At 70.4% G+C, this 57,671-nt stretch carries 46 protein-coding genes (2 of these 46 only partly in view); 26 read left to right on the top strand and 20 right to left on the bottom strand.

Annotation, left to right across the window (positions count from 1 at the left end; genetic code table 11):
• The 3 genes from T336_RS0105755 to T336_RS0105765 all read left to right on the top strand — a co-directional run.
• Positions 1–655 carry the 3' portion of a GntP family permease gene (locus T336_RS0105755; protein WP_026431806.1) on the top strand. It extends 746 nt beyond the left edge of the window, so only the last 655 of its 1,401 coding nucleotides appear in the window; its start codon lies off the left edge, out of view; it ends in the stop codon at positions 653–655.
• A gap of 151 nt (positions 656–806) precedes the next feature.
• Positions 807–1,439 (top strand): superoxide dismutase, encoded by a 633-nt coding sequence (locus tag T336_RS0105760; RefSeq protein WP_026431807.1) that lies wholly within the window; start codon positions 807–809, stop codon positions 1,437–1,439.
• Positions 1,440–1,475: 36 nt separating this feature from the next.
• Positions 1,476–2,378 carry a ZIP family metal transporter gene (locus tag T336_RS0105765; RefSeq protein WP_026431808.1) on the top strand — a complete coding sequence of 301 codons (903 nt, stop codon included), beginning with the start codon at positions 1,476–1,478 and terminating at the stop codon, positions 2,376–2,378.
• A 4-nt stretch (positions 2,379–2,382) separates the two neighbouring features.
• Here T336_RS0105765 and T336_RS0105770 read toward each other — a convergent pair whose 3' ends face one another.
• Positions 2,383–3,816 (bottom strand): aldehyde dehydrogenase family protein, encoded by a 1,434-nt coding sequence (locus tag T336_RS0105770; protein WP_026431809.1) that lies wholly within the window; start codon positions 3,814–3,816, stop codon positions 2,383–2,385.
• 34 nt (positions 3,817–3,850) lie between these two features.
• Entirely contained in the window at positions 3,851–4,570 is a 720-nt protein-coding gene (locus T336_RS0105775) for a Crp/Fnr family transcriptional regulator (protein WP_019701491.1), read from the bottom strand.
• A 130-nt stretch (positions 4,571–4,700) separates the two neighbouring features.
• Here T336_RS0105775 and T336_RS0105780 point away from each other — a divergent pair, with 130 nt between their 5' ends.
• The gene (locus tag T336_RS0105780) at positions 4,701–5,237 is read left to right on the top strand and encodes an Mpo1 family 2-hydroxy fatty acid dioxygenase (RefSeq protein WP_026431810.1); all 537 of its coding nucleotides are present in this window, start codon (positions 4,701–4,703) and stop codon (positions 5,235–5,237) included.
• A 15-nt stretch (positions 5,238–5,252) separates the two neighbouring features.
• Here the strand turns inward: T336_RS0105780 and T336_RS0105785 are convergent, their stop codons facing one another.
• Both T336_RS0105785 and T336_RS0105790 read right to left on the bottom strand, forming a co-directional pair.
• Complete coding sequence (locus T336_RS0105785; protein WP_026431811.1) at positions 5,253–6,638, bottom strand: M20/M25/M40 family metallo-hydrolase; 1,386 nt, start codon at positions 6,636–6,638, stop codon at positions 5,253–5,255.
• Between the two features lie 115 nt (positions 6,639–6,753).
• Positions 6,754–8,841 carry a sodium-translocating pyrophosphatase gene (locus T336_RS0105790; RefSeq protein ID WP_026431812.1) on the bottom strand — a complete coding sequence of 696 codons (2,088 nt, stop codon included), beginning with the start codon at positions 8,839–8,841 and terminating at the stop codon, positions 6,754–6,756.
• A gap of 275 nt (positions 8,842–9,116) precedes the next feature.
• On the opposite strand from T336_RS0105790, the gene T336_RS0105795 reads away from it, so the two are divergent.
• Genes T336_RS0105795 through T336_RS0105815 form a run of 5 tightly spaced genes read left to right on the top strand, consistent with a single transcriptional unit; the run spans position 9,117 to position 15,441 of the window.
• Positions 9,117–10,016, top strand: a complete 900-nt coding sequence (locus tag T336_RS0105795) for a GHMP family kinase ATP-binding protein (RefSeq protein WP_026431813.1) — start codon at positions 9,117–9,119, stop codon at positions 10,014–10,016.
• Positions 10,017–10,023: 7 nt separating this feature from the next.
• Positions 10,024–11,028, top strand: coding sequence for a pyridoxal-phosphate dependent enzyme (locus T336_RS0105800; RefSeq protein WP_026431814.1), 1,005 nt, complete (start codon positions 10,024–10,026; stop codon positions 11,026–11,028).
• A 3-nt stretch (positions 11,029–11,031) separates the two neighbouring features.
• On the top strand, positions 11,032–13,602 hold the full coding sequence (locus T336_RS0105805; protein ID WP_026431815.1) for a lyase family protein: 2,571 nt from the start codon (positions 11,032–11,034) through the stop codon (positions 13,600–13,602).
• Entirely contained in the window at positions 13,602–14,417 is an 816-nt protein-coding gene (locus T336_RS0105810; RefSeq protein WP_051647066.1) for a formyl transferase, read from the top strand. Before T336_RS0105805 ends, T336_RS0105810 begins: the two co-directional genes overlap by 1 nt.
• A 58-nt stretch (positions 14,418–14,475) precedes the next feature.
• Positions 14,476–15,441, top strand: coding sequence for a D-aminoacyl-tRNA deacylase (locus T336_RS0105815; RefSeq protein WP_026431817.1), 966 nt, complete (start codon positions 14,476–14,478; stop codon positions 15,439–15,441).
• Positions 15,442–15,460: 19 nt separating this feature from the next.
• Here the strand turns inward: T336_RS0105815 and T336_RS0105820 are convergent, their stop codons facing one another.
• On the bottom strand, positions 15,461–16,351 hold the full coding sequence (locus T336_RS0105820) for a helix-turn-helix domain-containing protein (RefSeq protein WP_026431818.1): 891 nt from the start codon (positions 16,349–16,351) through the stop codon (positions 15,461–15,463).
• Between the two features lie 285 nt (positions 16,352–16,636).
• Here T336_RS0105820 and ppa point away from each other — a divergent pair, with 285 nt between their 5' ends.
• The 5 genes from ppa (at position 16,637) to T336_RS0105845 (ending at position 24,317) form a co-directional block, all read left to right on the top strand.
• On the top strand, positions 16,637–17,173 hold the full coding sequence (gene ppa, locus T336_RS0105825) for an inorganic diphosphatase (RefSeq protein ID WP_019700714.1): 537 nt from the start codon (positions 16,637–16,639) through the stop codon (positions 17,171–17,173).
• A gap of 183 nt (positions 17,174–17,356) precedes the next feature.
• A complete protein-coding gene (locus T336_RS0105830) occupies positions 17,357–18,730 on the top strand; it encodes an HD-GYP domain-containing protein (protein ID WP_026431819.1) in 1,374 nt (457 codons plus the stop codon).
• A gap of 115 nt (positions 18,731–18,845) precedes the next feature.
• Positions 18,846–19,706: a translesion DNA synthesis-associated protein ImuA gene (imuA, locus tag T336_RS0105835; protein ID WP_026431820.1), complete on the top strand. Its 861-nt coding sequence runs from the start codon at positions 18,846–18,848 to the stop codon at positions 19,704–19,706.
• Positions 19,672–21,090, top strand: coding sequence for a DNA polymerase Y subunit UmuC family protein (locus tag T336_RS0105840; RefSeq protein ID WP_026431821.1), 1,419 nt, complete (start codon positions 19,672–19,674; stop codon positions 21,088–21,090). Before imuA ends, T336_RS0105840 begins: the two co-directional genes overlap by 35 nt.
• Positions 21,063–24,317 carry an error-prone DNA polymerase gene (locus tag T336_RS0105845; RefSeq protein WP_404821578.1) on the top strand — a complete coding sequence of 1,085 codons (3,255 nt, stop codon included), beginning with the start codon at positions 21,063–21,065 and terminating at the stop codon, positions 24,315–24,317. The genes T336_RS0105840 and T336_RS0105845 overlap by 28 nt, the downstream gene beginning before the upstream one ends.
• A gap of 18 nt (positions 24,318–24,335) precedes the next feature.
• On the opposite strand, the gene T336_RS0105850 is transcribed toward T336_RS0105845, so the two are convergent.
• Entirely contained in the window at positions 24,336–26,597 is a 2,262-nt protein-coding gene (locus T336_RS0105850) for an AsmA family protein (RefSeq protein ID WP_026431823.1), read from the bottom strand.
• Between the two features lie 155 nt (positions 26,598–26,752).
• Here T336_RS0105850 and T336_RS0105855 point away from each other — a divergent pair, with 155 nt between their 5' ends.
• On the top strand, positions 26,753–27,673 hold the full coding sequence (locus T336_RS0105855; RefSeq protein WP_026431824.1) for a pseudouridine synthase: 921 nt from the start codon (positions 26,753–26,755) through the stop codon (positions 27,671–27,673).
• Positions 27,674–27,694: 21 nt separating this feature from the next.
• On the opposite strand, the gene T336_RS0105860 is transcribed toward T336_RS0105855, so the two are convergent.
• Both T336_RS0105860 and T336_RS0105865 read right to left on the bottom strand, forming a co-directional pair.
• The gene (locus tag T336_RS0105860) at positions 27,695–28,756 is read right to left on the bottom strand and encodes a DMT family transporter (RefSeq protein WP_019701229.1); all 1,062 of its coding nucleotides are present in this window, start codon (positions 28,754–28,756) and stop codon (positions 27,695–27,697) included.
• Between the two features lie 25 nt (positions 28,757–28,781).
• Positions 28,782–29,525, bottom strand: a complete 744-nt coding sequence (locus T336_RS0105865; RefSeq protein WP_404821579.1) for an aldolase — start codon at positions 29,523–29,525, stop codon at positions 28,782–28,784.
• Positions 29,526–29,847: 322 nt separating this feature from the next.
• On the opposite strand from T336_RS0105865, the gene wecB reads away from it, so the two are divergent.
• Genes wecB through T336_RS0105905 form a run of 8 tightly spaced genes read left to right on the top strand, consistent with a single transcriptional unit; the run spans position 29,848 to position 42,580 of the window.
• Positions 29,848–30,981 (top strand): non-hydrolyzing UDP-N-acetylglucosamine 2-epimerase, encoded by a 1,134-nt coding sequence (gene wecB / locus T336_RS0105870; protein WP_026431826.1) that lies wholly within the window; start codon positions 29,848–29,850, stop codon positions 30,979–30,981.
• A 56-nt stretch (positions 30,982–31,037) separates the two neighbouring features.
• Positions 31,038–33,245: a hypothetical protein gene (locus T336_RS0105875; RefSeq protein ID WP_026431827.1), complete on the top strand. Its 2,208-nt coding sequence runs from the start codon at positions 31,038–31,040 to the stop codon at positions 33,243–33,245.
• A gap of 28 nt (positions 33,246–33,273) precedes the next feature.
• Entirely contained in the window at positions 33,274–34,971 is a 1,698-nt protein-coding gene (locus T336_RS0105880) for a glycosyl transferase family protein (protein ID WP_026431828.1), read from the top strand.
• Positions 34,968–38,153, top strand: coding sequence for an NfrA family protein (locus T336_RS0105885; RefSeq protein WP_026431829.1), 3,186 nt, complete (start codon positions 34,968–34,970; stop codon positions 38,151–38,153). Before T336_RS0105880 ends, T336_RS0105885 begins: the two co-directional genes overlap by 4 nt.
• Positions 38,154–38,163: 10 nt before the next feature.
• The gene (locus T336_RS0105890; protein ID WP_026431830.1) at positions 38,164–39,174 is read left to right on the top strand and encodes an alginate O-acetyltransferase AlgX-related protein; all 1,011 of its coding nucleotides are present in this window, start codon (positions 38,164–38,166) and stop codon (positions 39,172–39,174) included.
• Positions 39,175–39,177: 3 nt separating this feature from the next.
• Positions 39,178–40,287: an alginate O-acetyltransferase AlgX-related protein gene (locus T336_RS0105895; RefSeq protein WP_026431831.1), complete on the top strand. Its 1,110-nt coding sequence runs from the start codon at positions 39,178–39,180 to the stop codon at positions 40,285–40,287.
• Between the two features lie 10 nt (positions 40,288–40,297).
• Positions 40,298–41,875 (top strand): MBOAT family O-acyltransferase, encoded by a 1,578-nt coding sequence (locus T336_RS0105900; protein WP_026431832.1) that lies wholly within the window; start codon positions 40,298–40,300, stop codon positions 41,873–41,875.
• Positions 41,876–41,932: 57 nt separating this feature from the next.
• Positions 41,933–42,580 (top strand): alginate O-acetyltransferase AlgF, encoded by a 648-nt coding sequence (locus tag T336_RS0105905; protein ID WP_317135406.1) that lies wholly within the window; start codon positions 41,933–41,935, stop codon positions 42,578–42,580.
• Here the strand turns inward: T336_RS0105905 and T336_RS0105910 are convergent.
• From T336_RS0105910 to T336_RS0105950, 9 genes are all read right to left on the bottom strand, one after another.
• Entirely contained in the window at positions 42,570–44,009 is a 1,440-nt protein-coding gene (locus T336_RS0105910) for an AMP-binding protein (protein WP_026431834.1), read from the bottom strand. The genes T336_RS0105905 and T336_RS0105910 overlap by 11 nt on opposite strands.
• Positions 44,010–44,027: 18 nt before the next feature.
• Entirely contained in the window at positions 44,028–44,261 is a 234-nt protein-coding gene (locus T336_RS0105915; protein ID WP_019701218.1) for an acyl carrier protein, read from the bottom strand.
• 56 nt (positions 44,262–44,317) lie between these two features.
• Positions 44,318–45,490, bottom strand: a complete 1,173-nt coding sequence (locus T336_RS0105920) for an acyl-CoA dehydrogenase family protein (RefSeq protein WP_026431835.1) — start codon at positions 45,488–45,490, stop codon at positions 44,318–44,320.
• A 93-nt stretch (positions 45,491–45,583) separates the two neighbouring features.
• On the bottom strand, positions 45,584–46,558 hold the full coding sequence (locus tag T336_RS0105925; protein WP_026431836.1) for a DUF4434 domain-containing protein: 975 nt from the start codon (positions 46,556–46,558) through the stop codon (positions 45,584–45,586).
• A gap of 78 nt (positions 46,559–46,636) precedes the next feature.
• Positions 46,637–47,596 (bottom strand): tripartite tricarboxylate transporter substrate binding protein, encoded by a 960-nt coding sequence (locus T336_RS0105930; RefSeq protein WP_156957794.1) that lies wholly within the window; start codon positions 47,594–47,596, stop codon positions 46,637–46,639.
• Positions 47,597–47,635: 39 nt separating this feature from the next.
• Positions 47,636–48,499: an amidohydrolase family protein gene (locus T336_RS0105935; protein ID WP_209435943.1), complete on the bottom strand. Its 864-nt coding sequence runs from the start codon at positions 48,497–48,499 to the stop codon at positions 47,636–47,638.
• Positions 48,496–49,665: a CoA transferase gene (locus T336_RS0105940; protein ID WP_026431839.1), complete on the bottom strand. Its 1,170-nt coding sequence runs from the start codon at positions 49,663–49,665 to the stop codon at positions 48,496–48,498. Before T336_RS0105940 ends, T336_RS0105935 begins: the two co-directional genes overlap by 4 nt.
• Before the next feature lie 26 nt (positions 49,666–49,691).
• Entirely contained in the window at positions 49,692–50,690 is a 999-nt protein-coding gene (locus tag T336_RS0105945; protein ID WP_035225351.1) for a tripartite tricarboxylate transporter substrate binding protein, read from the bottom strand.
• 45 nt (positions 50,691–50,735) lie between these two features.
• A complete protein-coding gene (locus T336_RS0105950) occupies positions 50,736–51,599 on the bottom strand; it encodes an HpcH/HpaI aldolase/citrate lyase family protein (protein ID WP_026431841.1) in 864 nt (287 codons plus the stop codon).
• Between the two features lie 75 nt (positions 51,600–51,674).
• On the opposite strand from T336_RS0105950, the gene T336_RS0105955 reads away from it, so the two are divergent.
• Positions 51,675–52,613 (top strand): LysR family transcriptional regulator, encoded by a 939-nt coding sequence (locus T336_RS0105955; RefSeq protein ID WP_026431842.1) that lies wholly within the window; start codon positions 51,675–51,677, stop codon positions 52,611–52,613.
• 10 nt (positions 52,614–52,623) lie between these two features.
• On the opposite strand, the gene T336_RS0105960 is transcribed toward T336_RS0105955, so the two are convergent.
• Both T336_RS0105960 and T336_RS0105965 read right to left on the bottom strand, forming a co-directional pair.
• A complete protein-coding gene (locus tag T336_RS0105960) occupies positions 52,624–54,255 on the bottom strand; it encodes a hypothetical protein (RefSeq protein ID WP_026431843.1) in 1,632 nt (543 codons plus the stop codon).
• Positions 54,256–54,405: 150 nt separating this feature from the next.
• Complete coding sequence (locus tag T336_RS0105965; protein WP_237711384.1) at positions 54,406–55,188, bottom strand: LuxR family transcriptional regulator; 783 nt, start codon at positions 55,186–55,188, stop codon at positions 54,406–54,408.
• A gap of 256 nt (positions 55,189–55,444) precedes the next feature.
• Here T336_RS0105965 and T336_RS0105970 point away from each other — a divergent pair, with 256 nt between their 5' ends.
• Both T336_RS0105970 and T336_RS0105975 read left to right on the top strand, forming a co-directional pair.
• Positions 55,445–56,167: an HpcH/HpaI aldolase family protein gene (locus T336_RS0105970; RefSeq protein ID WP_244883873.1), complete on the top strand. Its 723-nt coding sequence runs from the start codon at positions 55,445–55,447 to the stop codon at positions 56,165–56,167.
• Complete coding sequence (locus T336_RS0105975) at positions 56,164–56,862, top strand: RraA family protein (protein WP_026431845.1); 699 nt, start codon at positions 56,164–56,166, stop codon at positions 56,860–56,862. The genes T336_RS0105970 and T336_RS0105975 overlap by 4 nt, the downstream gene beginning before the upstream one ends.
• An 18-nt stretch (positions 56,863–56,880) precedes the next feature.
• Here the strand turns inward: T336_RS0105975 and T336_RS0105980 are convergent, their stop codons facing one another.
• Positions 56,881–57,671, bottom strand: the end of a protein-coding gene (locus T336_RS0105980; RefSeq protein WP_051647061.1) for a dipeptide ABC transporter ATP-binding protein. Its footprint extends 832 nt past the window's final position; the window shows 791 of its 1,623 coding nt (coding positions 833–1,623); its start codon lies off the right edge, out of view; the stop codon is at positions 56,881–56,883.

Consider the following 57,671-nt stretch of genomic DNA (forward strand, 5'->3'; position numbering starts at 1 on the left):
CGGCCTGGGCGTTCTGGCCGCCCTGGCGCCCGCCCTGCTGATGCTGCTGCACGCGCTGGGCGAGGTGCTGCTGCCCAAGGGCTCCGCCCTGCTGCACTTCGCTGCCTTCGTGGGCCACCCGATCGTCGCCATGCTGCTGGGTGTTCTCTTCGCCGTGCTGGTGCTGCGGCCCGGCCGGCCGGAGGCCGTGCGCAAGGCCCTGGGCGACAGCATCAAGCCGATCGCCAACGTGCTGCTCATCATCGCGGGCGGGGGCGCCTTCCAGCAGGTGCTGACCGACGCGCACGTGGGCGACGCGATCGTCCACCTGAGCCACCAGTGGCCCGTGTCCCCGCTGCTGCTGGGCTGGCTCATTTCCATGCTGCTGTCGGTCTCCACCGGCTCGGCGACCGTGGGCATCGTGGGCGCGGCAGGCCTGCTGGCGCCCCTGGCCGCCTCCGGCACGGCGGTGAACCAGCCGCTGCTGGCGCTGGCCATCGGCTGCGGATCGCTGTTCTTCAACTATGCCAACCATGCCGGCTTCTGGCTGGTGAAGGAATCGTTCGGCATGGACATGGGCGAGGCCACCAAGACGATTTCGGTGGTGCAGTCCATCGTGGCCCTGGTGGGACTGGCCATGGTGATGCTGATGAACCTGCTGCCGCCACTGGCCTGACGCAGCGGGCAGGGGGCAGGAGGGCTGTTGCCGGCCTGCGGTGCAGGCGGCAGGGCAATGTCCTACTTGACACCGGTGAGAATGGTAATAATTATCATTCAATTGCGATTACCCCTTCTTCTTCCATTCGTCCTGCCTGAAAGTGAGCCACATGCCGCACACGCTGCCCGCCTTGCCCTATGCCTACGACGCCCTGGAGCCGCACATCGATGCGCGCACCATGGAGATCCACCACACCAGGCACCACCAGACCTACATCAACAACCTGAATGCGGCGCTGGAAGGCACGCCGCATGCCGACACCCCGGTGGACGCGCTCGTGGCTGCCCTGCAGTCGCTGCCGCAATCGCTGCAGACGGCGGTGCGCAACAACGGCGGGGGCCATGCCAACCACAGCCTGTTCTGGACCGTGATGGCGCCCGAAGGGCAGGGCGGGGGCGGGCTGCCGGGCGGCGTGCTCGGCGAGGCGATCGACCGGGACCTCGGCGGGTTCGATGCGTTCAAGAAGGCTTTCACCCAGGCGGCGCTGGCCCGCTTCGGCAGCGGCTGGGCTTGGCTCGTGGTCGATGGCGCAGGCCGGCTCGCGGTGGAGAGCAGCGGCAACCAGGACAGCCCGCTCATGGCCGGGCTGCTGTCCGGCCACACGCCGATCCTCGGACTCGATGTGTGGGAGCACGCCTACTACCTGCAGTACCAGAACCGGCGCCCCGAATACATCGCCGCCTTCTATCGTGTGATCCGGTGGGACGAGGTCGCGCGCCGGTATGCGCAGGCGCGCGGCTGATCTTCCGTCGTGAAAACCCAGCCGGAGCCTCCGCCCATGCCCGCCCAGAACACGCTTTCCCTGCGCCGCCCCGCCTGGAGCCTCCGCCGCTGGCTGGGCCTGGCCATCGCCGTGGGGGGCGCCGTAGTCCTGGCACTGCAGTTCACGCAGTTCCTCCAGGCGGATCCACGCGTGGCCCAGGCCTGGCAGGGCGGCCTCGTCGCGGCGCTGGCGACGGCGCTGGGCACGCTGCCGGTGGTGTTCTCGCAGCGCCTGTCGGAGCGCGTGCAGGACACGCTCTTCGGCTTCGGGGCCGGCGTGATGCTGGCGGCCAGTTCCTTCTCGCTCATCATCCCGGGACTGGAGGCCGCGAAAGCCAACGGAGCAGGGGGCTGGGCGGCGGGCGGCATCATCGGCACGTCCATCCTGCTGGGCGGCCTGGCGCTGCTTGCCATGGAGCGCGTGCTGCCGCACGAGCATTTCATCAAGGGGGTGGAGGGCGGCCCTTCGCCGCGCACGCTGCGGCGCACCTGGCTGTTCGTCTTCGCGATCGCGCTGCACAACCTGCCCGAGGGGCTGGCCATCGGCGTGGCCTACGGCGGCACCAGCCCGCTGCAGGCCGGCACGCTCACGGCCGGCATCGCCATCCAGGACGTGCCCGAGGGACTGGTGGTGGCGGTGGCGCTGCTCGCGGCGGGCTACCGGCGCTGGCTGGCCGTGCTGCTGGGCATGGCCTCGGGCCTGGTGGAGCCGCTGGGCGCGGTGCTCGGCGCCTCGGTCATCGGCCTGTCGGCCGGGCTGCTGCCCTGGGGCCTGGGCTTCGCCGCCGGGGCGATGCTGTTCGTCATCAGCCACGAGATCATTCCCGAGTCGCACCGCAAGGGGCACGAGGCCTGGGCCACCGGCGGGCTCATGATCGGCTTCGTGCTGATGATGCTGCTCGACACCGCGCTGGGCTGACCCTTCACCCGTGCCGGATGGCCACGGTCTTGAGCGTGGTGAAGCCGTGCAGCGCCTCCAGGCCCTTCTCGCGGCCATGGCCGCTGGATTTCACCCCGCCGAAAGGCAGTTCCACGCCGCCGGCGGCGCCGTAGTTGTTGATGAACACCTGGCCGCTGGCAATGCGCCGGGCCATGCGGAACTGGCGACCGCCGTCGCGCGTCCACACGCCGGCCACGAGGCCGAAGCGCGTGGCGTTGGCGAGTTGCGCGGCATGGTCCTCGTCCTCGAAGGACATGGCCGAGAGCACGGGGCCGAAGATTTCCTCCTGCGCGAGGCGATGGTCCGGCGGCACGTCGCGCAGCAGCGTGGGCGCCTGGTAGAACCCCGTCTGTGGCGCGCCGTCCACCACGGTGCCCTGGGCCATGACCGGGATGCCCGCCACCTGCGCATCGGAGAGGAAATCCCACACGCGCTGCTGCTGGCTCTGGCGGATCAGCGGCCCCAGGTCGAGGTCCATGGCGGCGGGCCCGACGCGCAGCGCCTCGAACATTTTCGCCAGCCTGTCCAGAACGCTTTCATAGATGAGCGCGTCGATGAGCACGCGCGAGCCTGCCGAGCAGGTCTGGCCCGCGTTCTGCACGATGGCATTGACGACCGCTGGCAGGGCGGCGTCCAGGTCGGCATCCGCGAACAGGATCTGCGGGCTCTTGCCGCCCAACTCCAGCGTGACCGGGCAGTGCCGCTCGGCCGCCGCCTGCTGGATCAGCGTGCCGATGCGCGGGCTGCCGGTGAAGCTGATGTGGTCGATGCCGGGGTGGCGTGCCAGCGCCTCGCCCACCTCATGCCCGTAGCCCGTCACGATGTTGATCGCGCCCGGCGGGAACCCCGCCCCGGTGGCCAGCTGCGCGACCCGCAGCAGCGAGAGGCAGGCGTCCTCCGAGGGCTTGACCACGCAGACGTTGCCGGCGGCCAGCGCGCCGCCCACGCAGCGTCCGAAGATCTGCATGGGATAGTTCCAGGGCACGATGTGCCCCGTCACGCCGTGCGGCTCGCGCCAGGTGAGCACGCTGTAGCCGTCCGTGTAGGGAATGGTGTCGCCGTGGAGCTTGTCGCAGGCGCCAGCATAGAACTCGAAGTAGCGCGCCAGCGCGATGGCATCGGCGCGCGCCTGCCGGGTGGGCTTGCCGCAGTCGCGCCGCTCGATGTCCGCCAGCTCCTCCGCATGGGCGGCGACGGCCTGCGACAGGCGCATCAGCAGTCGCCCCCGCTCGGCCGGCGCGAGCGCGCGCCACGCAGTGTCGTGGCAGTGCCGCGCCGCGCGCACGGCCGCGTCGATGTCCTCGGCCGTTCCGCGCTGGATCTCGTCGTAGGGCAGGCCATCGGAGGGATCGATCACCGGCAGGGTGCGGCCGCCGGCGGAGGGCACGGCGGCGTTGGCAATGTGGTGGTATTGCATGCGGGCCATTGTGCGGCACGCACGCCCCCGGCAGTCAGCCGCAGGCCGCGCGCAGGGCGGCCAGGTCCAGGATCTCGATGCCGCCGCGGTGCATGCGCAGCAGGCCGCGGGCCTGCAGGTCGCGCAGGATCTGGTTGGTGGTCTGGCGGGAGAGCGCCAGCATCAGCGCCAGCTGCTCCTGCGACAGCGAGAGCAGGCGGCGCGAGCGCCCTTCGCCGGCCCACTGCCCGTAGCCTTCGGCCATGAGCACCAGCCGCCGGGCAAGGCGCTGGGGCGCGGGCAGCAACGCGAGCTCTTCCAGCGCGACGAAGGCGGTGCGCAGCTTGTCGGCCAGCAGCATGCCCAGGTCGTGCCAATGGACCGGATGCTGCGCCAGCCAGGCCAGCAGGGGCGCCTGCGGCACGTGCAGCAGCAGCGTTCCGGGCTCGGCCGCATGCGCGTCGTGCGTGCGCGCGGCCCGGTCGAAGACCGCTATTTCCCCGAACCAGGCGGGTGGCTCCAGCCGCGTGAGCAGGGCGGCGCGCGGTTGCGGATCGGGGCCGCCCACGCCGGAGATGTCGATGGCGCCGCGCACGACGGCATACAGCCCGCACGGCGGATCGCCCCGCAGGAAGAGTGCCTGCCCGGGCTGCAGTGCGCGCATGTGCGCCATGCCGGCGAGCGCGCCGGCCAGTTCGGGAGGCAGGGCGGCGAACCACCGGCCCGAAGCGAGCGTGGCGATGTGGTCCGCGGCGGAGGTCGGAGTGTCGGGCATGCGAGTGGGACAGGGAGGCGGCCGGCACCTGCCTGGTTGTGTCGGCTGGCCGACAGACGGCGCGGCGGCCACTGCGGATTATTCGCTCCAGGCACCCCGACCGAGAGGGCTGCCACGCAGGAGACGCTCCATGAAAACCCTGATCGACCACCTGTCGCAGTACGCGGACTACCACCGTGATCCGCGCAATATCCAGACCCATTTCGTCGGCGTGCCGATGATCATGCTGGCCGTCACGGTGCTGCTGTCGCGTCCGGCGTGGCTGGCCGGCGGCCTGCTGCCGGTATCTCCGGCCCTGGCCGCGGCGCTGGCCGCCAGCCTGTTCTATTTTCGGCTGGATGCGCGCTACGGGCTCGCGATGGCCTCGGTGCTGGCCGCCATGCTGGCCGTGGGCCAGTGGCTCGCGGCGCAGGGCACTGCGCTGTGGCTGGGCGCGGGCCTGGGCCTGTTCGTGGTCGGCTGGGTGATCCAGTTCGTGGGCCACTACTACGAGGGCCGCAAGCCCGCCTTCGTGGACGACCTCGTGGGCCTGATCGTGGGGCCGCTGTTCGTGGCGGCCGAGATCGGCTTCGCGCTCGGGCTGCGTCGCGAGGTGCAGGCGGCGGTCGAGGCGCGCTCGGGCCCGGTGCGCCAGAACGAGCGACCGGGCCGCCCGGCGCGGGCCTGACCCGGGGCCTCCCCCTCAGCGGCGCGGGCGTCTGGCCAGCACCGGTTCGCTCACGCCCTGCACGCCCACCAGGGTGAGCACCGTTGCGAGCCCGGTCTGCGCGCCCTTCCAGGCGTCGGCGGGCTCGAACCACTCGCCCAGCGCGTGGAAGCCGCCGGTCTTGCCGCCGCTGCCCAGGATGATGGCGGGGATGCCCAGCCCCATGGGCACGTTGGCGTCGGTGCTGGCCGCGCGCAGCGTGGGCTTGCCGCCCGAGGCGATGACCGAGGCCACGGCCGCCTGCACGATGGGCTCGCCGGCGGCGGTGGCGCCGGCCGGGCGGTCGCCGATCATCTTCGGCTCGGCCGTGATCTTCGCGGCGGTGTTCCAGCGGCGGTTCTCTTCCTGAACGCCGCGCTGGATGGCAGCCATGATGTCCTTTTCCGCCTGCAGCAGCGCGGGCAGGGCGTTCGAACGGATGTCCACGGCCATCGTGGCGTCGCCCGCGATGGTGTTCACGGAGGTGCCGCCGCCCACCTTGCCCACGGTGAAGGTGGTCTTGGGATCGGCCGGCACCTGCACGTCACCGATGTGAGCGATCGCGCGGCCCATCGCGTGGATGGCGCTGGGCACCTGCCCGAAGGCCGCGAAGCTGTGCCCGCCCGGCCCCTTGAAGGCCACTTCGTAGCGGTGGCTGCCCGTGCCCTGGTTGAGGATGCCGTCGCCATCTCCCGGCTCCAGGCCGACCATGCCGTCGATGTCCGCATGCTCGCGGAACAGCGCCTTCATGCCGCGCAGGTTGCCCAGTTCCTCCTCGCCCACGTTCGCCACGAAGACGATGTCGCCCACCGTCTGCAATTGGCGTTCATTGAGCGCCTTGAGCCAGGAGAGCAGCACCGTGACGCCGCGCGTGTCATCCGATATGCCGGGGGCGTACAGCCGGCCGCCTTCCTCGCGCACGGTGAGGTCGGTGCCTTCGGGGAACACGGTGTCGAGGTGCGCCGACACCACCAGGCGGGGGCCGTTGCCCGTACCCTTGCGGACGCCCACGGCATTGCCTTCCCGGTCGATGGCGGCGTCCGCCAGGCCCAGTTCCTGAAAGCGCTTCACCACGTATTCGGCGCGGCGCTGCTCCTTGAAGGGCGGCGCCGGGATCTGCACCAGATGGCGCAACTCGTCGATGGCGCGGGCATGGTCGGTGCGCAGGTCGTCCAGTACCTGGCGCACCGCCGGGGCCGAGCGCACGGCCTGCAGCGTGCCCTGCACGGCCGGGCTGGCGCCGGGCTGCGGTGCGGCGGCCTGGGCTGAGGCCGGACCGGCGGCGAGTGCGCAGAGCGCCAGCACGGCCGCCAGGACGGGTTTCCAGCCGGGGGGCGACTGGCGGAAAGCGGGGAGGGGTCGCGCGGATGCATGCAGCGGCATCGGACAGCCTTTCTGGGGTAGAACAGGGGAACGGGCCACCTTACCCCAGGCCAGGCCGCTCGCTTGTCGCCTGCGGGCGGCCCATCCCCATGGGCTCCGGGCGTCCACGGCCGGCTCAGCCTCCGCCGTGCAGCCGTGCCACCAGGGGCACGATGAGCAGCGCCACGATGTTGATGATCTTGATGAGCGGGTTCACCGCCGGCCCCGCCGTGTCCTTGTAGGGGTCTCCCACCGTGTCGCCGGTGACGGCGGCCTTGTGCGCCTCGCTGCCCTTGCCGCCGTGGTGGCCGTCCTCGATGTATTTCTTGGCGTTGTCCCAGGCGCCGCCGCCGGTGCACATGCTGATGGCCACGAACAGGCCGGTGACGATGGTGCCCATGAGCAGGCCGCCCAGCGCGCGCGGCCCGAGCAGCAGGCCCACCGCGATGGGCACGGCCACCGGCAGCAGGCTGGGCACCACCATTTCGCGGATCGCGGCGGCCGTGAGCATGTCCACCGCGCGGCCGTATTCGGGCTGGGCACGGCCTTCCATGATGCCGGCGATAGTGGCGAACTGCCGCCGCACTTCCACCACCACGGCACCCGCCGCGCGGCCCACGGCCTCCATGGCCATGGCGCCGAACAGGTAGGGCACCATGCCGCCGATGAACAGGCCCACGATCACCAGCGGATCCGACAGGTCGAAGCGCAGCGCCTGCCCCTGCACGCCGAGCTGGTGGGTGTAGTCGGCGAACAGCACCAGCGCGGCCAGGCCGGCCGAGCCGATGGCGTAGCCCTTGGTCACGGCCTTGGTGGTGTTGCCCACGGCGTCGAGCGGATCGGTCACGGCGCGCACGCTGGCCGGCAGCTCGGCCATTTCGGCGATGCCGCCGGCGTTGTCGGTGATGGGGCCGTAGGCGTCCAGCGCCACCACGATGCCGGCCATGCTGAGCATCGACGTGGCGGCCACCGCCACGCCGTAGATGCCTGCGAGGGCATAGGAGACCAGGATCGCCACGCACACGAACACCACCGGCCAGGCGGTGGAGCGCATCGACACGCCCAGCCCCGCGATGATGTTCGTGCCGTGCCCCGTGGTGGAAGCCTGCGCGATGTGGCGCACGGGCGCGTACTGCGTGCCCGTGTAGTACTCGGTGATCCAGACCAGCGCGGCGGTGAGTGCCAGGCCCGTGGCGCAGGCGCCGAAGAGCCGCCCGGCGGTGGCCTGCGGAAAGGGCGCGGCATCGGGGAACAGCCAGAACGTGACCAGCGCGAAGGCCGCCAGCGACAACCCGCCGGCCACGGCCAGGCCGCGGTAGAGCGCGGGCATCACGTTGGTCATGCCAGGCGACGCCTTGACGAAGGCGCAGCCCGCCACCGAAGCCAGGATCGACACGCCGCCGAGCGCCAGCGGGTAGGACACGGCCAGCGCGGGCGGGATGCCCAGCAGCGTGCCCAGCACCATGGCGGCGATCAGGGTCACCGCGTAGGTCTCGAACAGGTCGGCCGCCATGCCGGCGCAATCGCCGACATTGTCGCCCACGTTGTCCGCGATCACGGCCGGGTTGCGCGGATCGTCCTCGGGAATGCCGGCTTCCACCTTGCCCACGAGGTCCGCGCCCACGTCCGCGCCCTTGGTGAAGATGCCGCCGCCCAGCCGCGCGAAGATGGAAATCAGCGATGCGCCGAAGGCGAAGCCGATGAGCGGATGCAGCTGCGCCGCCATGCCCGCGCCGGACGCCGGCGCCGCCGGTCCCGCATGGAGCAGGAAGGCGCCGAAGCCGGCCACGCCCAGCAGCCCGAGGCCCACCACCAGCATGCCCGTGATCGCCCCGCCGCGGAACGCCACCTGCAGCGCCGGGCCGATGCCCCGAGCCGCCGCCTGCGCGGTGCGCACGTTGGCACGCACCGAGATGTTCATGCCGATGAAGCCGCAGGCGCCCGAGAGCGCCGCACCCAGCACGAAGCCGGCGGCCGTGCGCAGGTCCAGGAAGAAGCCGATGAGCACGGCCAGCACGGCGCCCGCCACGGCGATGGTGCGGTACTGCCGTGCGAGGTAGGCGGCCGCGCCGGCCTGGATCGCGGCGGCGATGGCCTGCATGCGCTCGCTGCCGGCGTCCTGGGCAAGGATCCAGCGGCGTGCCCACAGCCCGTAGGCCACGGCGGCCGCGCCGCAGAGGAATGCCAGCCAGAGGGCGGGGGGGAAGAGGGGGGATGCAGCCATGCTCGTCGTCTCCTGTCCAAGGGGGCACAAAAAGGAAACACGCAACGCATCACGGTGTTTCCGCTGCGTTGCTTCCTCGTGCCCATCGGCCCGCGAAGGCGGGTGGAGACGATTGGCCAACGGCCCCAATGTACGCCGGCCGGAAGCCGGCCGCAAGAGCGCCGCCGCACAGCAATTTCTCGACAGGACTGAGCAATCTTTGGAAAAAAACGCCTTCGCCCGGCGTTTAGCCTTGCTGGACAAAGGGACAGGGAGCCCGCACAACAAGGAGAAACATGGTTCCGGAAGTACGAGGAGAAGCGCTTCAGTCCACCGCATGGCCGCCGTTGCGGGCCACCGGCCAGTGCCGGGGCACGTTCGGCGAGCTCATGCAGGGGGTGCTGCCGGGGGGCCGGCACTTCCTGGTGACGCTGCCGGTCAATCTCATGTCCATCGTCGAATTCCAGGTGACGGACGGGCCTGCGGTGGTCTGCAACATCGCCTGCCGCACCAAGGCCTGCCGCGCCGCACAGGACTACCTGCGCCTGCACGGCCTGCCGCCGGGCGGGCGGCTGCACTTCCAGTCGGTCTTCCCGGCGGGCAAGGGGCTCGCCAGCTCCTCCGCCGACATGGTGGCCGTCATCCGCGCGACGGCCCGCGCGCACGGGCGGGAAGCAGGGGCCGGGACCATCGAGTCCATCCTCCGCGGCATCGAGCCCACCGACGGGGTCATGTACGACGGCATCGTGTCCTTCTACCACCGGGAAGTGAAGCTCGACGAGCAACTGGGTGAGACGCCTGAACTCATGATCGTCGGGACCGACCGCGGCGGCGAATGCGACACGATCGAATTCAACCGGACGCGGTGCGCGGTCTCCAGCGCCCTGTGCTCCGAGTACCACGCGCTGCTCGACGACATGAAATCCGCCGCCCGCGCCGCGGACCTGCGCAGGATCGGCGAGGTCGCGACGCGCAGCTGCGAGATCTCGCAGGCCTTCAACCCCCATCCGCACATCGGCCACCTCCGCGCCCTGAAGGAAGAAACCGGCGCCCTGGGCATGGTGGCCGCGCATTCGGGCACCTACATCGGGCTGCTCTACGGTGCCCGCGATCCCGAGTGCGCCGCCAAGGCCTTCCATGCCCAGAAGCGGCTGCAGGCCCTCGATATCTCCACCCACCTCTACACCACCGCCTAGATCGCAGATGCTCCGTTACGAATCCCCCCTCGATGCCATGCGCGACGCCGTCGTCTTTCCCCTGGACGAGGGAATGCACATGCTGGCGTTCAAGGCGATGAAGATCGTGCCCGCGCACTTCATCATCCACAAGGCGATCGCCCGCGGCGACCTGAAGCCCGGCGGCAGCGTCATCGAGACCTCCAGCGGAAATTTCGCATTCGGCATGGCGATGGTCTGCAACCGCATGAACTCGCGCTTCATCGCGATCAGCGACCCGGCGATCGACGACAGCTACCGGCGCCAGCTCGAGATGCTGGGCGGGCGCGTGGAGATCGTCACCGACAAGAAGGGCTGCCAGGGCTACCAGAAGGCCCGGCTGGACAGGCTCCACGAGATCTTGGCGTCCGAGCCCGGGTCCTTCTGGTGCCGGCAGTACGACAACGAAGACAACTCGCTGGCCTACGAGGGCATCGGGCGCCAGTTGCGCGACCTGGTCGGCGACTCGGTCGTCCTCGTGGCGCCCGTGGGCTCCGGCGGTTCGAGCTGCGGTCTCGCCGGGGCCCTGCGCGCGGCAGGCGCCGACTGCACGCTGGTCGGCGTGGACACGTTCAACAGCATCCTGTTCGGCCAGCCCGACGGCCCGCGCCCACTGCGGGGACTGGGCAACACCGTGATGCCGGGCAACCTGAAGCACGCGATGTTCGACCACGTCCACTGGATCAGCGCCCCCCTGGCCGACCACTACACCCGCCACCTCTACAAGACCACGGGCCATTTCCGGGGGCCCACCACGGGGGCGGCCTACGCCGTGGCGGGAAGCCTGCAGGCGCAGTACCCGTCCACGCCCATCGTCTTCGTGAGCCCGGACGACGGGTCGCGCTACGTGGACACCACCTATGCCAGCGACCCTCCGTGCGCAGACCACCTCGGGGTCCGGCCGGTCCAGGTCCGGCATCCGCGGTCGGAGAGGGCGGGCAGCGACTGGGCCTGCATGGCCTGGAACCGCTCCGAGATCCACGCGTTCGGCTGAGCCATGGCGATCGTCTACATCGAGTCCAACACCACCGGCTTCGGCCACCGGCTGCTGGAGACCTCGTGCCGGTACGACACGGTCTACTGGCTTGTCCGGGACCCGGCCCGCTATGGGTTCGCCGGCCGGCTGCCCGCGGGGCTGTCCACCATCGCCTGCGATACGCGGTCGCTCGATGCGCTGGTGCAGGCCGTGTCCGGCATCGGCTCCATCCGGTACGTCGCCTCCACGAGCGACGGCTTCATCGAGATGGCCGCGCGCCTGTCGGAGCGGCTGGGACTGCCCTGCAATCCCTCTGCCGCGATCGCTCTGTGCCGCGACAAGCTGCGGCTGGGGGAGGTGCTGCAGTCCCGTGGCGTGCCTTACCCGGCGACGCGGGAGGTCCGCTCTGCCGCGGACATGGACAACATCGGGTTCCCCGCGATCGTCAAGCCGCGGCAAGGCACCGGGAGCATCGGCGTGCGGCTCGTCACCGGGGCCCGCGGCATGCCCGATGTGCAGGAGGGGCCCTGGATCGCGCAGCGCTTCGTGGAAGGCACCGAGTTCTCGGTGGAAACCTTCAGCGACGGCGCCGGGCACCACGTGCTGGCGGTCACGCGCAAGTACCTCACGCGGCCCCCGCACTTCCTCGAACTCGCGCACGTGCTTCCCGCGGACATCGGTCCGGACGCGGCCCGCAGGATCGTGGAGACCGTCACCCGGGCGCTCGACGCGGTCGGCTATGCCTTCGGGCCCGCGCACACCGAGGTCAAGCTCCAGGGCGATGCCGCCACGGTGATCGAGATCAATGCCCGGCTCGCGGGCGGCATGATCCCGCGGCTGCTGGAGCAGGCCTTCGGCTGGTCCGTCGCCGACCTGTACGTGCGCAGCCACCTGGCCGGGCGCAGCCAGTTCGCCGTGCCGGAGCCTGCCCTGCATGCCGCCGTCACCTTCATCGTCCCCGAGGTCGGGCGCCGCTACCTGGGCATCGATTTCCCGGAGGGGGCCACGGATGCCGGTGCATTCCGTGAGGGCGGCACCAACCAGGGCCGCTTCGACTTCTCCGACCGCGCCGGCTACGTGATCGCCGGCGGCCGCACGGCGTCGTCGGCGTTGCGCGCGGCGCTGTCGCTGCGCAACCGTTCGCAGGTGCTCTACGCGCCACCGGAGGTACCCCCGCCGGACGCGGCCACGATCCGCCGCATCGCGCTGGGCGAGCGCAGAGCATTCCGGCCGGGCAGCCTGGCAGGCAGCCTGTTCACGATCGAGAAGGCCCACCTGCTGATGCTGCGCAGCCAGGGCATCCTGTCCGCCGGGCAGTTCGGCCCGCTCCGGGAGGCGGTGCTGGCGGCGGAGGCGGAGCCGGAACTGCTGCGTTCCCATGCCTCCGGCCGCGGCGATTATTTCGACTACGAGCACTATGTCATCGACCGGTGCGGGGAGGGCACGGGCGGCATGGTCCAGGCCGCGCGTTCGCGCAACGACATCAATGCGACGCACCTGCTGCTGACGCTCCGGCAGGCCATCGCGGGCACCATGGACCGCGCCCTGCAGCTCGGCGAGGCACTGCTGCAGCGGGCCGAAGCCACGGTGGACACGATATTGCCCATCCACAGCCAGTACCAGGTGGCGATGCCCGGCACGGCGGGCCACTACCTGGCGGCCCAGGCCACGGTCCTGCTCGGCACGATGGAGGCGCTGGCGTCGCTGCAGGGCGGCCTGGACACCTCGCCGCTCGGCGCATGTGCGGGCGCCGGCACCACCTTCCGCACGGCCACCCACGAAACGGCCCGCCTGCTGGGTTGCGTGCGCGGGCCCTCCAATTCCCTGGCCGCGATCAGCGACAAGACGCCGGCATTGCGCTGCGCCTACCTGTTCATCGAACTGAGCGGCCACCTGAACCGGCTCGCCACCGACCTGCAGCTCTGGACGATGCGGGAAACCGGCTTCGTCCAGCTGCCGGAAGCCATGTACGGCGGTTCGTCGAACATGCCGCAGAAGCGCAACCCCTACCTCCTGGAATGGCTGCGGCTGCACCATGACCGCCATGCCGGGCAGTTCGCGGGCCTGCTGTCCTCGCTGTCGCACCTGCCCACCGGCAATTCCTACCAGGCCAGCCGCTGTGCCGTGGAGTCCATTGCGGACCTCGCGGGAAGCCTGGGCGAGATGTGCACCGTGGCCACGTATGCCATTGCCGGCATGCGGTTCGACGAGGCCGCCATCCGCCGCGCGCTCGGCGCCGGGGACGCCCATGCCACGCTCGCCGCCGAGGTCCTGGTCCAGGAGGGGCAGTCGTCCTTCCGGGAGGCCCACGCCACGGTGGGCCGCCTTCTCGCGCAGGCTCCTGCCGAGGATTCCGGCCCATTGGCGGCACGGGCCTCCGGGCTGCTCGCGCAACTGCGGACCGAACTGGAACACGGGCAGCCATTCGACTGCCTGCGCTCCGGCGGCGGTCCCGCGGCCTCGTCCACGCGCGAGGCCATCGCCGAACTGCACGGCCGGCTGCGCCGGTGCAGGCTTCGCCAACTCGCCACGGCAGCGCGCTTCGCAGCGTCCCGCCGCGAACTCGACACCCGTTTCAGGAGGATCCGATGATGCCCCGCGTCACATTGCTCTGTTCCGATGGTCCGCACCACCTCTACCTGGCCGCCGAGCTGCTGAAGGTGTTCGGCAGCCTGAGGGTCATCGTGGAATCCGGACACGACCAGGCCGCCTCGCTGCGCCGCAACGGCCACTACCGCTCCTATCTCTGGACGCTCTACCACGGCCTGCGCCGCAAGCTGTTCGGCTACGAGGCCTACCGGAAGCGGTATTTCGCCCGCACGGAGGGTCCGCGCACCTGGACCGCGCTGAGCCAGGAGCCGGACGTGGAGTTCCACGACACCCCGTCGATCAACGATCCCCTCGTGGGGCAGATCCTGCGCGGCGGCGTGTCGGACGCCTATATCGTCATGGGCACCAAGAAGATCGGGAATGCCGTGCTCTCCACCATTCCCGCAGGACGCATCCTCAACATCCACGGCGGCTACCTGCCGGACTACAAGGGCAACCACTGCTTCTTCTTCGCGCTCCACGAAGGGCGCCATGACCGGCTCGGCACCACCATCCACCGGGTGTCCGCCGGACTCGATGCCGGCGATATCGTCAGCCGGCACTGCGTCCAGCCCGCCGAAGGCGACAACTCCGAGACGCTGTACTCGCGGGCGGAGAAGGCAGCCATCGACCATCTCGTCGCCCGCCTGCGCCGCATGCCCGATGTGTCCACCTGGGACAGCGCTCCGCAGGAGGCCAGGGGCCGGCTCTACCGCATGCGGGACCGCGGACCGCTCGTCGAACTGGCCCACCACCTGGGCCGCGGGTGGCGCCGCCGGCCGGTGGCGCGCGGCGCCGGCAAGGAGCCCGCCCGATGAGGAAAGGCTTCCGGATCCCTTCCGTGCCATGGGCCGCGGCCACACGGGAGGCGAACGCATGAGACACCTCGTACTGGCCTTCTGTACCGATCCCCTCAAGGATCCGGTCGCGTCGCATGTCCTCGACCGCCTGCTGTCGTCCGGCATTCCCTGGCAGGACGCCGGGGGAGGGCACGTCGATGGGCATCCCGTGCTGTCAGCGATCATCGGCGAGACGCGGTGCCACCTGCTGCAGCTCGAAGACGTGCTGGGCCACGACTACCTGCGGTACGCGCCCCTCGTCAATGAACGGTTCGGCGACGCGGACGCGGTGGTCGTCGTCAACTGGCACGAGGGGCGGAACGCGCCCGACCGCATCTTCACCGTGCAGACGACCGGGGACATGGACAGCGGGTGCTTCAGCCCCGTCGATCCCGCCCTCACGCGGGCCCTGTTCCTGTGCGTGGAGGCGGAACGGCAGCGTGCCGGGCTGGACGCGTATGCCACCTGGATGGAGGCCACGCACTGGTCCGGGCCGCTCTACCGGGGCCAGCCGGGCAGGCTGCTTTCGGAACTGAGGCCCTCGGTCATCGACCTGGAGATCGGCAGCACCCCCGAGGCATGGTCCGATCCTGCAGCGGCCGATGTGCTCGCGCGCGCCCTGGTGGCGCTCTGCGCATCCGGGTGGGGGGAGGCCGCTGTGTCGCTGCTGTGCGTCGGGGGCGTGCATTTCGAGCCGGGATTCACCCAGCCGCTGCGTGAACTCGGCGCTACCGAAGGCCTGGCGCTGTCCCACGTGCTGCCCAACCACTGGCTGGTGGCGCATGGCTACGACACGGACGGCCGCCTGCCGGACATGCTGGCCTGCGCCCGCTCGATCGCCGGAGGGGTCGATGCGGTGGTCTTCCACGACAACCTCAAGGCCGGCTTCAAGGCACAGGTGCGCGCACTCGCCACCGAACTCGGCGTGCCGGCCCTGTCGCACCGCAAGCTCAGGGCCCCGGGCGTCGCCGAGGCGATCCGGGCCGCGCGGACGGCGGCCTAGGGCCAGCAGGCCCTGATCGTCAACGCCGCCGGACCGCGCTGGGTGGGTAGCCGTAGCAGCGCCGGAAGGCGGAGGTGAAATGGCTTTGCTGGCTGTAGCCGCACTCGAAGGCCACTGCCGCGATCTTCTGCGTGGTGTGTTGCAGCATGTCGTGGGCGCGCGCCATGCGCAGCTCGGTGAGGAAGGCGTGCGGCGATTGCCCGAAGGTGCTCTTGAACTTGCGCAGGAAGTGGTAGCGGCTCAGGTTGACCAGCCCGGCCAGGTCGTCGAGCTGCACCGATGCGCCGAGGTGGGCGTCCAGGTAGTCCCGCAGCAGGCGGGCATGGCGCGCCGAGAACCTGCCGCGGGTCTCCGTCTTCTCCAGGCCGGGCACGGCATAGTCGCGGATGGCGTGGAGGATGATCCAGCTCGTGAGCCCCTCGATGCCCGTGGCCAGCCCGGTGTCGTTCCAGTCGGTGAGCGCGATGCTGCGCGCCGCCGAGCCGATCACGGGCGAGGCCTCCTGGAAGACCTCGCGGAACTGGCAGGCCTCGGGCGGTTGCCGCAGCGACTGCTGCATCGCGGGGCCGAACTTTTCCGGATCGAAATAGATATGCAGGAAATTGAGCCGCCCCGTGATCCGCCACCGCGATTCACCGCCGCCTTTGGGGAAAAGGCAGGTGGCATTTTCGAAACCGCTGCGCACGATCTGCTGCTGGCGCATCTGGCTGCAGTTTTCCCCGCCGGAGAGGTAAATGCTGAGGACGTTCTCGGACGCGCTCTTGTAGTCGGTCAGGGTGTTGTGGCAACTCCATTCGGACAGCACGATGCCCGAGGGAAGGGCGACGGAACGGATGATTTCGGCACCCGCCGATTTCAGCGCGCCGGGGACGTCCTCCGGATCCGCGAGTTTCAAGGTCGAATCAAACATGAAAATAATCTTCTGACGCAGAAATAATTTTTTATACAGCGCCTCCCGGGCCGAAGCTCCATGGCCATGGGGATTATCTCGGAGGCCGCGCCAGCATAAGCGGGTTTTTCCGGGGCATTGAAACCGCCCGTTTCACGCATCCCGTCGCGGGGCCGTCGCGCGCGGTCCGCGGCCGGCCGCCGGGGGAGCCCTGGGCGACTCGCCCTAGAATGCGCCACCTGCGGCCGCCCTGCGCGGCCGGCAAGTCGGCAGCGCATCCATCGCATTCCCACCACCATCCCAACCATGTCCCTCAACAACGTCACCCCTGGCAAGAAGCTTCCCGAAACCTTCAACGTGGTCATCGAGATTCCCGCGGAATCCGACCCGATCAAGTACGAAGTGGACAAGGAATCCGGCGCGGTCTTCGTGGACCGCTTCCTGACCACGGCCATGTACTACCCCTGCAACTACGGCTACGTGCCCCAGACGCTGTCCGGTGACGGCGATCCGGTGGACGTGCTGGTGATCACCCCGTACCCGCTGCACCCCGGCGTGGTCGTGCCCTGCCGCGCGCTCGGCATCCTGAAGATGGAAGACGAAGCCGGCGTGGACGGCAAGGTGCTGGCCGTGCCCACCACCAAGATCCTCAAGATGTACGAAGGCTGGAAGACGGTGGACGACGTGAACCCCGTGCGCCTGAAGGCCATCAGCCACTTCTTCGAGCACTACAAGGACCTGGAAGAGGGCAAGTGGGTGAAGGTGCTGGGCTGGGAAGGCGTCGAAGCCGCCCACAAGGAAATCACCGACGGTGTCGCCAGCTACCAGAAGGCACAGGGCTGATGCACCGGGGCGGAGGATGACCCCGCCCCTGCCGGCGCCCGTCCGGCACACCAGGAAAAGCTTGCCGGCTGTGCGCCCGCAGGCTTTTTTTGCGCCCGCGGCGCTGCCATGGCACCGTATATTCAGGCGGGAATGCACAACGACAACGATCATGAACGACGCGGTTCCGGCGCGCCTGCCGCGATGTCTGCTGCCGCCGCACAGCAGGCCCTGGCCGCCGCGCAGGAACTGGCCCGGGACGGCACCCACTATCTGCGCAGCGTGACCGACATGGCCGAGCGCTGCCCCGTGGTCACCCGGGATGCGATCTACACCGACAGCGGCATCAAGCTCGTGGAGAAGGGCACGCGCATCGACAGCCGCCTGTACGACCGGCTGGTGCGCCACACGCTGCGCGATCCCATCGACGGCCTGCTGGGCACCGAGCGCACCGTGGACGCGGCCGCCATCGAGGCGGCGGTGCTGCAGCAGTGCGGGGAAGGCTCCGATGGAGGCTGCAGGCTGGTGGAGTTGCTGTCGCGGGCGCATGGCGGGCCGGAGCCGCTGCTCGCGCCGCTGCGCGGCATGCTGCTGCCCGGGCCCATGGCCTTCAGGCTCACGGTGATGCGCGAGCAGCGGCCGGAGCTGTTCGCGCACAGCGTGCGCATGATGCTGCTGGCGATCCATCTTGCTTTGGGCAGCGGATGGGCCGCGCGCGAAACGGCCCTGCTGGCGGAGGCCGCGCTGCTGCACGACATCGGGGTGATGCACATGGACCCGATGTGGAACGACCCCGACCACAAGGTCTCCGGCCCGGACCGCAAGCACCTCGTCGCCCATCCGATCACCGCCATGCTGCTGCTGCGTGCCCAGGGGGCCTATCCTGCATCGGTGGAGGCGGCCGTGCTGGAGCACCATGAACGCATGGACGGCACGGGCTATCCGCGCGGGCTGCGCGGGCCGGACATCTCGCCGATGGGGCGGATCCTGATGCTGTCGGAAGTGGCCGCCGCCTTCTTCGAGAAATACAGCGCGCTGGCGGCCCAGCGCCTGTCGCTGAGCCTGCGGCTCAACCACCGGAAATTCCCCGCCGATCTGTCCGCGCTGCTGCTGCCGCTGCTCGCCGATGGCGGGGGCTCCGCGGTGGCCGTGTCGCCGCCCCCGGAAGAGGCCGGCCGGATGCTGGACACGCTGGGCGGAGCATTCGACCGCTGGGCCTGGTTGCGCCCGCAATTGCCGCCCTCCGTGCTGGACCGTGGCAGCCGGCATCCTGCGGCCTTCGTCGAGCAGCGCCTGCAGGCGCTGCAGCAATCGCTGGTGGAGGCCGGCGGCCATCCGGGCCAGGAAGGCGAGATCCGGGAGCACCTTCAGGGCGATCCCCAGGGACTGGCGGAACTGGCGCTGGTGCGCGGCGAGGCGCTCTGGCAACTGGGCAGCATCGTGCATGCCACGCAGCGGCGCTGGCCGGAGCTGAGCGGGCAGGCCCCCGCCGATCCGGTGGACGCGGCGGTCGAGGCGGTCGCGCAGTGGTGCACGCACTGCGCGCTGCTGCTTTCCACCGCCTCACAACGGCCCTGAAGGCCCGCCTGCCTGCGGCGGCACGGCCTGCCATGCTGCGGCATGGAAAGGGCGACGGCCCTGCTGGTGCTTTGGTGTGAATGCTGTATATTTGAACAGTATTAAACAAGACGCCATGGCTGCATCCGTCCCCCTCTCACCGCCGGTTTCGCCGGCCCTCTCCCGCCCGGCGGCGGGCGCGGCGTGGGTGGACGTGCCGGGCGTGTGGCGGGGCGATTCGCTGCGTCCTGTCGATGAAGCTCTCGGCGCACGCGTGCAGCCTTCGGGCCATCCGGCGCTCGATGCGCAACTGCCCGGGGGCGGCTGGCCGCGGGGCGCGATGTCGGAAGTGCTGCTGGCGGGACAGGGCCGGCCCGAATGGCCGCTGCTGCTGCCGGCGCTGGCCGGTGCGGTGGCGCGGCCCGGGCAGGTGGTGCTGGTGGCCCCTCCGTTCGAACCTTTCGTGCCCGTGCTGCATGCGGCGGGCCTGCCGGCAGGGCGCCTGTGCTGGGTGGCACCCCCCGCGGATGGCCGCGATGCCGCGGCCGCCTGGGCCTGCGAGCAGGCGCTGCGCTGCCGGGACGTGCTGGCCGTGCTGGCCTGGCTGCCGGCCGCCCATCCCGACATGCTGAGGCGCCTGCAACTGGCGGCGGCGCAGCGCGGCCCGCTGCTGTGGGTCTTCCGTCCCGAGTCCCGGCGGCTGCAGGCATCGCCCGCTCCGCTGCGGCTGTGGGTGCGGCCGGGGGAGGGCGAGGGCGCCTTGCAGGTGCACGTGCTCAAGCGGCGCGGCGCGCCGCTGCTGTCGCCGGTGGCCGTGCCTGCGCATGGCGCCGCCCTGGCGACGGCCCTGACCGCCACGAGCGGTGCGAAACAGCGGCACCTGGCCGCCTGGCGGGAGGGGATGGCGGCGCGCACCGCGCCATCCCGCCTGCGGGCACGGGGCGAGCGACCGGAGGCCGGCCATGCACTGGATCGCACTGCCGTCCCTGCAGGCTGAGCTGCCACAGGGCATGCCCGCGGCGGCAGCCGGCTGGTGGGCGCTGCGCTTCACGCCGCGCGTGGCGCTGCTGGACGAGGCCGTGCTGCTGGAGGTGTCCTGCACCGAGCGGCTCTGGGGCGGCCGCGCCCATTTGCTGGCCCTGCTGAGGCAGGAACATGGGGCCTCTCCACCATCGGCTCCGCGCGGAGCGCCGGCCGGCAGGGGCCCTGGCCCTGGCGAAGCGCCCCCTTGTCCGGATGAGGTTCCCATGGCCCAGGCCCCCACGGCCCTGCAGGCCCTGGCCCTGCTGCGGCTGCAGGCGGAGGGCCGGCCGCTGCCGCGCCGCCTGCCGCATGGCCTGCCGCTCGCCACGCTCACCGCCCTGCGGCCGCATGCCGCCAACCTGGAGCGCATGGGGTGCCGCACCTGGGGCGCCGTGCGCGCGCTGCCGCGCGACGGCGCGGCCCGGCGGTTCGGCGCCGAGCCGCTGCGGGCCCTGGACCAGGCCTGGGGCGACGTACCCCATCCCCTGCCATGGCTGGAACTGCCCGAGCATTTCGAGCTGCCGGCCGAGCTGCCCGCGCCGGCCACGTCGGCCGAACAGCTGCTCTGGACCGCGAACCGCCTGCTGGGCGCGCTGCGCGACTGGCTGCAGGCACGCCACCGGGGCGTGCTCGCGCTGGAGCTGTCGTGGCGCCACGACCTGCGCCGTCTCGACGGCAAGGTGCTTCCACCGGGCGACCACCTGGCGGTGCGCACGGCCGAGGCCACGCAGGACCTCGGCCACCTGCGCCGCCTGCTGGCCGAACACCTGGCGCGCCGCCCCCTGGCGGCCCCGGTGAATCGCCTCGTGCTGCGCGCGGCCGATACGGCGGCCCTGCCGCAGGCCAGCGAAAGCCTGCTGCCGCCGGGCACCGAGGAAGGCGGGGAAGGCGAGGGCTGGCACCAGTGGGTGGAGCGGATGTCCGCCCGCTGGGGGGCCGGGCAGGTGCGCGTGCCCGTGCTGCAGGCCGACCACCGGCCCGAGCGCATGCAGCGGTGGGAGGCCGCCGCGCAGCGCCTGCCGGGGCAGTCGGTGGACCGCCGCCGGGGTGCGGCCCCGGCGGTCGCACCGGGCGAGGCCGCGGGCACGTCCGCCGACGCCGCCTTCTGGCCGGGCTGGCTGGTACATCCGCCCCGGCCCCTGGCCCTGCAGGGCGACCGTCCCTGCCTGCAGGGGCCGCTGCGCCTGCTGGCCGGGCCGCACCGGTTCGAAGGCGGCTGGTGGGAGGGCTGCACGGAACGGCGGGATTATTTCGTGGCATCGAATGCCGCCGTGGGTACGGTCTGGATCTACCGGCAATGGCAGGGAGGCGGCGCGAACGGGCACCTGCAATGGTTCTGGCACGGGGTGTATGCGTGAGCGCGGAGCCACTTCCTGAGACCGAAGAGGGCGGCGGCGCGGCATCCGGCCTGCCCGGCTATGCCGAGTTGCACTGCCTGAGCAATTTCAGCTTCCAGCGGGGGGCCTCGCACCCCTTCGAACTCGTGGAGCGCGCGGCCGAACTCGGTTATGCGGCGCTGGCTTTGACGGACGAATGCTCCGTGGCCGGCGTGGTGCGCGCGCACACCGCGGCCCGCCAGAGCGGACTGAAGCTCATCGTGGGCAGCGAGTTCGCCTGCGGCGATGTGCGGCTCGTGGCCCTGGCGCGCGACGAGACCGGCTGGGGCAACCTGTGCGAATTCATCAGCGATGCGCGGCGCATCGCTCCCAAGGGTGAATACCGTGTCCATGCAGGCAGCGACTTTGCCCGCCTGCGGGGCTGCGAGGTGCTGGTCGCCCCGCGGCGCGACCGGCTGTCCGCACTGGATCCGGGCGGCGTCGAGGCGGCGTTGGCGCAAGCCTGCGCACCGCTGCGCCAGCAAGGCATCCACCCCTGGGTGGCCGTGGAGCTGCACACGGCGCCGGACGATGCCGCCTGGCTCGAGGCGCTGGAGCATGCCGGCCGGGCGCTGGGCCTGCCCCTGGTGGCCGCCGGCGATGTCCACATGCATGTGCTGCAGCGCAAGCCACTGCAGGACGTGATCACCGCCGTGCGGCTGGGCCGCCCGGTGTCCGAATGCGGCTTCTCGCTGCAGGCCCACGGCGAGCACCGGCTGCGGCCACGCATGCGCCTGGCAGGCTTCTATCCGCCCGCACTGCTCGCGGCGACGCTGGAGGTGGCGGCGCGCTGCACCTTCAGCCTCGACGAGATCCGCTACCGCTATCCGCGCGAGAACGTGCCCGACGGAATGACGCCGGGCGAGGCATTGGCGGCCTACACGGAAGCCGGTGCGCGGCAGCGCTATCCGCAAGGCGTGCCCCCGGAGGTGCGCGCGCAGATCGCGAAAGAGCTGGAGCTCATCGCCCATTGCCGCTACGAGATGTACTTCCTCACGGTGCACGACATCGTGCGGGAGGCGCGCCGGCTGGGCATCCTCTGCCAGGGGCGGGGCTCGGCGGCCAATTCGGCGGTGTGCTTCTGCCTCGGCATCACGGCGGTCGATCCCACCAAGACCCGCCTGCTCTTCGAGCGCTTCATCAGCAAGGAGCGCGACGAGCCGCCGGACATCGACGTGGACTTCGAGCACGACCGGCGCGAGGAGGTCATCCAGTACATCTACCGCAAGTACGGCCGCGAGCGTGCGGCCATCGCGGCCGTGGTCATCACCTACCGCACGCGCAGCGCGCTGCGCGACGTGGGCAAGGCCCTGGGCGTGGCGCCGGCAGTGGTCGATGCCTTCGCCAAGGACCACCACTGGTTCGACGAGGACATCGCCGCCGGGCGCCTGCAGGAACTGGCCGCCGGGCTGGGCGCGCCGATCGGCGCGCACACGGCCGCGCTGTGGCTGGAACTGGCCCAGGAACTGCGCGGATTCCCGCGCCACCTGAGCCAGCACGTGGGCGGCTTCGTGCTCACCGAAGGCAAGCTCACGCGCCTCGTGCCCGTGGAGCCCGCGAGCATGGACGGGCGCTCCATCATCCAGTGGGACAAGGACGACCTGGACGACATGCATCTCATGAAGGTGGACGTGCTGGCCCTGGGGATGCTGAGCGCGCTGCGCCGCGCGCTCGACCTGCGCGCCGCGCTGCGCGGCCAGGCCTGGGAGCTGGCGGACATCCCGCGCGAGGATCCCGCCACCTACGACATGATCTGCGCCGCCGACACCGTGGGCGTCTTCCAGATCGAGAGCCGCGCGCAGATGAGCATGCTGCCGCGCCTGAAACCCCGCGAGCTGTACGACCTCGTGGTGGAGGTGGCCATCGTGCGGCCCGGGCCGATCCAGGGGGGCATGGTGCATCCGTACCTGCAGGCGAGGGAGCGGCGGGCCCGCAAGGAAGCGCTGGAGCTGGAGCACGAGGACCTGCGGCCGGCGCTCGAGCGCACGCTGGGCGTGCCCATCTTCCAGGAGCAGGTCATGCAGATCGCGATGATCGCGGCGGATTTCACGCCCGGCATGGCCGACGACCTGCGCCGCTCCATGGCCGCCTGGAAGCGGCGCGGCGGCGTGCACCGCTTCGAGCAGGCGCTGATGGAAGGAATGCGCAAGAACGAATATTCCCCGGAGTTCGCCCAGCGCATCTACCAGCAGATGCTGGGCTTCGGCGAATACGGCTTTCCCGAAAGCCACGCCTACAGCTTCGCGCTGCTGGCCTATGCGAGCAGCTGGTTCAAGCGCCACGAGCCCGCCTGTTTCCTGGTGGCCCTGCTCAATTCGCAGCCCATGGGTTTCTACACGCCCTCGCAGCTCGTGCAGGATGCGCGCCGCCACGGGCTGCGCGTGCTGCCTGCCGATGCCACGCACAGCGACTGGGACAGCACCCTCGAAGGGCTCGCCGAGCCGCTGCCCGGCCAGCAGCTGGGGCAGCCCGCGGTGCGGCTGGGCCTGCGCCTGGTGGCCGGGTACGGGCCCGAGGCGGCGGCCCGGCTCATGCACGCACGGGCCGCAAGCCCCTTCGCCGACGTGCAGGACCTGGCCCTGCGCGCGCGCCAGGACCGGCAGGACCTGCAGGCGCTGGCGGGGGCCGATGCGCTGCGCTCCCTGGCAGGGCACCGGCGCCAGCAGATGTGGGATGCGGCTGCGCAGCGGCGCGCGCCGGCACTGCTGCAGGAGGCCCCGGTGCATGAAGCCCCTCTGGTCCTGCCCGAGGCGCCCGAGGGCGAGGAGATCGTCTTCGACTATGCCGCGACCGGCCTCACGCTGCGCCGCCACCCCATGGCGCTGCTGCGCGAACGCATGGCCGGCTGGCGCATCCAGGGTGCGCAGGCGCTGCAGGCCGTGCCGCACGGGCGGCGCGTGCGCGCCTGCGGCATCGTCACCGTGCGCCAGCGGCCGGGGTCGGCCAATGGCACGATGTTCGTCACGCTGGAGGACGAGACCGGCACGGTGAACGTCATCGTCTGGCCCGCGCTCGTCGAGACCTGGCGCAACCCGCTGCTGCGCTCGCGCCTGCTGGCCGTGGAGGGCATCTGGCAGTGCCACCGCCCCGATGGCGCCGAACCGGGCGCCGCCGCGGTGCGCCACCTGGTGCTGCAGCGCTGCAAGGACCTGACCCCGCTGCTCGGCCGGCTCGCCCCCGCGCTGGAGGGCAGCCGGGACTTTCATTAGGGCGGAACCCTCCGGCCTTCAGCGCGCTGCCGACGCTGCAGGCCGGGCAGGGGCCGACGCCGGGGGCCGGGGCGCCGCCCCGGCCTTGCCGGCCTTCACGTTGCGGTCGGCATGGGCGAGCAGGGTGGCGCAGTTCTCGTCGTCCTCCGCGGCCGGCACGGTGACCGGCACGAGGGCCAGCGCCACCGGGGCCACGGCCGCTGCGGCGACGGTGGCACCCGCGCGCAGCAGCAGCGGGCCGGCTTCCACGCCGACCTTCGGGTCCGCGAACGTGCCGCGCACGTAGAGCGGCGTGCGCAGCGAGAAGAACTTCCACTTCAGCGACTCGGGCTTGATGTAGATGTCCATGTATTCGCGGCCCAGGTCGAGCGTGCCCATGGCCTCGACCACGGCCTCTTCGGTGTTGAGCTTCACGGAGCGGGTCTGCGCGATGCCATCCTTGATGCCGAAATCCGCCACGGCGCAGCGCAGCTGCACTTCCTTGTTCTCGCCGAAGAGCTTGGCCACCACGACACTGCCCACGTTGAGTGCCGCCAGGTCGAGCATCTGCTTGCTGAAGCGGCCGTCGCGGATATAGACGCGCGCCTCGCCGTTGCTGGTGCCCAGCATCTTCGCGATCGAGTTGCCCGTGCCGTTCACCGCCATGGCGCCGTCGAGCCGGCCGAAGCTCTTTTCCATCAGCTCGACCTTGGGGAAGAGGGCCGACAGGCGCAGCCCGTCCACGCTGCCGCGCAGCTGGGCCTTGAGCGGGCCATCGCGGCCGTCGAGCACCACGTTGGAGTCGATCTTGCCCTGCGCCACGCCGAAGCGCAGGGGCGAGAGCGTGAGCTGCGCGTTGTCCATGCGGGCATGCACGTCCAGGTTCTCGATGGGCAGGCTTTCGTCGCGCACGATGCGCTCGCCCTTGAACGTGAGATCCAGGTCCATGGCGTTCCACCGGTCGGTGGCAAACGAGGCGTCGGGCAGCACCTTGCCCGCGCGCTTCGACGTGCCTTTCTCCTGCGGACGCTCGCCGGAGGGCGCCCCGACCACGGGCCCCAGGTCGGCCAGGCGCAGTTGCCGCGACGCCATCTCGCCCTTGAGGCGCGGGCGCGGCTGGCCGGAGGTATAGGTGAGCTGGCCGCGCAGGTCGCTCTGGCCCACCGTGCCGGTGAAGTCGCGGTAATCCCACACCGCGCGGCCGGGCTCCAGGCTGCCGACCAGGTGGCCCTTGGTGCGGAAGGGCGGCGTGTTCGGCAGCACGATGCCGGTGAGCGGATACAGGTCGGCCATGCTCTCGGCCTGCAGCAGCACCTGCAGGTCCATGCCGGCGAGCGCCAGCGGATTGGCCAGCGTGCCCTCCACCTCGGCCCGCACCGTGCCGGCCCGTGCCTTGAACTGCAGGGGGTACTGCACGTCCTGCTGCCGCAGCGACAGTGCATTGCCCGCCTGGCCGCTGCCTTCGATGCGCGCCTTGGCATAGCGCCCGCGCACGTCGAAGCGCACTCCATAGGGGCCGGGCCGGCTCTGGGTCGCCAGGTGCGCGACGAAGGCCAGGTCCTTCTGCGCATCCGACAGCGCCAGCCGGCCATCGTTGACCACCAGCCGGGCCACGTTCACCGTCCAGGGGTTGGGGCTGGCGCTGCCGTCGGGAGCAGGGCGGTCGAACGTCCAGTTGTTGCTGCCGTCGGCACGGCGGGCCAGCGCCACGTCGGGCGTCTGGATGGACAGCGTACCGATGGACACGTGCCGCACCAGCAGCGGCAGCAGCTTGAGAGAGGCCGTGGCACGGCCCACCGTGGCCATGGATGGAGGCACGGGCCCGGACCCGGCGGCCCGGGTGGCCTCGGGAGCGCTGGCTGCCGACGCCGGCGCCGATGCAGGCGCAGAAGCCGCGGCGGCGCGGCGTTCCACCACCCGGGCGTCGGCATTGTCCGCATCCATGCCCACTGCGCCGTAGCGCCCGAAGTCCGCACGGTTGCCCAGCACCATGCGATCGGCCTGCACGGTGAGGCCGGGCACCCAGCGTCGCCAGCCGGTTTCCATGTCCGCCGGCTGCGGCCAGTGCCAGCGGGCCGTGAGGTCGCCCTCGATCGCGAAATGCCGCCCGGTCGCTGCGCTCACGCGTTCGTTGATCCAGGGGCGGGCGCGGTTCCAGTCGAAGGTCAGCAGGATCGCGAGGGCGATCAGCGCCAGGGCGACCAGGGCGGCCAGCAGGCCCAGCAGCCAGTTCAGGGCGCGCCCGCGCTGCCGGCGTGCCGCACGGAAACGGTGGGAGGGGAGCGGAATGGAAGGGCGCATGGGATGGAGACGGAGCGTGGATAGGAAAGGCGCAAGCCTGCGTCCGATCCTAGTGTGCGCCGGGCCGCCCCGGCGACGGCAGGCATCCCATGTGCCACGGGCCCTTGTCCTACACGGAGGCGGCAGAAGGCGGGCCGTGCCTAGAATGCGCGCCCATGCACAACTCCCACGATCCACGCGTCCTGCCGGTGCGCGAGGGCGTCAGCCCCAGTTGCGTGGTCACGCCCAGCCAGGGCGGCGGCCTGCTGATCGACTTCCTGGCCGAGCGGCTGCCCGTGGTCGGCCGGGCGGAATGGCTGCTGCGCATGGAGCGCGGCGAAGTGGTGGACGAGCACGCGAGCCCGGTCACCGCAGGCCGCCCGTTCGTTCCGGGCCTGCGCATCTATTACTACCGGGAGCTGCCGAGCGAGGCGGTCATCCCCTTCGAGGAAGCGGTGCTCTACCAGGACGAGCACCTGGTGGTGGCCGACAAGCCGCACTTTCTGCCCGTGGTACCCACCGGGCGCTACCTTCAGCACACGCTGCTGGTGCGGCTCAAGCGCCGCCTGGGCCTGGACGAGCTGTCGCCCGTGCACCGGATCGACCGCGACACGGCGGGGCTGGTGCTGTTTTCGGTGCAGCGCACCACGCGGGGCCGCTACCAGGCGCTGTTCCGCGACCGGGCGGTGGACAAGACCTACGAGGCCGTCGCGCCCTGGCGGGCCGACGTGGCCTTCCCCCGGGAGCGGGCCAGCCGGATCGAGGAAAGCCCGCAGTTCTTCCGCATGCACGAGGTACCGGGCGAGGCCAACAGTCTCACCCGCATGGAGGTGCTGGACGTGGACGGCGCCTGGGCCCGCTACCGCCTGTCCCCGGTGACGGGGCGGCGCCACCAGCTACGGGTCCACATGGCGGCCCTGGGCCTGCCGCTGCGGGGCGACGCCTTCTATCCGGAAGTGAACGATCCGCCGGAGGGCGATTTCTCGCGGCCGCTGCAACTGCTGGCGCGGGCGATCGCCTTCACCGATCCGGTCACGGGCCGGGAGCGCCGGTTCGAAAGCGGCCGGCAACTGGACTGGCCGATCCGCACGGAATGAAAAAGGGCCACTGCGGCGTGCTCAATGCGCGTGGCGGTGGTGGATGTCCGGGTAGTGAGGATGCCGGTGCGTCATCGCCTCGTGGCGGTGGGCATGGACATGGGGCTCGGTCCCGTCCCATTCCGGACCGTGGTCGTGCCGGTGGTGTTCATCGTGCACGTGCCCGTGCGCATGCTCCAGGGCCTCGTGCGTGTGCTCATGCTCGTGCCGTTCTCCGAGGTGCAGCCAGACGCCGGCAGCCATGAGCAGGGCCGCGGGCCAGAAGAGCGCGGGAGGGACTTCCGGCCACAGGGCCAGCGACAGGAGCACTCCGAAGAAAGGCCCGGTCGAGAAATAGGCGCCGGTCCGCGCGGTACCGAGGGTCCTCAGGGCGACCACGAACAGGGTGAGGCTGAGCCCGTAGCCGAGCAGGCCGACGGCCAGGCAGGCGGCCACGGACGCCCACGACGGCCATTGCGCTCCCAGGGTCAGTGCCAGAGCCGTATTGCAGGCCCCGGCGAACAGTCCCTTGGAGCAGGCGATCGCCATGGCATCGCCCGAGGACACCTGCCGGGTCAGGTTGTTATCCACGCCCCAGCACAGGCATGCAGCCACGATGAGAAGGGCATGGAGCAGCGACGAGGAGCCTCCCGGCGCCCAAGACAGCAGCACGCCGCCCAGCACCATCGCGGCCATTCCCAGCACGACCCGGCGCTCGGCGTTCTCCCGGAAGACGATCCATGCCAGCAGGGCGGTGAACACGCCTTCGAGGTTGAGCAGGAGCGAGGCCGCAGTGCCCGAGGTGCCGGCCAGTCCTCCCATGAGCAATGCCGGGCCCAGCATTCCGCCGAAGACAACGGCGCCGGCCAGCCAGGGCAGATCCCCGCGGGCGATTCCCGCCGTATCGCCCGGAGCATGGCGGGCCTGCCGGCCCATGGTCCGCCGCGCCAGGAGCAGCGCACCCAGCCCCAGTCCACTGCCGAGGTAGAGCAGTCCGGCCAAGAGCAGGGGCGGTACATCGCCGGCCAGCAGCTTCGCGAACGGCGTGCTGGCTCCGAACAGCACGGCGGCGGCCAGGGCGGGCGAGGCGGCGCGCAGGGACATGGCCGGGGTTCCGGATCGCGGTGCCTCAGGACTTCGGCCCGGCAGCCGCGGGCAGCGTGCGCCGCAGCGCCTCGAAGAAAAGTTCCGACTGCAGCCGCTCGCCCAGCGTCTGCCGCGCCACCTCGGCGGCCAGCGACGGCGCGACCGGGCGCAGCGGACTGCGCGTGGAGCGGGCGAGCACCTCGGCCTGGCAGGCCCGCTCCAGGTAATAGAGGTCGTCGTAGGCATGGTCGATGCGCGCGCCGCACACCACCACGCCGTGGTTGCCGAGGAAGCCGACGTCGCAGCCACCCATGGCCGCCGCGATGCGCCGGCCCTCGGACGCATCCAGGGCCAGCCCGTTGTACTGCCGGTCGATCGCCACGCGGCCATGGAAGCGCATCGCGTTCTGCGACAGCGCGGTGTCCAGGCCCCCGCAGCCGGTCAGCGTCAGGGCCGTGGCGAAGGGCATGTGCGTGTGCAGCACGCAGGCATGCCGGCCCACCTGGTGCAGGGCCGCGTGGATGAACATCGCCGTCGGTTCGACCGCATGCCTTCCGGCAAGGACCGCGCCCTGCGCGTCCACGAGCACGATGTCGTCCTCGAACACCTCGCTCCACATCAGGCCCCGGGGGTTGAGCAGGAAGCGGCCGGAGCCGTCGGGCAGTTCCACGCTGAAGTGGTTGCAGACGCCTTCACCCAGGCCATGGTGGGCAGCGGCGCGCAGGGCCAGCGCGAGATCCTGGCGAAGCCGGAGCACGCCGGGAGAGTGGAAATCGGATGCGGTCATGGAGGTCATGGGCGGCGGCATTCGGCCAGGCGCCGGGGTGGACGGGCGCGGGATGGGACGGGCCGCCAATTTAACCGCGTTGCTGCGGAGTCGTGCACAGTCGCGCCCGGCCAACAATTTTGACTATCGGGATAATTAAATCTATTGAAAATCTGTTTGACCGTCGGAGACATTTGCTAACATCGACGCATCGAGGGTCAGACGACGCAGATCGGTCCCGCCCGGGGGCGCACAACGCGCCTTGCTCCAGTTTCCTGCCTGTGCGGGCGCCGCCGCGAAAGCCGCGGAACGGCCCGTGCCGGCATTTCTGCTGACACCTCGAATGCACGTCCTGTCGATTTTCGGTACCCGGCCCGAGGCCATCAAGATGGCGCCCCTGGTGGCTGCGCTGCGCCAGGAGGCCCGGCTGCAGAACACCGTGTGCGTCACGGGGCAGCACCGGGAAATGCTGGCCCAGGTCATGTCGCTGTTCGGGCTGCAGGCAGACCACGACCTCGACGTGATGCGCCCGGACCAGAGCCTCAACGGGCTGTTCGCCCGGCTCGTGGGCAGCGTGGACGACGTGCTCGCCTCGGTGCGTCCGGATTGCGTGCTGGTCCATGGCGATACCACCACTGCGGCGGCCTGTGCCATGGCGGCGTTCCACCGCCGCATACCGATCGGCCACGTGGAAGCGGGGCTGCGCAGCGGCGACCTGCAGTCGCCCTTCCCGGAGGAGATGAACCGGCGTGTGGTGGATTCCATGGCCACCTGGCTGTTCGCTCCGACGCCCGCCGCCCGCGATGCGCTGTTGCGCGAACAGGTGCCGGGCCGCGCATGGGTCACCGGCAACACGGTGATCGATGCGCTGGCCGCCACCGTCGCGCGCTTCGATGCCGACCCCGGCATCGAAGCCGCGGTGGCCGGCCGCTACGGATGGATCGACGCGGGCCGCAGGCTGGTGCTGGTCACCGGGCACCGCCGGGAGAACTTCGGCAGCGGATTCCGCAGCATCTGCGCCGCGCTGGCGGAGCTCGCGGGCCGCAGCGACGTGCAGATCGTCTATCCCGTGCACCTGAACCCGAATGTCCGCGACGTGGTGACGGAGACGCTCTCGGGACTGCCCTCCGTCCACCTGATCCCTCCGCTCGACTACCTGGATTTCGTCTGGTTCATGCGCCGCGCCCACCTGATCCTGACGGATTCGGGCGGTGTGCAGGAAGAGGCGCCCTACCTGGGCAAGCCCGTGCTGGTGATGCGCGACGTCACCGAGCGTCCCGAAGCCGTGGCCGCCGGCACGGTGCGCCTGGTGGGCACCTCGCGCGAGCGCATCCTCCAGGAAGCCAACCGGCTGCTGGACGACGCTGCGTTCCACGCGGGATTCGGCTGGCGCGGCAATCCCTACGGCGACGGGCAGGCATGCCGCCGCATCGTCGATGCGCTGTGCGGACGCCCCTTCGACGAGTTCGCACCCTGAGCCGGCCCCCGGCCCCCTTCCTTTCCCACTTTCCCGTGTCATTCCGGAGCATTCCCATGGTTCCCAGCCCCCTGCGCCTGCCACGCGCTTCCAGACTGATCTGCATGATGGGTCTGAGTGTCCCGCTCCTCGCGATGGCGAGCCCCGCGGGCGACGCGCTGCAGCGCCTGCAGGGCGATACCTGGGTCACGCGCAGCTTCGCGCTGTCCGACCTGGGCTTCACCGATGCGGTGCTGCTCAACGGCTTCGATGCGAAGCAGGAGTTTTTCCTGCCCGTGCCGCGCACGCTGCCCCTCGCGGAGGCGAGCATCGACTTCAGCGGCCGCTACTACAAGGCGGAAGAGGGCCGCACGTCGATGCTGCTGTCCGTCAACGGCCGGCCCGTGTTCTCGCGGCGCATCGAATCGCCCGAGGGCGATGCCAGCCAGACGCTCAAGGTGGACACCAGCGTGCGCACCAACGGTTTCCTGCGCCTGGGGGTGAACTGGCTCAACAACGTAGCGCACCGCATCTGCGAGGTGGAGCGGGCCACGGGCAATGTGCTGTCGGTCGCGGCCGAGACGCGCTTCAACTACCGCTTCAGCAGCGGTTCGCTCACCAGCCTGGCGGATGCCTGGGTGACGCTGCCCGCGCGACCCACGCTGCTGGTGGCCTCGCGCAATCTTTCCAAGGCGTCGTACGACACCGCGTGGCGCATCGGCGCGGCACTGGAGCAGGCCAATCGCCGCGTGGTGGTGAAGGCCTTCCCCGTGCCGGGCGACACGGTGGATACCACCGGCTGGCAGGTGCCCTCCGGCCTGGCCTCCCTGCCCGCGTTCGCGGGACTGGCCACCGGCAATGCCCGCTACGTGCTCAAGGACGATGCGGAGATCGGTGCCCTGGTCGTGCTGGGCGCGGTGTCCGCCACCGGCGACATCGCGGTGGCCGATGGCGCGCTGCAGCAGCAGATCGGCAGGGCGCTGGACGCGCTGGGCGCGCAACTGGCGGGCGACGCCGATGGCGCGCGCGCCTTCACCGCCTGGCGCAACCTGCAGACTGTGGCGGCCCCCGGCGGGCTGGCCTCCCACCAGATCCGTCTGGCGACGCTGGGCGCGCGCCCGGTGATCGCCGTGGCGGAAGACGCGGGCGCGCAGGCGGCCGGCGTTTTCGCGGAGGTGTGGCGCAACATCCTGGTGACGCGCCAGGCCACGGTGGTCCGTGCGGACGCTCCTGACGCGGAGGACCGCACGGTCATCCGCCTCGCGGGCTTCGGCAGCGACGCCAGCTTCGACGTCGTGTCCCGCGGGGACTGGACGGCCTCGCTGCCGCTCGCGGCCGTCGCCGTGAACGGACGCATGCCGTCCGACCTGGTGATCGACATCGCCGCGGCGCCCGGGGCCTCGTCCACGCGGCCGGTGGCCTCGGTATTCTGGAACAACGTGCTGCTCTCGGCCAAGCGCCTGGAGGCCGACGGCCGGCCCGAGCGGCTCGATGCGCGCGTGCCGGGCTATGCCCTGGGCCTGAGCAACGTGGTGCGCGTGTCCGTGCAGCGCCAGCCGTATTCCAACGATTGCAACGAGACCCCGCAGGGTTTCCCGGTCAACGTGCTGCCCACGAGCTATGTGCGCGCCGGCGACTCCGAGCCCGATGGCACCTTCGTCGGCCTGCTGCCCCTGATGTCGGGCACGCCGGTGGTCGCCGTGCCGGCCTCGTACCTGGCGGATGCTCCGCAGTCCCTGGCACGCCTCATCCGCATCGCCGTCGCGGCGGGTGTGACGCCGGTGCGCGCGGAGTTCGCGGTGGTGGAACAGGGCAAGCCCTTCGCGCCCGGCCGGCCCTTCCTCGCGCTGCAGGTGCCGGTGCAGGGAACGGAGCCCAAAGTGCAGATCCAGGACGCGCACCTGCGCATCAACGGGCGCAACGCACCCTGGCTGGACGTGGACGGACTAGCCCGCCTCTCCGCGGTGGAGGTCAGCCGCTCGAACGGGCAGCATGGCCTGGTCTGGCAGCCGCTGGGCGAGCAGACGGCGGCGGTGCAAAAGGCCTTCGTGCTCAATCGCGGCGACATCGCGCTCATCGGTGCGGACGGCCCGGTGAGCTGGGTGGACAGCAGCAACCCGTCGGCCAGCCTGCCGCCGGGCGCGGGGGAGAGCGCCTTCTACGAATGGCGCCGCTACCTGTCGTGGGGCGTGCCGCTGCTGAGCATCCTGTTGCTGGTGGTGCTGCTGGTGCTCGTGGCCGCCTACCGTGCACGCCGCCGCGCGGAGCAGCGCAGGTCGTCCTGAGGCCGCCTGCTGAACGGACCGAGCCGGCATGTCGCTGTACTGGCCTTATTTCTTCGCGGATTACTACCGCTGCCTGGAGATCCTCACGGCAGTGGTGAGCGTGGTCATCCTGCTGTCGAGCATCGATGACCTGTTCATCGACGTGTGGTACTGGACGCGGCAGGCCTACCGCAGCGTGATGGTGCGGCGCCGGTACAAGCGCCTCACCGCGCAGGAGCTGCGCGACCGGCCCGAGCAGCCGATGGCCATCATGGTGCCCGCCTGGCTGGAGTACGACGTGATCGCGCCCATGCTGAGCAACATGGTGTCCACGCTGGAATACAAGGACTACACGATCTTCGTCGGCACCTACCGCAACGATGCCCGCACCATCGCGGAAGTGGAACGCATGCGGCGCCGCTACCGCCAGCTGGTGCGCGTGGAGGTGCCGCACGACGGCCCCACCTGCAAGGCCGACTGCCTGAACTGGATCGTGCAGGCGCTCTTCAGCCATGAAAAGCACATGCCCGCACCTTTCGCGGGCGTCGTGCTGCACGACAGCGAAGACGTGCTCCACCCGCTGGAACTCAAGTATTACAACTACCTGCTGCCGCGCATGGACTTCATCCAGCTGCCGGTTACCTCCCTGGAACGCAGCTGGTTCGAAATCGTCGCCGGCACCTACATGGACGAATTCGCGGAGTGGCACAGCAAGGACCTCGTGGTGCGCGAAAGCATGTCTAGCATGGTGCCGTCCGCCGGGGTGGGCACGTGCTTCTCGCACCGGGCGCTGCACGAGCTGTCGCGCACCATGGACAACCAGCCCTTCAACGTGGACAGCCTGACCGAGGACTACGACATCGGCACGCGCCTGAGCCGCATGGGCATGAAGCAGATCTTCGGCAAGTTCAACGTCGATTACGTCACGCGCCGCGTGGCCTTCTTCGGCCTCGGGCGCGAGAAGACCGGCACGATCCAGATGCCCCTGGGCGTGCGCGAATTCTTCCCGGACACCTTCCGCACCGCCTACCGGCAGAAGGCGCGCTGGACGCTGGGCATCGGCCTGCAGGGCTGGGAGCAGGTGGGCTGGAGCGGATCGCTGGCGACCAAGTACCTGCTGTTCCGCGACCGCAAGGGACTGGTCACGTCCTTCATGGCCATGCTCGGCTACCTGCTGATGTTCAATTTCCTGCTGTTCTTCATCGCCGACGCGCTGGGCTGGTGGACGGTCTATTACCCCTCGGTGTTCTCGCCCGGCGGATGGCTCATGACGGTGATGGGCCTCAACGCCTTCGCCCTGATGCTGCGGGTGGTGCAGCGCGCCTATTTCGTGACCAGCATGTACGGCTGGGAGCACGGGCTGCTGTCGGTGCCGCGCATGATCGTGGGCAACTGCATCAACGCCATGGCGGCGGCGCGGGCGTGGAAGCTCTTCTTGTCCAACAAGCTGTTCGGGACCCGGCTGGTCTGGGACAAGACCATGCACGACTTCCCCTCGGCGGACCAACTGGTGCAGCGCCGCCGGCGCCTGGGCGAGGTGCTGTTGTCCTGGCGCGCGATCGACGAGGCGCATCTCGACCAGGCTCTGCAATTGCAGAGCGCCTCCGGCCGGCCGCTGGGCACCATCCTGCTGGAGAACGGCTGGCTCGACGAGGGCACGCTGGAAGAGGCGATTTCCTTCCAGCGCGAAGAGTCGGCCCATGCCGCAGAGTTTTCCCACGCTTCCCCGCAGGCCCGAACCGCATGAACCGACTGAGCCACCGCACCATCCTGGCGGTTTCCCTGGCCGCCCTGTGGCCCGTCGCGCCCGCCATGGCCACGGCCGGCCTGCAGCATGCCGCGAAGATGGGCGAGGGCCAGGACGATCCGCCGCTGCGGCTTGCCATGAGCTACAGCCTCAGCCTGCCGCGCCCGTCCCGCCTGCCCGACCTGCCGCAGGAACCGGTGGTCCACGCCGCCCACACGCTGCTGGATCCGCGCGACGCCATGGCGCGGCGCATGCGGATGGAACTGGCGCTGCACGGCGATCCGGGCGCCGGACGCGGGCCGTCGGACCGCGAGGCGGATGCCGATGTTCCGCGCCCCGGCAAGGCCGACATCGTCGTGGACATGCCGCCGCCGATGCCGTGGTGGCCGGCCCGACTCTATGCCGTGTCGAACCGGCCGCCGCCGGTTTTCCTGCCTGCCGAGCCTGTGGAGCCCGCCCGGCGTGCGCAGGGAAGGGCCGAGCGCTCGCCCACGACGCGCGCCGATGCAGGTTCCCCGGCAGGGGCTCGCCCCGTGCTGCGCAAGCGCAAGGCCGCGCGCGGACCGGTGCTGCGCGGCCGGGCCTGGCGCCTGGCCAACGAAGGCTACCGGGCCTATGCACGCGGCCGCTACGAGCGCGCCCTGCAGCGTGCCGACGCGGCGCTGCAATTGCGTCCGGACGTCGCGCGGCTGCAGTTGCTGCGCGTCTATGCGCTGCAGAAACTGGGCCGCAACGAGGATGCGCTGCGCGCCGCGGAGCAGGCGGTGGCGCGGGGGGCCTCCAGTCCCGAACTGGAGGCGGCGGTGGCCATCCTGCGGCCCCAGCCTGCGGTGCAAGGTGTGGTCACCACGGAAGCGTACCGGCGCGGTTTTCCCGTCGCCACGCAGGCCTACGAGCAGTACAATCGGGGCGACTACGCCCAGGCGGCGCGCACGGCCGAGGAGGCGGTGCGGCTGGACCCCAGCCAGGGTCCCTGGGTGCTGCTGTGGCTGGATGCGCTGCAGGACGGGCAGCGCTATGAGGACGCCATCCGCGCGGGAGCCGAAGCCATGGCGCTGGGCGCGCCGAACCGCAACGACATCGAGGCCCGAGTGCGGCTCGCCCGGCAGGCCATCGCCAACCAGCACGCGCAGAAGGCTTACGACGCCATTGCCCGGAACAAGCCGCTCGAGGGCGTGGCGGATGCCCGGGAGGCCGTGCGGCTGGCCCCGGACGTGCCCAGCCACCAGATGCTGCTCATCGGCATTCTGCAGAGCACCCAGGACATCGCAGGGGCCGAGCAGGCCGCCACGGCGGCACTGCAGGTGGACGAGGAGAACACCGCCGTGCAGTTGCTGCGCGCCTACCTGCGCCAGCAACTGGGGCGCTCCGATGCAGCCGAGGAAGACATCCAGGCGGTGCTCGGGCACGACTGGATCGACGATGCGCAGCGCCGCGATACGCGGCTGATCGGCGCAGACCTTGCCCTGGCCGCGGGGCGGCCCACGCAGGCGCTCGCGCTGCTCGACCCGCTGCCCGCGGACGATGCGCAGGCGGCCGCCCGGCGCGCACGTGCCGCGGAGGCCACGCGCTGGGGCCGGTCGGCCGTGCCGGGCGACGCCACGGCCTATGCGCCGCTGCAGATGTGCCGCGAAACGCCTTACGGCACCACCTGCGAACTGCAGCCCTGGGACGCGCCGGGCACGGACAACCCCGCCGCGCGTGCCTACGCGGCCTACGGGCAGAAGCGCTATGCGGATGCCATCGTGCTCGCGCGCAAGGCCGTGGCGGAACAGCCCGCCAACGCGGCCAACCAGAACCTGCTGACCATCGCGCTGGCCGCGGGCGACCGCGCAGAGCGCCAGGAGGCGCTGCAGCGCCTGGACGCAGCCCTGCAGGCCACCCCGGCGGACGCCACGCTGCTGCGGCAGCGCGCCTACCTGTACCTTGCCGAAGACCGGCCGCAACTGGCGCTGCAGGATTTCGTGGCCGCGCGCAGCACCGGCGAGGCCCCGGCCACCAACGTGCTGGACGAAGCCTATGCCACCGCGGCCACGGGCAACCGCCCCGCGGCCGCCGCCATGCTGCGGCAGGCCATCGACGACGCGGATGCCGGCAAGCTGCCGCTGGATGCCCAGCAGCGGTTCGACACCCGCAGCGCCGTCGGCAACTTCTCGCGCGAGTGGGGCGTGAACGCTTCGGTGGGCTACCGCGGCGCCCGTTCGGCATCCAATGCCCTGGTCGGGCAGCCGGTGTCAGTGCCCGGCGATTCGGTCTTCTCCACCGCCGAGGTGTACTGGAGGCCGCCGCAGTTCCTCAATTCGAGCAACACCACCTTCGATGTCTATGGCCGGGTGTCGAATACGCTGCGCAGCGGCACGGACGTGACCGGGGCCCAGGTGGTGAGCAATCCCTGCGGCGGCACGATCGATGTCGCCGAGACCCGCACCCGCGGCGTGTCGGGCCTGCCGTCCACCACCGGCGCGATCGGCGCGCGGCTGACTCCGTCGGCGTCTGCCAACCTGACCTTCGGCATCGAGCGGCAGTTCCTGCTGGGCAGCGCGTCCCGCAGCGGAGCGCTCAACCCCGCGGCGGACGACGTGCGCTGCCAGCTGAACAACCAGGCCAGCGCCGTCAACTACCAGTCCAGCCGGGGCACCGGCGGCTGGCAGGCCTACATGCTCTACGGCTTCTACGACGGCACGGGCCTGCGCCTGGATGCGAGCGACTGGTTCACGATGGAAGGCTACCTGCAGGCCGGCTACACCCTGCTGGACACGCCCGTGCGCTACGCCGTGCGCAACACCTCGGGCGATGTCCTGTCCACCGGCGAGGGCCGCCTGAAGCGGGGGCAGGGCTTCGTCGCCGGGGAGGTGCGCGCCGGCCGCAGCTTCCTCACGCCCTACAGCGACCGCCTGGTCATCTTCCCGCACCTCAGCGTGGCCGCGGACTGGTATTCCAACCGCAACCGCGCCTCCGGTGTTCCCGTGGCGGGCTTCGGCTCCTTCGACCTGGCAGGCAATGGCCGCTCCTGGTCGGTGTCGGCCGGCCCCGGCGTGAACTTCCGCTACTGGCTCGCGGGCGACCGCTATACCGCCCAGCGCTCGCACATCGACTGGAGCCTGCAGTACCGCGCCAACCTCGGCGGCGGCGACGCGAGCCGCGCGCGCGGCGTGTTCATGAACCTGTCCTATTCCTACTGAGACTTTCTCCATGACGACGATTCCGTCCGCTTTCCCGTTGCGTGCCATGGGCCACTCCCTGCGCCGGCGCTCCCTGCTGGCCTGGCCGCTGGCGCTCGCGCTGCCCGTCGCAGCCCAGCAGCAGACGGCGACGCTGGCCGTGACGGGCAAGGACAACTATCTTTTCGCAGGCTGGGGCAATGCGGCCACGCCGGACTGGGCCGGCATCGATGCCACGGTCGCCCGCGTGGCCGACGTGCGGCGCAGGCTGGCGGCGAAAGGCATCCTGCTGGTGGCGCCCGTGCTTCCCGACAAGATGGTGATCTACGAGGACAAGCTGCCCGACGGCATGGCCCTCGTGCCCGAAATGCGCACCCGCTATGCACGCATCGTCGAGAAAATGCGCGCCGCGGACATCCCCACCTTCGACGATGAAACGCCCCTGCGCGCGTTGCGTACGGCAGGGCAGCCCGTCTACTACCGCACGGACCAGCACTGGGCCCAGCCCGCGGCGGACGCCACGGCCCAGGCCACCGCCGACCTGATCCGCAGCCTGGTGCCGAAGCTGGCCGGCGATCCGGGCACGGGGTTGCCCCTGGGCAGCCTGTCCAACGAGCGCCGCTACGGCGACCTGGCGGACCGCTTCCTCTCGCCGGAGCAGCGCAAGGCCGTCGGGCGGGAGACCTTCACCGTGCGCCGCGCGGTGGAAGCCGACAGCCTGCTGGCCGACATCCCCGCGCCCGTGCACGTGACGGGCAACAGCATGGTGCAGCCGTACTTCGGCTTCGCCCAGAAACTCTCGAACCTGCTCGACCGGCGTGTCTCGGTGAACTGGAAGCCGGGCGACGTGGGCTTCTGGTCCGTCTTGATGGAGTACCTGGAATCGGAAGGCTTCCGCAAGCAGCCGCCGCAGGTGCTCGTCTGGCAGCTGTTCGAGCCCAACTTCCACCTGGGGCCCGATGCCCGTGGCCTCTGGGACGGCCCGGCGCTCATCAGCGATGCGGACTGGAACCGCAGGCTCCAGGCCGCGCTGGGCGGCTGAGCCATGGAAGCACCCAAGACCCCGCCGGACGGCGACCGCTGGGCCGGCCACCGGTGGTTCGCCATCGCGGTGGCCCTGGTGCTGGCCGCGGGCTGTGCCTGGAGCGCGGCGCGCCTGGCCCGCATGCAGATCGATCCTGCCGAATGGCAGCCGGACCACTGGGTGGACGGCCAGGCCGGCAACCAGCTCAACCGGGCACTGGGCACGCTGCCGGGCCAGGGCCGCATCGACCTGTGGAGCGCGGCGTTGCGCTACCGGCTCCTGGGCGACCTGGGGCCGCAGGTGCGGGAAGGCTGCCCGGGCTGGCTGTTCTACCGCGACGGCCTGCAGCCGCAGCCCGGCCAGGGCGATGCCTTCTCGCAACGCCTGAAGCTCATGCGCCACTGGACGGCCCGGCTCGGCCAAGCGGGCATCCGCACCGTGGTCGCCGTCGTGCCCGACAAGTCGCGCATCGAATCCGCGCACCTGTGCGGCCTGGAGGTGTCCCGGCCCCTGCAGGCCCGGCTGGATGCCTGGCAGCAGGCGCTGGCTGCCGGCGGCGTTCCCTTCGCGGACCTGCGCCCGGCGCTGTCCAGCCTGCCCCAGGCCTTCTACCGCACGGACGTCCACATGGCGCCCCGGGGAGCGGAAGCCGCGGCGGCCCGCGCGGCCGAGGTGGCGCTGCCGCTCCTGGGAGGGCCGGGCGGCCAGGTGTTCGAGGCACAGCGGGGCACGGCGCCCGAGCCGCGCATGGGCGACCTCATCGTGCTGGCCGGCCTGGAGCATGCGCCGGACGGCTGGCGCCCGCCCGTGGAGCGTGTCGTGCCCGACCGCGTGCGGCCAGTGCACGCGGTCGGGCTGCTGGACGAAGGCCCGCAGGCCGAGGTGCTGCTGCTGGGCGACTCCAACGGCCTGCGCAGCGATTTCGCGGAGCGCCTGGGCCGGCGGCTGGGGCGGGAGGTGTGGAACCAGAGCCAGGACGGCGGTTATTTCGCGGGCGCGATGCTCTCGGCGCTGGCCCGGCAGGAGCGCTGGCCCGCCGGCGTCCGGCTGGTGGTCTGGCAGTTCTCCGAGCTCTCGCTCTCGCTGCCGCTGAGCGCCGAGGAACGGCGGGCACTGGCCGCGCTGCCCTGACCGAGCCGCCATGCTGTTCAACTCCTACCTGTTCCTCTTCCTCTTCCTGCCCGTGGCGCTGGCGGGCTACTACGCGCTGGGCGCCGTCCGCCTGCGGTGGGCGGCCCTGTGGCTCTGCGTGGTGTCGTTCGTGTTCTACGGCTGGTGGAACCCCCGCTTCGTGGTACTGCTGGCAGCCTCGATCGCCTTCAACTACCTGGTGAGCCTGCTCATCGTGCGCAGCGCACCCCGGCCCCGCATGCAGTGGTGGACGGTGGCCTTCGGCATCGCCTGCAACCTGGCGCTGCTGTTCCATTACAAGTACTTCGCCGCGCTGCTCGGCCTGCTGCGGGAGTGGGGCGTGGGGCAGGGCCCGGTGCAGGACATCCTGCTGCCGCTCGGGATCTCGTTCTTCACCTTCACCCAGATCGGCTACCTCCTGGATTGCAAGGCAGGCATGGTCAAGTCGCCCAGCCTGCTCAACCACACGCTGTTCGTCACCTTCTTCCCGCACCTGATCGCGGGGCCGGTGCTGCACCACAAGGAAATGATGCCGCAGTTCGCCGATGCGCAGAACTACCGCTTCCGGGCGGAGAACCTGTCGATCGGCGGCACGCTGTTCGTGATCGGCCTGGCCAAAAAGGTGCTGCTGGCCGACACCATCGCGCCCTATGCCGATGCGGGGTTCGCCGCGCCCGCGCAACTGGGGTTCTGGGGGGCCTGGGGCACCAGCCTGGCCTATGCCATGCAGCTGTACTTCGACTTCTCGGGCTATTCGGACATGGCGCTGGGCCTGGCGAAGATGTTCGGCATCCGCTTTCCGCTGAACTTCAATTCGCCGTTCAAGGCCCCCTGCATCATCGAATACTGGTCGCGCTGGCACATGACGCTCACGCGCTATCTCACCGCCTACCTGTACTACCCCATGGCCATGCAGCTGTCGCGGTGGCGCAGCCGGCGCGGCTTGGCCGTCGGCTCCGCGGGCAGCCGCACGCCCGGCGGCTTCGCCATGATGATCGCCGTGCCCACGCTCTACACCATGGGCCTGGCCGGCATCTGGCACGGCGCGGGCCTGCAGTTCTTCATCTATGGCCTGCTGCACGGCAGCTACCTGTGCGTGAACCACGCCTGGCGCATCGTGGCGGGCGGGCGCATCGCGCCCTCCAGGGCGTGGAGCCGCTGGCTGTGGCGTGCCTTCTGCGTGCTGCTGACCTTCGTGGCCGTGATGGTGGCGCATGCGTTCTTCCGAGCCGCCCATGTGCAGGATGCGCTGGACCTGCTGCGCGGCATGGCCGGCCTGCGGGGCGTGGAGCCGCTGGGCAGCGGGCTGGAGCTGGCGTGGTCCGGTGAACTGCCGTGGCGGGTGCTCGCCGGCCGGCACCTGCAGGCCGTGTACCTGGTGCTGCTGCTGGCGATCGTGTGGCTGGCCCCGAATTCGCACCAGATCCTCGGACACTTCTCTCCCGCGCTCGCGCGCCCGCAGGAAGCCCGGCCGGCATGGATGCGCTGGCGGCCGAACGCCGCATGGCTCGCCGCCATCCTGGCCGTGCTGTTCCTGTGCCTGGCCAACCTGCACCGGGAAACGCGTTTCCTCTACTTCCAGTTCTGACCCACGGACCCGCACATGCCTGCTTCTCCTTTCTTGCTTCGCCGACTGGCCGCCGCCTTGTCCCTCGGCCTCGCCGCGGCGGGGGCGGGCGCCCAGGAAGGCGTGCTGTCGCAGCTCTATGCCGCGCGCCCGCCGGCCGGCGCCGCCTTCGTCCGGGTGGCCAATCCCTTGCCCGGCACGCTGCTGGTGCGCGTGGCCGAGGGAGAGGCCCAGCGCATCGGTGGAGAGACCCCTGCCACCAGCTACGCCATCGTGGGCGGCGGCAAGGCATTCCCGGTGGTGGTGGACGGCCGGCCCGCGGCCAGCCTGGAGGTGCGGCCCGGCAGCTTCAGCACGCTCGTGCTGCACCGCGAGGGCGGCAAATACGCCTTCACACCCATCGACGACACGACGGACACGCAGGATGCCCTGAAGGCGGAACTGCGCTTCTACAACCTCGCGCAAGGCTGCGGCGCGGCTCAGCTGGTGCTGTCGCCCGCGGGTACGCCGGTCTTCCGCGACGTGGCCCCGGACACCTCGGCCGCGCGGCAGGTGAACCCGGTGCAGGCCCAGCTGTCGGCCCGCTGCGGCGATGCGGCGGCCACGGCCGCCCGGGCGCTGCCGCCGCTGCAGGCCGGCGACCATCTCAGCCTCTTCCTGACCGGGCCGGCAGGCCGGCCGGTGCTCGCCATGCAGCCCAGCCGCACGGACAGCGTCAGGCGTTGAGCGCCTGGTAGATCTCCGCCAGCTTCGCGCGGTCGATCTTGTAGTTGACCGACACCGGCAGGCGCGCGCAGGGCAGCAGTTCAGTGGGCAGCATGTAGTGCGGCAGCCGCACGGCCAGCAGGTCCTTCCAGCCCTTCAGTTCCGCCGGCAGGCCGGGTACGCCGTCGCCGGTCTCCACGAAGGCGACGAGGCGCGCCACCGTGCCGTTCGGCCGGCGCAGGGCCACGGCGGCACCGGCGCGCGCGCCCGGCAACGTGGCGAGCGCCGCGTCCACCTCCAGCAACTCCAGCCGGTATCCGTTGAGCTTGATCTGGTCGTCGATACGGCCCTGGCAGAACAGCATGCCGCCGTCCGCCTCAGTGCCCAGGTCGCCCGTGCGGAAGCCGCGCTGGCCATCCCGCACGAACATGCGAGTGGCATTGAGGTCCGGCCGGTTGATGTAGCCCCGCATCACGTGCGGACCCACGATGCAGAGCTCGCCGCCGTCGCTGTACACCAGCGAATCGCGCTTGGCATGTCCGATCGGCATCACCGCATCGGTGGCCAGCAGCGCATCGTCCACGCGCAGCAGCGTGGTGGCCACGGTGGCCTCGGTCGGGCCGTAGGTGTTGAGGATCGGCACGCCGGGAAAGCGCTTGCGCAACTGGCGCGCCAGTGGCACCGGCAGCGGTTCCCCGCAGAACAGGAAGGTGCGCAGCGAGGGCAGGGCGGCCTGGGAGAACGCGGGGTTGATCAGCTGCTGCTGTGCGAACGACGGCGTGGACACCCAGGTCGTCGCCCGGTGGCGCGCGATGAGCGCCGCTACCTCCTGCGACGAGGCCGCGCGCGCCCGGTCCAGCATCAGGATGCTGCCGCCCAGCGCCAGCGTGCCGAACACGTCGTAGAGCGACACGTCGAAGCTGAACACCGTGTGGTTGAGGAAGACCGGCGCCGGACCGAGATCGAAATCCAGCCGCATCCAGTCGATCAGGCCCCGCACTCCCTCGCGCCCGATCTGCACGCCCTTGGGCTGCCCGGTCGTGCCCGAGGTGAACATGATGTAGCCGAGATCCTTCTCCGCCAGCTCCGGGGCCCGGCCGGGGCGCAGCACCTCGAAGCGGCCGGCGGCGGCGTCGAACATCAGGTGGGCGTCGAGCGTGGCGATAATGCTGTGCAGCCGCTCGGCCGGATAGACGGCATCGACCGGCACGAACGGGGCCTTCTGCATCAGCGCGCCGGCCAGGGCCACCATGAATGCGGCCTCCTTGTGGCCGCGGATGACGATGGGCGCACCGGCCTCCAGGCCGAGAGCCCGGGCTTCCCGGCACCAGGCCGCGGCCTCGGCCTGCAGCGCCTTCCAGCTCAGGCTGCGGTCGTGGGCGATCACGGCCAGCGCATCGGGCCGCACGGACGTGTCCCGGAATTCCCCGGAGTCGAAATCAAAATGCATGGCGGGGTGCGGCTGCGTTCAGCAGTGGGCCGCGACGTAGGTGGACAGCGCGCGCAGCGAGCGCAGGTGCTCCTCCACCTCGGTGATCGGCACCGTGCAGCCGAAGCGCCCCTCGATGGCCAGCATGAGATCGACGGCAGCGACCGAGTCGAGCAGGCCGGACTCCAGCAGCAGCGTATCGGGAGCGACTTTCTTGAGCACGGCGGCCTGGATCATGTCCGCCAGCTGGGCTTCGATTTCGGAGGGTGTCATGGTGAGAAAAGGCGGTATCGGTGGACGAAGCAGGGAAAGTAAAGGCGGCGGCGGGCTCAGATATCGCGCCCGAGCGGTACGCCCAGCGCGACCGGGGCGATGTTGCCGAGAATGCGGTCGTCGTTGACCATCACCATCGCGGAATGGGCGTCGCGGACGTGCCGGCTGAGGTAGAACTCGCCGGCATCTTCCATGTACCCCTGGATGCCGCAGATGCGCAGCGCGATGTCGGTGATGCGCACGACCAGTTCGGACGCGCCCACCTTCAACGCGTTGTAGCTCACCAGCCGTTCGTGGGCCGTGGCCCGGGCCGCTGCATCCTCGTACAGCGCCACATTGGCGGCCAGCAGGGCGCGGAACTGCTGCACGAGGCTCTCGCCCTCGGCCAGCCGCAGGTTGGCGACAGGGTTGGGCGGCTGGCCGTTGCGGTTGCGCATGCGCAGGAATGCCTGGGCGCGCGACAGCGCCGACACCGCGATGCCCAGCCAGACAGCGCCCAGCAGGATGTGGGACGTCGGCAACATCGCCTCCGACATCGCCTTGGCAAAGGGCCCGTCGAAGACCTGCTCCGCGCCGCATTCCGCATGGAGGTCGAACCGGTCGGTGCAGGCTCCACGCATGCCCATGGGATTCCAGCGCCCCTGGGGCGTGAGCTGGAACTGCCCGTGCATGACCGCGACCAGCTGCTGGTCGGAAGGAGCTGCGTCTTCCTCGCGCCGCGCGGACACCAGGATCACGTCGGCGGCACGTGCGTAGGAAATGACCGAGCCCTGCTTGTCCAGGTGCACGGCGTCGCCCCGGCGGTCCAGGAAACAGGCGCTGGTGCGGATGGAGCCTCCCGTCGCACCTTCGGTGGTGGCCGACGCGACCAGGTACTGCTCCCGCACCATGCGCCCCAGCAGGTCCTGGTGCCATGCGCTCTCGCCGGCCTGCCGCACCGCCACGGCCGCCTGCGAATGGTGCATCGCGAAGATCAGTCCGGTGGAAGCGCACGACTCCGACAGTTCACGGCAGAGGTTCGCCACCGCGCGCAGGGACCATTCCGGGCCGCCATACCGGCGCGGCACGAGCAGGCCCAGCCACTCCTGGCCGCGCAGGCTGTCCAGCGCCTCCAGGGGCAGGCGCCCTTCCCGGTCCACGGCGTCTGCGTGTGAGGCCGCGACGGCGCAAGGCGAAGGGCTGTCCGGCGCGCCGGGCGCGGCATCTGCGGTGGTGTCTGCGAGGCCCATTGCTTTATCAATTTCTGTGTTCTATCGATTTTCGATAGTTTTTATTGATAAGACAATAGCCTCCCGGCCGACGGTCCCCTTGTTTGCGCCAGCTCAACGGCCCTGTCGCCATTCCTGCCACAGCTGGCGGGCTTCCGGGGTGTCCCCGAGCATCCAGGGATCGATCGCGAAGGCGATGACCCGCTCCGCGCCGTACGTCCGGGCGACGTCCATCTGCGCCCGCACCCGGGCGGCCGTCGCGGCACGAGCGCGGAAGGCATCGCCCGTGCCCGGCTCGGGGGGCAGTTGCTCGAACAGCTCGATGATCAGGTCGAAGGGCACGCCGCGCTGGCGCAGCAGCGCGCGCAGCGGTTCGAGCCCCGCATAGTTGCCCATCCCGGCCACGCCGACCCCGTCCTGCAGCATGGGCCGTAGCGCCACCTTGTCGAGGATGTCCGTCCACAGGGCGGTCAGGGTGCCCGGCGTCTGCAGCTTGCTGAAGAAGGTGGACACCGCCAGCGGCGCATGGCTGCCCGCGCCCGCGGCGATGGCCTGCAGCCAGGGCACGAGCAGCGCCCGGCGTTCGGTGGTGGCCCAGTTGTACTGGTCCAGTTCATAGGGCAGGTACCAGCCGCGGAATCCCTGCCGGCGGGGCCACGGCGCCGCCGCCAGGTACTGCAGGCAGCGCGCCTGCGTGGCCGCGAGGAAGGCCGGCAGTGCGCCAGGATCGCGTGACGCGAGCACGGCCCACCACCGCTCGTCGTAGGGCAGGCCCACGCGGATCCCCATGCCCTCGCGCCCGGCCTCGTCGAACAGCATCGCGATGAGCGCCTCCGGCAGCGCCCAGGGGTGCGCGCCGCCTTCCGTGGCGCTCCACTGCAGCACGATCTCGTCGCAGCCCAGTGCCCGGGTGGCCCTCAGGCGGCGGCGCCATTCCTCGGGCGACAGCGACTCGTAGCTTTTCCAGGGCTGCAGGAACGTACCCTGGAAGCGATCCGGGGACGTGGTGCAGGCGGTGGCGAAGGCAGAGGCCGCGAGCAGCAGCCAGGTGCGCCGTCCGAGCGGCAGCTGGGGGGCGAAAGAGGGCATCCAGGACTCCGGAAGAAGGAGATCCGGCACAGCATATCCTCGCCGGGCCGCATGCATCCGGGCCGCCCCCGGCAAAGCTCAGTTCGCCGTGATGCCGTTCGTCTTCACCACCGTGTCCCAGCGCTTGCGCTCCGCATTCACGAAGTTCTGGAATTCCGCGGAGGAACTGCCCACCGGCGTCAGTCCCAGCGCGTCCAGGCTGCTGCGCACGTCCGGCAATGCCAGGGCCTTCTGCGACAGCTCCTGCAGGCGCGCGATCACCGCCGGCGGCGTGCCCGCGGGCACGAACAGACCGTTCCACTCCATCACCTGGTAGCCCTTGATGCCCGCTTCCTGCACGGTGGGCACCGCGGGCAGTTCCTTCATGCGGGCGGCGGAAGAGACGGCCAGGGCCTTGAGCTTGCCGCTCTTCACGTAGCTGAGGCTGGAAGCCGCGTTCGCGAAGTACACATCGACCTGCCCGCCCATCACGTCCATGATGGCCGGCGCGCCGCCCTTGTAGGGCACGTGCACGGCATCGAACTTCGCGTCGATGCGCAGCAGTTCCACGGCCATCTGCGCGAGGCTGCCCGGTCCGTAGGAGGCGTAGGTCAGCTTGCCGGGCTTCGCGCGCGCCGCGGCCAGGAAGTCCGGCAGCGTGTTGTAGGGCGAGGAGGGCGCCACCACCAGGATGTTGGGCACGCTGATGATCTGCGAGACCGCCACCAGGTCCCTGGCAGGATCGAACGGCAGCTTGCGCAGCGCCGGGTTGATCGCGAACGACGACGCATCGAACAGCACCGTGTAGCCGTCGGGCCGGGCCCGCGCCACGGCCGCGCCGCCGATGGAGCCGCTGGCGCCGGGCTTGTTGTCCACGATCACGCTCTGCCCCGAGACCTCGCCCAGGCCCTTGGCCAGGATGCGCGCGGCATTGTCGGCGCCCCCGCCCGCGGAAAACGGCACCACCAGCGTGATGGGCTGCTCCGGATAGGACGCGGCCCGGACTGCGCCATGGGCCAGGGCGGCGACAGCGGCCGCCAGCCAGATTGCTTGCTTCATCTTCTTCATCTCCTCGGTCCTTTCCTGATGGAAAAAAAATCAGTCGTTGAATCCGTACAGCGCACAGGCATTGGCGACCAGCACCTGCCGGCGCATGGCCGGATCGGGCAGCCAGCGCGCCAGCAGCCGCAGCAGCAGCTCCGGGCCGGGGCGCCGCTCGCCTTCGGTGACATGGGGCCAGTCGCTGCCCCAGACCAATCGCCCGGGCGCCTCGCGCACCCATGCCTGCACCAGCGCCTCGCAATCCGCATAGGCCGCATCCAGTCCCTTCGCGCTGTTCAGGTACGGGCCCGACAGCTTGACCCAGGCCCGGCCGGACTGCACCAGGTCCCGCACCAGCGAAAACGCCGTCTGCGCCTCGTGGCCCGTACCGCCCGCGCGCGCCATGTGGTCGAACACCAGCGGGCAGGGCAGGCCATGCAGCAGGCCGCGCTGCGCCACGATCTGGTCGGCCCGCCAGTGCAGCTGCAGGTGCCAGCCCAGGGCATGGATGCGCGCCGCCAGCGGGCGCAGCATGTCCAGCCCCACTGCGGCGTCGCGGTCGGAATGCAGGGAAAAGCGCAGCCCGCGGATGCCGCCGGCATGCAGCGCCTCCAGTTGCCCGTCGGTGATCTCCGGCCGCACGACGGCCACGCCCCGGGTCCTGTCCGGACCGAGCACGCGGATCGCGTCCAGGGTGGCCTGGTTGTCCACGCCGTGCGCCCGCGGCTGCACCACCACCGCGCGGGTGAACCCCAGGCCCGTGCGCAGGCGCAGGTAGTCCGCGGCAGTGGCCGCCGCCTGCATCGCATGGGGGGCCGCCACGGGAAAGCGCCCGTCGAACACGTGCAGGTGGGCATCGCAGGCCCCGGCCGGCAGTTCCGGCAACTCCGGCAGACCGGGCAGGGCCATCCCCGCGGTCATGGAGTTTCGTCCGGGCGCAGGCCCTGGCGGATCGCATCGGTGTGCTGGCCCAGGGTCGGCGCGGCGAAGGCCTGCGGGCCGGCCGTGCGGCCGAACTCCAACGCGCCGGCGAATCCCCGGTAGCCTCCCAGCACCGGATGGTCGAAGCGGGTGATCATGCCCTCGGCCTCCACCTGCGGATGGCCGAACATGTCCTCTACCGCCCGGGCGGCCGCGCACGGCACTTCCTCGCCGAACAACGCTTCCCATTCGGTCGCGCTGCGCCGCGCCAGCGCCTGGCGCAGCAGGGGCACCAGTTCGTCCCTGTGCTGGGCGCGCTTGCGCACCGTGTCATAGCGCGCATCGGCCGCCAGGGCATCCAGGCCCGTCTTGCGGCACAGCGCGGCCCAGAAATGCTGCGTATTGGCCGAGAGGTAGAGGTAGCCGTCCTTCGTCGGGTGCAGGCCCGTGATGCCGCCCGAGCGCATGTCCCGCCCCACCTCGCGTGGCTCGCCGTCCGCCCACACCAGCCGCGCCGACTGCATGGTGAGCGCGGCCCGCAGCAGCGACACGCCCACGTGCTGGCCGAGGCCGCTGCGCTCGCGCTCGTACAGCGCCGAGGCCACGCCCCCGGCCACCAGCGCCGACGCGTAGTAGTCCACGACCGATCCATAGAGGATCTCCGGCGGCCCGCCGGCCTTGCCCTGCATGGCGCACATGCCCGTCATGGTCTGCAGCACCTGGTCGTAACCCGCCTTGGCCTTGAGCGGCCCGCGGCTGCCATAGCCGGTCACGCTGCAATACACCAGCCGCGGATTGAGCTGCGCCAGCCGCTCGAACCCGATGCCCAGGCGCTCGGGCACGCCCGGGCGGAAGTTGTGCACCAGCACGTCGGCCTCGCGGGCCATGCGCAGGAACACCGCGTGGTCGGCCTCCTGCTTCAGGTCCAGCACCATGCCCCACTTGCTGCGGTTCACCCCCAGGAAGGCCCGGCTCTCCGCCTCCAGCGTCGAAGGGTACTTGCGCAGGTTGTCGCCGTCCGGCGGCTCGATCTTGACGACCTCCGCTCCCTGGTCCGCCAGCAGCGAGCAGCCGTAGGGGCCGGCGATATAGGCGCTCAGGTCGAGCACGCGCACGCCGCTCAGCGGGCCCGGGGGGCCCTGGCGTCCGCCTGGTACGAAACTCATGGAATCCATCCTCCTGGTTCAGCCGGTCAGTCGGCCACGATGTTGCGGGCCTTGGCCAATTGCTTCCAGCGCGCCAGGTCCTCCCGGATCACTGCCCCGAACTGCTGCGGCGACAGCGGTGTGGCGATCGCGCCCTCGCGCAGGAACTGGGCCTGGATGCCGGGTTTGGCCAGCACCTGGTTCACGGCCTGGTTCAGCAGCGCCACGGTGGCAGGCGGCACCCCGGCCGGCGCCAGCAGGCCCCACCACAGCTCGAACTGGTAGCCGGGAATCGCGGTGGACATCGGCACCAGTTCAGGCGCGATCGGGCTGGGCGCCAGACTGGTGATGCCCACGGCCTTGAGCTTGCCGCTGCGCACCATCGGCAGGATCGACGGACCGCTGGAGACCAGCATCTGCGCCTGGTTGCCGATCACGTCCGTCACGGCGGGCCCCTGGCCCTTGTAGGGCACGTGCACGATGTCCATGCCGGGCACCATGGAGCGCATCAGTTCGCCCGCGAAGTGGTTCACGCTGCCCGTGCCCGAGGTCGCGTAGTTGAACTGGCCCGGGTGGGCCGCGATGGTCTTCAGCAGTTCGGCAGGGTTGCTGGCGGGGAACTGGTTGTTCACGGCCACCACCAGCGGCCCCTTGGCCAGCATCGCCACCGGCTGCAGGTCCCTGGCGGGATCGAACGGCAGGCTGGCCTGCATCGCGGCGTTGGTGGTCAGGCTCGACGACACCGCCACCAGCGTGTACCCGTCGGGAGCGGCCTTGGCCACGAACGCGGTGCCGGTGGTGCCGCTGGCCCCGGCCCGGTTGTCCACGATCACCGGCTGCCGCAGCAGATCGCCCATCTCCTTGGCCACCTGCCGGGCGAACAGGTCGTTGGAGCCGCCGGGCGGGTAGGGCACGACCATGGTGATGGGGCGGCTGGGGTAGCTGCCTTGCGCCCAGGCGGGCAGGGCGGTGGCAGCCAGTGCAGCGGCTGCCGCCATCGCGCAGGTGCGCCGCAGCGCACCGCGGCGGGAACTCGTTTCGGCCATGTCGTATGTCTCCTGTGTCGTTATGTCGTATGGCTGGCCTGCAGGTCAGCAGAGCCCTGCGGCGCGTGCGGCTTCCACCGTGCGCTGCGCCCGCAGGACGAAGGGCTTGTCCACCATCTTCCCGTTGACCACGTAGGCGCCGACACCCCGGGCATCGGCGGATTGCGCGGCTTCCAGCACCTGCCGGGCGGCGTCCAGCTCGGCGGCCGAGGGCACGTACACCGCGTTCGCCATGGCGACCTGGCTGGGATGGATGCAGGTCTTGCCCGCGAATCCCAGGCTCCGGGAGAGTTCCGCCTCGGCCTGGAAGCCCGCGGTGTCCTGGATGTCGGCGAACGCTCCGTCGTAGGCCTCGATGCCGGCCTCCGCCGCCGCCATGCGCACGGCGAACATCGCCTGGGCGATCGCCTCGCGGCAGCGGCGGGACACGCCGAAAGGCTCGAACAGGTCGCCCAGCCCCAGTTGCAGCGCCCGCACGCCCGGGTGTGCGCCGGCCAGTTCCGCGGCGGTGCGCAGCGCACGCGGTGTCTCGATATTGAGCAGCAGGCCCGGCGCGCTCTCCATGCCGCGGCTGCGGGCAGCCTCGGCGATGGCCTGGGCGGCCTGCTGCACCGCGGCGGCGCTCGCCGGCTTGGGGAGGTTGACCAGGTGCACGCCGGGGCGGACCGACGCGGCGATGTCGGCCTCGAAATGCGGAGTGTCCATCGCATTGACGCGCACGATCAGGGTCTTGCCGCCGGCATCCGGCGGCAGCGCCTGCAGGAAGTCGCCCAGCAGGGCGCGCGCCTCGTCCTTGCGCGCTTCCGCCACGGCATCCTCCAGGTCGAACGACACACCGTCGGCCGCACTGCGCAGGGCCTTGGGGAACAACTCCGGCCGCGATGCCGGAACGAACAGCTTGCTTCTCATGCGGCCATTGTTGTGCCGCGGAAAGCATGGATAAACACATGCAGTATTTCTTCAGAAGATAGAAAATATTGCTTTATGGAAACCAGCTACCTGCAGAGTTTCATGCTGGTGGTCGAGACCGGCTCCATGGCCGAAGCCGCGCGCCGTCTGAACATCACGGCCGCCGCCGTGGCCCAGCAGATGCACAGCCTGGAGCGTGAATTCCAGGTGCCGCTGCTCGCGCGCGCGGGCCGCACCGTGGCCCCGACCCCCGCAGGCCACCGCCTCGCGCGCAGCGCACCGCTCCTGCTGCGCGAACTGGGCCAGGCCAGGGCGCATGTGAACGACGCCGGCGCCTCCGGCGAACTGGCGATCGGCACCATCAACACCGCCCTGCACAGCCTGCTGCCGGACATCCTGGCGGATTTCTCGCAGCGCCTGCCGCATGTGCGGGTTTTCCTGCAGTCGGGCACCACCCAGCAGCTCTACCAGTCCGTGCAGCAGGGCGGGCTGGACGCCGCCGTGTGCCTGCACCCCAGCTTCGCCCTGGCCAAGACCTTCGGCTGGGCCCTGCTGCGCGAAGAGCCCCTCGTGCTGCTCGCACCGCGCCACCTGGCCCACCAGAACGCGCACGAGTTGCTGCGCACCCAGCCGCTGATCCGCTACGACCGCAGCCTGGGCGGCGGCCAGATGGTGGAGCGCTACCTGCGCGAGGCGGGCATCGCGCCGCAGGAGCGCTTCGAGCTCAGTTCGCTCGTGGCCATCGCCATGATGGTGGACCGGGGCCTTGGCGTGGCCGTCGTGCCGGACACGGCCCTGGACTGGCCGGACGGCCGCAGCGTCGTGCGCCTGCCATTGCCCGGCGCCAGCGAGTCCCGCCGCTTCGGCATGCTGTGGCTGCGCGCCTCGGCGCGGCTGGCGTTCGTGCAGGAACTGGTGGCCTGCGCACGGCGGGTGGTGGAGGGGCGAGGGGGGACGCGGGCTGCTGTGCGGGTGCCTCCCACCAGGACATCACCTGCAGGCGATGGTTTTTAGCGCCGCTGCGTTAGCGCGGCTGCGAAGAGGTCTCCCAGATGTCCGGCGTGGTCGCGACCAGCCCGCGCAGGTCGCGCCAGGCGGCGGCCGGCGCAGGGAGCGTTTTCTGGTCATTGACCGCCGCCACCGCGAAGGCGACCATCCGATCGCGTATGCGATCGCTTTCCGCCTTCGGCCAGATCGACAACTGGTGCGGCCCGCGGACCACTGCGATGTCCCTCAGTCCGCGGATCCGGTCGTAGGCTGCCACGGTGCCTTCCAGCGATTCCGCCCGGTCCCAGAGGCCCTTGGCGAAAAATGCCGCCGGCCACCGGTCCATGTGCGCCAGTACGGCCGAGTTCGGGTAGAACTGCACATGGTTTTCCGCAGCCATCCCGGCCAGGAACAGGTTGCGGTCGGCCAGGTCCGGCGCATCGGGCAGATATGCCGCGCCGGCAGTAAAGGGTGAATACAGCAAGGTCCCTTTGATATTGTCGAAATGCTTGGCCGGGCTGCAAACGACGGTCGGCATGTCATAGCTGCAGCCGCCGGCATAATTCTTGGTCATGGCCCATCCGGTGGTCATCGAACCCCGGGAATATCCAAGCAGCAACAGCGGAATCTCGCGGGCTTTCATGCCTGCCATCAGCCGGCCACGCGCCGCGGCGCCTTCCAGTTCTTCACCACCAGCGGTCAGCAGGCGCATGCCGGCCCCGTGTTCCATCTGCTCCAGCACCCTGAAGATATCCTCGCTCTGCTCCAGCGTGTTGGTGTCGCTGAAGCCGCCCGATAATCCTTCACCGCGCCGGTCGTAAGCCAGCACATCGAAACCGGCACGATTCAGCGCATCGAGATGCTCTCTCCAGGTCCTCATGCCGAAACCTTCAGTCGTGGCATTGGGAAAACGCTGAAAACGCGCACGCCGCGTCACCGGATCGACGGTGACGGCGACATCCCCCGGATCCTGGATGGCAGTGATCTGGTCACCGCCCCCGGCACTTGCAATCACCAGCGCGCGTTTTCTTGCGCCATTCTCAGCCGGCACGCCCAGCCCCTCGATATACCAGCCGCGCAGCTTGATATCACCCGTCATGCCGAGTCTGTTGATTTCCAGCGGATCGTGCGGCACGGTGAATTCGACCACGCTGGTTCGCGCATCTGCTTGCGCGATGCTCTCGAGATAAGGAGCGCGGGCGAAGAAAGCTGGCCGGCGGATATCCCGCAGATCCACCTGGCCCTCGGGGTCGATCCTGCCGGCCGGATCGACCAGTCCGGTCACCCGCGTGGCGCGGGCCTTGTTGGGCGGCAGCCAGCGCTGCATGTCCCTTTCGATGCGGGCTCGGCAGGCAGCATCGGCCTTGCACGAAAACCAGCGGGCCTTGAGCTTCTCGTCGGTGAACTCGTCCACCGCATAATCGCCGCGATAACCCAGCGGCGGCTTGTGGGCCGTCAGCAGCAGGGGAACGCAGGCGGCCCGGCCGTTCGCCTGGGCGATGCGATAGCCGGGCAGTTCTGCATTGCGGTCGGCTCCAACCCAGGCCTTGCAGTCGGTGGGAGGCGTGATGCGCGCCTGCCGTTCAGCGCCGGGCGTCAGCGCGCAGGCACTCAGCAGCAGGGTCACGGCGGCGGTAGCGACGGCCGGGGCGGCGAAAAACGGTTTCACGGCGATTCCTGATTTCTAATTCCCGGCAGTACGGACTGCGGAGGGTGTTCGGAACACCGATGCTGCGCGCAGGCCAGCGTCGCAGCAACTATCAGAACTGATAGTTTTTTCCAGCGGCCGCCGTGGAAGAATCCAGGCAGGTGGTTCGCTTCATTGCAATGCCCGGATCCCGGGATTCCGGGACAAATATCCAAAATGGGCGGCACGCGCAATCATCTGAGCACGGTTGCGTCCGCCGAGTTTGCGTGCCGCCGACTGCAAATGGAAAACAATCGTCGATTCTGCGCGATTCAGGCGTGCCGCAATCTGCTTGCTGGGCATGCCTTCGGCCGCCAGCAATACACATTCATGCTCCCTGTCGGACAGCGCGACATCATGGGGAGTCAACTGGTTTTTCGTGAAGACTTTCAGCAGTTGATCGTTCAGGATATGGGCCATATACGCCAACCGCATCACCGAATCCACCAGAGACATCTGCTTTTGCGCAAAATGATCGTCCTGCCACATGGCCGTCAGGGTGGCGAAACGATTGCCCGGCATATGCAACGGCACCGTGACGCCACGCGTCATGCGCCATTCGGTCAGAACGCTGGAAACGCTGCGCGCACTACCGCCGAGCATGGGCTGCAGCACCGATTCCTCGTCCTGCCGATACGACCAGAAAAATGCGCCCGAACCCCGCAAGGCCAGCGCCTGTACCGGATCGACTTGGTACATGCCTTGTTCGACCCAGAGTTTTCGCATTTGCCCCGGCATATTCCGGTATTCGAGAACACTGGGCGTCATCAAAACACCCTCGGGCGTCATCGAGACCGGCGAAAAATCATAGATGGCCGCATCGAATCCGAGTTCGCGGGCCGCGGAAAACGTCTGGTCGATGCAGAGGCTGACCGCCGAATCTTCATGGACCAGGGGTTTCTCGATGATTTTCATCTCAGCGTGCATCAGGTTGTCCGTCTTTTCACCACTTTGGTGCGCAGAATAAATCCCGCGAACCGGGGGGCACAAGCTGGCAATCCCTAGGCAGGATCCCGCGCCTTTTTCGCCACCACCGAAGCAATCCACATGCCATGGCCTCGCAGGCGAACCCGTCCGCGGTGCTTTCCGTTCCTCCACTTCCATCAGGACTATGTCTATGCCACCTCCGCTGAAATCCAACCGTGTTTTGCAGTCCCTCACAGAGGGCCGCATGTGTACCGGCTGCTGGCTGTTCATGGGGTCGCCCGTGGTCACCGAAGTGCTGGCCGACATGCCGCTCGGAGCGCTCATCATCGACCTGGAGCATTCGCCTTCCGGCCTGGAGACGGCGATCGAGCAACTGCGTGCCGCCGCGCCCTTCGCGCCGACCATGCTGGCACGGGTGCCGGGCTTCGATTCGGACCGCATCAAGCCGCTGCTCGACGCCGGCGTCGAGGGTATTCTGGCGCCCAACGTGGAGTCCGCCGAGCAGGTCGAGCGCTTGGTCGATGCCTGCCGCTACCCGCCGCTCGGTCGCCGGGGACTGCACTACACGGTTTCGCGGGCGGCTGCCTGGGGCGCCCACGCCGGCACCTACGCCGCGCACGCAGACCGCAACACCCTGGTGGCAGCCATGATCGAATCGGCCCGCGGCGTCGAGGCCATTCCCGCGATGGCCGCCGTGCAGGGCCTGGACCTGTTCTTCATCGGCCCGCTCGACCTGAGTGCCAGCATAGGCAGGCCCGGGGAGTACGACAGCCCAGAGTTCATCGAGTTGTGGACCGAGGCCGAGCGGCGCTGCCGCGAGTCGAAAATCGCCCTCGGGGGCACGTTGCTGCCGGGCCACGGTCTGGCGGCGCTGGCCGCGCGCGGCTACGGCTTTGTCACCGTGGGTTCGGACGTCACCCTGCTGCGCCAGGGCGCGCTGCAGCAACTCGGGGGAGCCGGCGCATGAGCGACGTCCGCTTGTTCACCCGCTACCGCATCGACCCCGCGCCGCAGCCGTTGGGCGAGGCGCTGGTACGCCGGCTGGCCACCATCGATACCTCGACCCTCGGGCATGCCGTGCCCTGGTACCTCATGTCGCAGCGGTTGAAGGCGCTGCAGCGGGGGCGCCGCGTGGTCGGCACCGCTGTCACCCTGTCCATTCCCGGCGCCGACTCGACCCTGCTGCACCATGCGCTGGGACAGCTGCGGCCGGGCGACCTGCTGGTCGTCGACCGGCTCGGCGACACCCGCCATGCCTGCTGGGGAGGCATCGTGACGGCCGCGGCGCAGCGTGCCGGCGCAGCCGGCGCAGTGATCGACGGTCCGTGCACCGATCTGGACGAGATCACCGCGAGCGGTTTTCCGCTGTGGTGCACCGGCACCTCGCCGGTCACCACCCGGCTGCTCGACTGGGGTGGCAGCCTCAACCGCCCGGTGGCGTGCGGAGGATTGGTGGTGCAGGCCGGCGACGCGGTGGTGGCCGACGCCGACGGCGTCATGGTGCTGCCGCGAGCCGAGGCCGAAGCGCTGGCCGCATGGGCCGAGGGCGTGCAGGATTTCGCCTGCACGCTGCGCCGGCAGGTGCTCGACGGGCAGGCGCTCGGCGAGCTCAGCGGCGCCAGCGCACTGGTGCGCCGTTCCCTCGACGCGGACGGGGCCTGAGTTCAGGCCTCGCCTGGATCAGTCCCGGCGTTTCGGAAGCGCCGTCAGCAACTGGCGCGTGTAGGGATGGCGGGGCGACGAGAACAGCAGGTCCGGCGGCGCCGTCTCGACGATGCGCCCCTGGTGCATCACGGCGATCCGGTCGGCGATGCCGCTGGCCACCCGCAGATCGTGGGTAATGAACAGCAGGCCGAAGGACAGGCTGGCCTGCAGTTCAGCCAGCAAGGCCAGCACCTGCTGCTGGATCGACACGTCCAGGGCGGCCACCGACTCGTCCGCGATCAGCAGTTCCGGCTCGACCGCCAGCGCCCGCGCGATGCAGACACGCTGCCGCTGGCCACCAGAGAATTCGTGCGGATAACGCTGCGCCGCCTGGGCGCTCAGGCCGACCGCCTCCAGCCAGCCGGCGGCGCGCTGCCGTGCCTCGGCCGGCGGCATGCCGTGGATGATCGCGCCCTCGGCGATGGCGTCGCCGACCGTCTGGCGCGGATCGAGCGCGCTGTACGGGTCCTGGAAGACGATCTGCACCCGCTTGCGCAAGCCGCGCAGTCTGCGTGCATCGACGCCGCTGAAGGCTTCGCCCGACACCCGCACCGTGCCCGTGTCCAGCGGCATCAGCCCGACGACGGCGCGGGCCAGGCTCGACTTGCCCGACCCCGACTCGCCAACCACCGCCACCGTCTCCCCGCGCCGCAGCAACAGTTCGACATCGTCCAGGGCGACGACCGTGCGGGCACCGCTGGCATAACGTTTGCCCAGCCCGCGGGCTTCCAGCACCAATGTCCTGGTGTTGGGGCGCGCGGGGCGCG

It is taken from the genome of Paracidovorax oryzae ATCC 19882 (assembly GCF_000687165.1).
GTDB classification, from domain to species: domain Bacteria; phylum Pseudomonadota; class Gammaproteobacteria; order Burkholderiales; family Burkholderiaceae_C; genus Paracidovorax; species Paracidovorax oryzae.

Coding starts and splice junctions, on each gene's coding strand:
- T336_RS0105920 (WP_026431835.1), bottom strand. CDS start 45,490: ATGGGCCTCGCAGACACCACCGCAGATGCCGCGCCCGGCGCGCCGGAC.
- imuA (WP_026431820.1), top strand. CDS start 18,846: ATGGCTGCATCCGTCCCCCTCTCACCGCCGGTTTCGCCGGCCCTCTCC.
- T336_RS0105765 (WP_026431808.1), top strand. CDS start 1,476: ATGCCCGCCCAGAACACGCTTTCCCTGCGCCGCCCCGCCTGGAGCCTC.
- wecB (WP_026431826.1), top strand. CDS start 29,848: ATGCACGTCCTGTCGATTTTCGGTACCCGGCCCGAGGCCATCAAGATG.
- T336_RS0105935 (WP_209435943.1), bottom strand. CDS start 48,499: ATGACCGCGGGGATGGCCCTGCCCGGTCTGCCGGAGTTGCCGGAACTG.
- T336_RS0105845 (WP_404821578.1), top strand. CDS start 21,063: ATGGTTCTGGCACGGGGTGTATGCGTGAGCGCGGAGCCACTTCCTGAG.
- T336_RS0105760 (WP_026431807.1), top strand. CDS start 807: ATGCCGCACACGCTGCCCGCCTTGCCCTATGCCTACGACGCCCTGGAG.
- T336_RS0105775 (WP_019701491.1), bottom strand. CDS start 4,570: ATGCCCGACACTCCGACCTCCGCCGCGGACCACATCGCCACGCTCGCT.
- T336_RS0105975 (WP_026431845.1), top strand. CDS start 56,164: ATGAGCGACGTCCGCTTGTTCACCCGCTACCGCATCGACCCCGCGCCG.
- T336_RS0105860 (WP_019701229.1), bottom strand. CDS start 28,756: ATGTCCCTGCGCGCCGCCTCGCCCGCCCTGGCCGCCGCCGTGCTGTTC.
- T336_RS0105965 (WP_237711384.1), bottom strand. CDS start 55,188: ATGAAAATCATCGAGAAACCCCTGGTCCATGAAGATTCGGCGGTCAGC.
- T336_RS0105890 (WP_026431830.1), top strand. CDS start 38,164: ATGACGACGATTCCGTCCGCTTTCCCGTTGCGTGCCATGGGCCACTCC.
- T336_RS0105895 (WP_026431831.1), top strand. CDS start 39,178: ATGGAAGCACCCAAGACCCCGCCGGACGGCGACCGCTGGGCCGGCCAC.
- T336_RS0105810 (WP_051647066.1), top strand. CDS start 13,602: ATGCCCCGCGTCACATTGCTCTGTTCCGATGGTCCGCACCACCTCTAC.
- T336_RS0105955 (WP_026431842.1), top strand. CDS start 51,675: ATGGAAACCAGCTACCTGCAGAGTTTCATGCTGGTGGTCGAGACCGGC.
- T336_RS0105790 (WP_026431812.1), bottom strand. CDS start 8,841: ATGGCTGCATCCCCCCTCTTCCCCCCCGCCCTCTGGCTGGCATTCCTC.
- T336_RS0105940 (WP_026431839.1), bottom strand. CDS start 49,665: ATGAGTTTCGTACCAGGCGGACGCCAGGGCCCCCCGGGCCCGCTGAGC.
- T336_RS0105915 (WP_019701218.1), bottom strand. CDS start 44,261: ATGACACCCTCCGAAATCGAAGCCCAGCTGGCGGACATGATCCAGGCC.
- T336_RS0105930 (WP_156957794.1), bottom strand. CDS start 47,596: ATGAAGCAAGCAATCTGGCTGGCGGCCGCTGTCGCCGCCCTGGCCCAT.
- T336_RS0105850 (WP_026431823.1), bottom strand. CDS start 26,597: ATGCGCCCTTCCATTCCGCTCCCCTCCCACCGTTTCCGTGCGGCACGC.
- T336_RS0105910 (WP_026431834.1), bottom strand. CDS start 44,009: ATGCATTTTGATTTCGACTCCGGGGAATTCCGGGACACGTCCGTGCGG.
- T336_RS0105785 (WP_026431811.1), bottom strand. CDS start 6,638: ATGCCGCTGCATGCATCCGCGCGACCCCTCCCCGCTTTCCGCCAGTCG.
- T336_RS0105865 (WP_404821579.1), bottom strand. CDS start 29,525: ATGACCGCATCCGATTTCCACTCTCCCGGCGTGCTCCGGCTTCGCCAG.
- T336_RS0105815 (WP_026431817.1), top strand. CDS start 14,476: ATGAGACACCTCGTACTGGCCTTCTGTACCGATCCCCTCAAGGATCCG.
- T336_RS0105820 (WP_026431818.1), bottom strand. CDS start 16,351: ATGTTTGATTCGACCTTGAAACTCGCGGATCCGGAGGACGTCCCCGGC.
- T336_RS0105950 (WP_026431841.1), bottom strand. CDS start 51,599: ATGAGAAGCAAGCTGTTCGTTCCGGCATCGCGGCCGGAGTTGTTCCCC.
- T336_RS0105875 (WP_026431827.1), top strand. CDS start 31,038: ATGGTTCCCAGCCCCCTGCGCCTGCCACGCGCTTCCAGACTGATCTGC.
- T336_RS0105795 (WP_026431813.1), top strand. CDS start 9,117: ATGGTTCCGGAAGTACGAGGAGAAGCGCTTCAGTCCACCGCATGGCCG.
- T336_RS0105885 (WP_026431829.1), top strand. CDS start 34,968: ATGAACCGACTGAGCCACCGCACCATCCTGGCGGTTTCCCTGGCCGCC.
- T336_RS0105830 (WP_026431819.1), top strand. CDS start 17,357: ATGTCTGCTGCCGCCGCACAGCAGGCCCTGGCCGCCGCGCAGGAACTG.
- T336_RS0105925 (WP_026431836.1), bottom strand. CDS start 46,558: ATGCCCTCTTTCGCCCCCCAGCTGCCGCTCGGACGGCGCACCTGGCTG.
- T336_RS0105770 (WP_026431809.1), bottom strand. CDS start 3,816: ATGCAATACCACCACATTGCCAACGCCGCCGTGCCCTCCGCCGGCGGC.
- T336_RS0105880 (WP_026431828.1), top strand. CDS start 33,274: ATGTCGCTGTACTGGCCTTATTTCTTCGCGGATTACTACCGCTGCCTG.
- T336_RS0105970 (WP_244883873.1), top strand. CDS start 55,445: ATGTGTACCGGCTGCTGGCTGTTCATGGGGTCGCCCGTGGTCACCGAA.
- ppa (WP_019700714.1), top strand. CDS start 16,637: ATGTCCCTCAACAACGTCACCCCTGGCAAGAAGCTTCCCGAAACCTTC.
- T336_RS0105855 (WP_026431824.1), top strand. CDS start 26,753: ATGCACAACTCCCACGATCCACGCGTCCTGCCGGTGCGCGAGGGCGTC.
- T336_RS0105780 (WP_026431810.1), top strand. CDS start 4,701: ATGAAAACCCTGATCGACCACCTGTCGCAGTACGCGGACTACCACCGT.
- T336_RS0105945 (WP_035225351.1), bottom strand. CDS start 50,690: ATGGCCGAAACGAGTTCCCGCCGCGGTGCGCTGCGGCGCACCTGCGCG.
- T336_RS0105840 (WP_026431821.1), top strand. CDS start 19,672: ATGCACTGGATCGCACTGCCGTCCCTGCAGGCTGAGCTGCCACAGGGC.
- T336_RS0105900 (WP_026431832.1), top strand. CDS start 40,298: ATGCTGTTCAACTCCTACCTGTTCCTCTTCCTCTTCCTGCCCGTGGCG.
- T336_RS0105800 (WP_026431814.1), top strand. CDS start 10,024: ATGCTCCGTTACGAATCCCCCCTCGATGCCATGCGCGACGCCGTCGTC.
- T336_RS0105805 (WP_026431815.1), top strand. CDS start 11,032: ATGGCGATCGTCTACATCGAGTCCAACACCACCGGCTTCGGCCACCGG.